This window comes from Rhodobacter sp., from assembly GCA_020637515.1.
Classification (GTDB): domain Bacteria; phylum Pseudomonadota; class Alphaproteobacteria; order Rhodobacterales; family Rhodobacteraceae; genus Pararhodobacter.
On sequence record JACKKG010000001.1, the window covers coordinates 1022501 to 1080171 of the forward strand.

Annotated in this window: 49 protein-coding genes, 1 tRNA gene and 2 rRNA genes (2 of these 52 running past the window's edge); 23 read left to right on the top strand and 29 right to left on the bottom strand. The window is 67.5% G+C overall.

The annotated features are described in order from the left end of the window. The 3 genes from H6900_04985 to H6900_04995 all read left to right on the top strand — a co-directional run. Positions 1-811: ribosomal RNA gene (locus H6900_04985) — 23S ribosomal RNA — on the top strand; it begins 2029 nt to the left of the window's first position. Positions 812-892: 81 nt separating this feature from the next. Then, positions 893-1007 (top strand): 5S ribosomal RNA (gene rrf, locus H6900_04990). Positions 1008-1073: 66 nt separating this feature from the next. Then, a tRNA-Met gene (locus H6900_04995) sits at positions 1074-1150 on the top strand. 220 nt (positions 1151-1370) lie between these two features. On the opposite strand, the gene H6900_05000 is transcribed toward H6900_04995, so the two are convergent. The 10 genes from H6900_05000 to H6900_05045 form a co-directional block, all read right to left on the bottom strand. Beyond that, positions 1371-2015, bottom strand: coding sequence for an SOS response-associated peptidase (locus H6900_05000; protein MCC0072627.1), 645 nt, complete (start codon positions 2013-2015; stop codon positions 1371-1373). A 246-nt stretch (positions 2016-2261) separates the two neighbouring features. Continuing rightward, positions 2262-7778, bottom strand: coding sequence for a DUF4011 domain-containing protein (locus H6900_05005; GenBank protein ID MCC0072628.1), 5517 nt, complete (start codon positions 7776-7778; stop codon positions 2262-2264). Between the two features lie 290 nt (positions 7779-8068). Next, positions 8069-8826, bottom strand: a protein-coding gene (locus H6900_05010; GenBank protein MCC0072629.1) for an IS5 family transposase whose coding sequence is annotated in 2 segments (ribosomal slippage) — positions 8069-8505 and positions 8505-8826 — 759 coding nt in all. Because the reading frame shifts where the segments join, the coding sequence is not laid out codon by codon here. Positions 8827-9067: 241 nt separating this feature from the next. Then, positions 9068-9409: a hypothetical protein gene (locus tag H6900_05015; protein ID MCC0072630.1), complete on the bottom strand. Its 342-nt coding sequence runs from the start codon at positions 9407-9409 to the stop codon at positions 9068-9070. Positions 9410-9675: 266 nt separating this feature from the next. Continuing rightward, positions 9676-10433, bottom strand: a protein-coding gene (locus tag H6900_05020) for an IS5 family transposase (GenBank protein MCC0072631.1) whose coding sequence is annotated in 2 segments (ribosomal slippage) — positions 9676-10112 and positions 10112-10433 — 759 coding nt in all. Because the reading frame shifts where the segments join, the coding sequence is not laid out codon by codon here. 430 nt (positions 10434-10863) lie between these two features. Beyond that, a complete protein-coding gene (locus H6900_05025; protein ID MCC0072632.1) occupies positions 10864-12372 on the bottom strand; it encodes a TRAP transporter fused permease subunit in 1509 nt (502 codons plus the stop codon). Beyond that, positions 12365-13099, bottom strand: coding sequence for a GntR family transcriptional regulator (locus tag H6900_05030; protein ID MCC0072633.1), 735 nt, complete (start codon positions 13097-13099; stop codon positions 12365-12367). The genes H6900_05025 and H6900_05030 overlap by 8 nt, the downstream gene beginning before the upstream one ends. Before the next feature lie 192 nt (positions 13100-13291). Beyond that, a complete protein-coding gene (locus tag H6900_05035; GenBank protein MCC0072634.1) occupies positions 13292-14053 on the bottom strand; it encodes an enoyl-CoA hydratase/isomerase family protein in 762 nt (253 codons plus the stop codon). Further along, a complete protein-coding gene (locus H6900_05040; protein ID MCC0072635.1) occupies positions 14050-15354 on the bottom strand; it encodes a phenylacetate--CoA ligase family protein in 1305 nt (434 codons plus the stop codon). The genes H6900_05035 and H6900_05040 overlap by 4 nt, the downstream gene beginning before the upstream one ends. Further along, a complete protein-coding gene (locus tag H6900_05045; protein ID MCC0072636.1) occupies positions 15351-16028 on the bottom strand; it encodes a TetR/AcrR family transcriptional regulator in 678 nt (225 codons plus the stop codon). The genes H6900_05040 and H6900_05045 overlap by 4 nt, the downstream gene beginning before the upstream one ends. Before the next feature lie 174 nt (positions 16029-16202). Here H6900_05045 and H6900_05050 point away from each other — a divergent pair, with 174 nt between their 5' ends. The 11 genes from H6900_05050 to H6900_05100 all read left to right on the top strand — a co-directional run bounded on the left by H6900_05050 (position 16203) and on the right by H6900_05100 (position 29728). Further along, entirely contained in the window at positions 16203-16952 is a 750-nt protein-coding gene (locus H6900_05050) for a helix-turn-helix transcriptional regulator (GenBank protein ID MCC0072637.1), read from the top strand. Between the two features lie 90 nt (positions 16953-17042). Further along, positions 17043-18407, top strand: a complete 1365-nt coding sequence (gene iaaH / locus H6900_05055; protein MCC0072638.1) for an indoleacetamide hydrolase — start codon at positions 17043-17045, stop codon at positions 18405-18407. Positions 18408-18438: 31 nt separating this feature from the next. Next, entirely contained in the window at positions 18439-19569 is a 1131-nt protein-coding gene (locus tag H6900_05060; protein MCC0072639.1) for a substrate-binding domain-containing protein, read from the top strand. Position 19570: 1 nt separating this feature from the next. Next, the gene (locus tag H6900_05065) at positions 19571-20422 is read left to right on the top strand and encodes a branched-chain amino acid ABC transporter permease (protein MCC0072640.1); all 852 of its coding nucleotides are present in this window, start codon (positions 19571-19573) and stop codon (positions 20420-20422) included. After that, complete coding sequence (locus H6900_05070) at positions 20400-22151, top strand: ATP-binding cassette domain-containing protein (GenBank protein ID MCC0072641.1); 1752 nt, start codon at positions 20400-20402, stop codon at positions 22149-22151. Before H6900_05065 ends, H6900_05070 begins: the two co-directional genes overlap by 23 nt. Beyond that, entirely contained in the window at positions 22148-22828 is a 681-nt protein-coding gene (locus H6900_05075) for an ATP-binding cassette domain-containing protein (protein ID MCC0072642.1), read from the top strand. The genes H6900_05070 and H6900_05075 overlap by 4 nt, the downstream gene beginning before the upstream one ends. A 311-nt stretch (positions 22829-23139) precedes the next feature. Further along, positions 23140-24735 (top strand): hypothetical protein, encoded by a 1596-nt coding sequence (locus tag H6900_05080; GenBank protein ID MCC0072643.1) that lies wholly within the window; start codon positions 23140-23142, stop codon positions 24733-24735. Further along, a complete protein-coding gene (locus H6900_05085; GenBank protein ID MCC0072644.1) occupies positions 24735-26303 on the top strand; it encodes a glycosyltransferase in 1569 nt (522 codons plus the stop codon). The genes H6900_05080 and H6900_05085 overlap by 1 nt, the downstream gene beginning before the upstream one ends. Before the next feature lie 22 nt (positions 26304-26325). Next, positions 26326-27384, top strand: coding sequence for a polysaccharide biosynthesis/export family protein (locus H6900_05090; protein MCC0072645.1), 1059 nt, complete (start codon positions 26326-26328; stop codon positions 27382-27384). A gap of 20 nt (positions 27385-27404) precedes the next feature. Continuing rightward, complete coding sequence (locus H6900_05095; GenBank protein MCC0072646.1) at positions 27405-28571, top strand: nucleotide sugar dehydrogenase; 1167 nt, start codon at positions 27405-27407, stop codon at positions 28569-28571. Positions 28572-28606: 35 nt separating this feature from the next. Further along, positions 28607-29728 (top strand): UDP-glucose 6-dehydrogenase, encoded by a 1122-nt coding sequence (locus H6900_05100; GenBank protein ID MCC0072647.1) that lies wholly within the window; start codon positions 28607-28609, stop codon positions 29726-29728. A 3-nt stretch (positions 29729-29731) separates the two neighbouring features. Here the strand turns inward: H6900_05100 and H6900_05105 are convergent, their stop codons facing one another. The 9 genes from H6900_05105 to H6900_05145 form a co-directional block, all read right to left on the bottom strand. Beyond that, on the bottom strand, positions 29732-30493 hold the full coding sequence (locus tag H6900_05105) for a heparin lyase I family protein (GenBank protein MCC0072648.1): 762 nt from the start codon (positions 30491-30493) through the stop codon (positions 29732-29734). Between the two features lie 74 nt (positions 30494-30567). Further along, entirely contained in the window at positions 30568-31857 is a 1290-nt protein-coding gene (locus tag H6900_05110; protein ID MCC0072649.1) for a TRAP transporter large permease, read from the bottom strand. After that, entirely contained in the window at positions 31857-32447 is a 591-nt protein-coding gene (locus tag H6900_05115; protein MCC0072650.1) for a TRAP transporter small permease, read from the bottom strand. The genes H6900_05110 and H6900_05115 overlap by 1 nt, the downstream gene beginning before the upstream one ends. 12 nt (positions 32448-32459) lie before the next feature. Then, positions 32460-33491 (bottom strand): TRAP transporter substrate-binding protein, encoded by a 1032-nt coding sequence (locus H6900_05120; protein MCC0072651.1) that lies wholly within the window; start codon positions 33489-33491, stop codon positions 32460-32462. A gap of 85 nt (positions 33492-33576) precedes the next feature. Continuing rightward, positions 33577-34302, bottom strand: coding sequence for an SDR family oxidoreductase (locus tag H6900_05125; GenBank protein MCC0072652.1), 726 nt, complete (start codon positions 34300-34302; stop codon positions 33577-33579). 34 nt (positions 34303-34336) lie between these two features. After that, on the bottom strand, positions 34337-35938 hold the full coding sequence (locus H6900_05130) for an AMP-binding protein (GenBank protein MCC0072653.1): 1602 nt from the start codon (positions 35936-35938) through the stop codon (positions 34337-34339). A 2-nt stretch (positions 35939-35940) separates the two neighbouring features. Then, entirely contained in the window at positions 35941-36426 is a 486-nt protein-coding gene (locus tag H6900_05135) for a phenylpropionate dioxygenase (protein MCC0072654.1), read from the bottom strand. Beyond that, a complete protein-coding gene (locus H6900_05140; GenBank protein MCC0072655.1) occupies positions 36423-37763 on the bottom strand; it encodes a Rieske 2Fe-2S domain-containing protein in 1341 nt (446 codons plus the stop codon). The genes H6900_05135 and H6900_05140 overlap by 4 nt, the downstream gene beginning before the upstream one ends. Positions 37764-37782: 19 nt before the next feature. Further along, a complete protein-coding gene (locus H6900_05145) occupies positions 37783-38775 on the bottom strand; it encodes an oxidoreductase (GenBank protein MCC0072656.1) in 993 nt (330 codons plus the stop codon). A gap of 46 nt (positions 38776-38821) precedes the next feature. Between H6900_05145 and H6900_05150 the strand changes: the two genes are divergently transcribed. Continuing rightward, positions 38822-39316, top strand: coding sequence for a winged helix-turn-helix transcriptional regulator (locus H6900_05150; GenBank protein ID MCC0072657.1), 495 nt, complete (start codon positions 38822-38824; stop codon positions 39314-39316). Between the two features lie 21 nt (positions 39317-39337). Here H6900_05150 and H6900_05155 read toward each other — a convergent pair whose 3' ends face one another. From H6900_05155 to H6900_05175, 5 genes are all read right to left on the bottom strand, one after another. After that, complete coding sequence (locus H6900_05155) at positions 39338-40102, bottom strand: hypothetical protein (protein ID MCC0072658.1); 765 nt, start codon at positions 40100-40102, stop codon at positions 39338-39340. Between the two features lie 7 nt (positions 40103-40109). Beyond that, entirely contained in the window at positions 40110-40751 is a 642-nt protein-coding gene (locus tag H6900_05160) for a hypothetical protein (GenBank protein MCC0072659.1), read from the bottom strand. Positions 40752-40844: 93 nt separating this feature from the next. After that, positions 40845-42230: a HAMP domain-containing histidine kinase gene (locus H6900_05165; protein ID MCC0072660.1), complete on the bottom strand. Its 1386-nt coding sequence runs from the start codon at positions 42228-42230 to the stop codon at positions 40845-40847. After that, a complete protein-coding gene (locus tag H6900_05170; GenBank protein ID MCC0072661.1) occupies positions 42227-42898 on the bottom strand; it encodes a response regulator transcription factor in 672 nt (223 codons plus the stop codon). The genes H6900_05165 and H6900_05170 overlap by 4 nt, the downstream gene beginning before the upstream one ends. Before the next feature lie 85 nt (positions 42899-42983). Continuing rightward, the gene (locus tag H6900_05175) at positions 42984-43358 is read right to left on the bottom strand and encodes a PepSY domain-containing protein (protein MCC0072662.1); all 375 of its coding nucleotides are present in this window, start codon (positions 43356-43358) and stop codon (positions 42984-42986) included. Positions 43359-43575: 217 nt separating this feature from the next. On the opposite strand from H6900_05175, the gene H6900_05180 reads away from it, so the two are divergent. The 4 genes from H6900_05180 (at position 43576) to H6900_05195 (ending at position 47268) form a co-directional block, all read left to right on the top strand. Next, positions 43576-43971 (top strand): cupin domain-containing protein, encoded by a 396-nt coding sequence (locus H6900_05180; GenBank protein ID MCC0072663.1) that lies wholly within the window; start codon positions 43576-43578, stop codon positions 43969-43971. A gap of 297 nt (positions 43972-44268) precedes the next feature. Beyond that, positions 44269-45297, top strand: a complete 1029-nt coding sequence (locus H6900_05185; GenBank protein ID MCC0072664.1) for a TRAP transporter substrate-binding protein — start codon at positions 44269-44271, stop codon at positions 45295-45297. Positions 45298-45365: 68 nt separating this feature from the next. Further along, on the top strand, positions 45366-45941 hold the full coding sequence (locus H6900_05190; GenBank protein ID MCC0072665.1) for a TRAP transporter small permease subunit: 576 nt from the start codon (positions 45366-45368) through the stop codon (positions 45939-45941). After that, on the top strand, positions 45931-47268 hold the full coding sequence (locus H6900_05195; protein MCC0072666.1) for a TRAP transporter large permease subunit: 1338 nt from the start codon (positions 45931-45933) through the stop codon (positions 47266-47268). The genes H6900_05190 and H6900_05195 overlap by 11 nt, the downstream gene beginning before the upstream one ends. A gap of 57 nt (positions 47269-47325) precedes the next feature. Here the strand turns inward: H6900_05195 and H6900_05200 are convergent, their stop codons facing one another. Next, positions 47326-48186: an IclR family transcriptional regulator gene (locus H6900_05200; GenBank protein MCC0072667.1), complete on the bottom strand. Its 861-nt coding sequence runs from the start codon at positions 48184-48186 to the stop codon at positions 47326-47328. Positions 48187-48232: 46 nt separating this feature from the next. After that, positions 48233-49033 (bottom strand): helix-turn-helix domain-containing protein, encoded by an 801-nt coding sequence (locus H6900_05205; GenBank protein MCC0072668.1) that lies wholly within the window; start codon positions 49031-49033, stop codon positions 48233-48235. 615 nt (positions 49034-49648) lie between these two features. Here H6900_05205 and H6900_05210 point away from each other — a divergent pair. From H6900_05210 to H6900_05225, 4 genes are all read left to right on the top strand, one after another. After that, positions 49649-50599, top strand: a complete 951-nt coding sequence (locus tag H6900_05210) for an MBL fold metallo-hydrolase (GenBank protein MCC0072669.1) — start codon at positions 49649-49651, stop codon at positions 50597-50599. A gap of 80 nt (positions 50600-50679) precedes the next feature. Next, positions 50680-51561: a xanthine dehydrogenase family protein subunit M gene (locus H6900_05215; GenBank protein MCC0072670.1), complete on the top strand. Its 882-nt coding sequence runs from the start codon at positions 50680-50682 to the stop codon at positions 51559-51561. Next, entirely contained in the window at positions 51558-52040 is a 483-nt protein-coding gene (locus tag H6900_05220; GenBank protein MCC0072671.1) for a (2Fe-2S)-binding protein, read from the top strand. The genes H6900_05215 and H6900_05220 overlap by 4 nt, the downstream gene beginning before the upstream one ends. Continuing rightward, positions 52040-54283, top strand: a complete 2244-nt coding sequence (locus H6900_05225; protein MCC0072672.1) for a xanthine dehydrogenase family protein molybdopterin-binding subunit — start codon at positions 52040-52042, stop codon at positions 54281-54283. The genes H6900_05220 and H6900_05225 overlap by 1 nt, the downstream gene beginning before the upstream one ends. A 56-nt stretch (positions 54284-54339) precedes the next feature. On the opposite strand, the gene H6900_05230 is transcribed toward H6900_05225, so the two are convergent. The 3 genes from H6900_05230 to H6900_05240 all read right to left on the bottom strand — a co-directional run. Further along, positions 54340-56049: an FAD-dependent oxidoreductase gene (locus tag H6900_05230; GenBank protein ID MCC0072673.1), complete on the bottom strand. Its 1710-nt coding sequence runs from the start codon at positions 56047-56049 to the stop codon at positions 54340-54342. An 11-nt stretch (positions 56050-56060) separates the two neighbouring features. Continuing rightward, complete coding sequence (locus H6900_05235; GenBank protein MCC0072674.1) at positions 56061-56807, bottom strand: SDR family oxidoreductase; 747 nt, start codon at positions 56805-56807, stop codon at positions 56061-56063. A gap of 384 nt (positions 56808-57191) precedes the next feature. Then, positions 57192-57671, bottom strand: partial view of an SDR family oxidoreductase gene (locus tag H6900_05240; GenBank protein ID MCC0072675.1) — the 3' portion only. 411 nt of this gene lie beyond the right edge of the window; the window shows 480 of its 891 coding nt (coding positions 412-891); its start codon lies off the right edge, out of view; its stop codon occupies positions 57192-57194.

Below are 57671 nucleotides of genomic sequence, written 5' to 3' on the forward strand. Positions count from 1 at the left end.
GCTTCGCACTGGCATCAGGATTGTGATGTGCAGGATAGGTGGTAGGCTTTGAAGCGGGAACGCCAGTTCTCGTGGAGCCTCCCTTGAGATACCACCCTTCGCACTCTTGATGTCTAACCGCGGCCCGTCATCCGGGTCCGGGACCATGCATGGTGGGGAGTTTGACTGGGGCGGTCGCCTCCCAAATCGTAACGGAGGCGCGCGAAGGTTGGCTCAGAGCGGTCGGAAATCGCTCGTTGAGTGCAATGGCAGAAGCCAGCCTGACTGCGAGACTGACAGGTCGAGCAGAGTCGAAAGACGGCCATAGTGATCCGGTGGTCCCAAGTGGGAGGGCCATCGCTCAACGGATAAAAGGTACGCTGGGGATAACAGGCTGATGATGCCCAAGAGTCCATATCGACGGCATCGTTTGGCACCTCGATGTCGGCTCATCTCATCCTGGGGCTGAAGTCGGTCCCAAGGGTATGGCTGTTCGCCATTTAAAGAGGTACGTGAGCTGGGTTTAGAACGTCGTGAGACAGTTCGGTCCCTATCTGCCGTGGGTGTAGGAGACTTGAGAAGAGTTGCCCCTAGTACGAGAGGACCGGGGTGAACGCTCCACTGGTGGACCTGTTGTGGCGCCAGCCGCAGTGCAGGGTAGCTATGAGCGGACAGGATAACCGCTGAAGGCATCTAAGCGGGAAGCCCCCTTCAAAACAAGGTCTCCCTTGAGGGCCGTGGTAGACCACCACGTCGATAGGCCGGAGATGTAAGCGCAGCAATGCGTTCAGTTGACCGGTACTAATGGCCCGATTGGCTTGATCTGATCCAGTAACAGCATGACTGTCCTGGTAGACGCTTCACGAAACAAAGACAGTGGCGAAAGCCGCCGATGGGTCCGTTCCTCCTCTGGTTTGGTGGTCATAGCGACGGCTAAACACCCGATCCCTTCCCGAACTCGGCCGTTAAGGGCCGTCACGCCGATGGTACTGCGTCTCAAGACGTGGGAGAGTAGGTCACCGCCAAACTTGAAGAGTAACGGACAATCTCTCCCTATCGACGATCAATACAATACCCGAACTGACAACAAATGGCGCGGGGTGGAGCAGCCCGGTAGCTCGTCAGGCTCATAACCTGAAGGCCGCAGGTTCAAATCCTGCCCCCGCAACCAAAATCCTGAAAGATATCAAACGCTTAGACGATGGTATATGGATACCACGGGCCTTTTGTGCGGTTACATCAACGCCACATCAACACCACGACCGAAAAACCGCATTCGACCGCGTCCGCGAGCAATCGCCGACAGTCGGGGGCTGTTATGGGCAGTTTTGGGCTGTGTCCGCTTCCCCGTCTACGTCGGCAAAGGCCGCACCCCCCGATCCGCGCGCGAGCTACCCTTCAAAAGCCTCGATCAGCTCCGGGCCTTCCGCATCGACCCGCCCCACCGCCGGGCCAACCTCATGCGACCTCAGCTGCGCGGCGTCGATCTGCATGGCCTCGACCAGCGGCGCGCCTGACAGCCAGTCGTCATAGAAGGTCGAGGCCAGGATGACCGGCATGCGGTCGTGAAGATGGGCAATCGGTTCCATCGCGGCCCGGGTCATGATCGCGAAGGTGATGCCTGAGAAATCCTGCAGCGACACGCGCGACCAGAGCCCGGCAAAGCAGAGGCCCGGTTCGTTGCGTTCGGTGGTGATGAAAAAGGGCCGTTTGGCTCCCTTCGGCCCCTGCCATTCATAGTACCCCTGCGCCGGGATCAGGCAATGCCCGTACCGATAGGCCTCGCGAAAGAAGGGTTTGCTGGCGGCTTCTTCGGAGCGCGCATTGAACACCAGCGGGGCCTCGGCCAGCGTTTTGCGCCACCAATGCGGCACAAACCCCCAGCGCGCCAGCTCCAGCGACCGATCCGCCCCGGCGTTCAGAACAAGGGGCGCCAGGCTGGTGGGCGGAATGTTCCAGCGCCGCCGTCGGGGCTCGTCCGGTGGCGGGGGCGCAGCCTTTCCGGTCAGCCAGTCGTGATACTGCTGCCAGGTCATGCTTCCGGAGACGTATCGTCCGCACATGGGGAGAGTGTACAGGGGGGCAGGGGAAATGGAAGAGGAGTGGGAAAAGTACGGTCGGGCGAAACGGCCCAGACCCGCAATTCGCCACTCTGCATTACGTCGTAGTGCAGCTTCAGCAAAGCGGCCATTCGCTGCGCGTGCGCAGTGTGCCGGAAGACACGCACCGCCGCGTCCCGAAGCCGCGCCATCCCATCGACCTGGCGTGATCGCCCTCGATGCTCATCGGATCTCGAGCACCCGCACTTCCTTGATGTGAGAGCCAACCTGGTATTCAACCTCGTCGCCCACCTGCGCATCGAGCAGGGCTTGGCCGAGCGGGGTGTGAAGGCCGATCTTGCCGTCGTCTGGCGCGTTCTGGCCCTCGACGAGGGTGAAGGCGAGCTTCTTTCCGTCGGTCATGCTCTCGACCTTGACCTTGGAGCCCAGTGCGATGGTCGGTTCCGTGGCAACTCGGCTCGCTGCAGTGAAGAGATCGCTGCCCGCTGGCGGCTCGAACGAAAGGCTCGCCTGTTCCGGCCGCCCTGACGCCGCAGAAGCGGCGGCCCCAGGCCTGGTTTCGGCCCTAGCTTGCGCAGGCGGCTCTTCGACGTTGGACCTGGTGTCCTCGGCGAGACGGGTCAAAAGCGTCATCGCGTCGAGACGCTCGGAATGCTTCACACCGCGGGCCTTGGCGTCAGCGAGCGCATCCTCGATTGCTCTTTTCAGAGCCTCGATCTCGGCGCGCGGATTGCGGAACCAGTCGGTCGACCAGATGCGGTGCAGCCGCCAGCCGAGACCCTCGAGCACCTCTTGACGCAGCCGGTCACGGTCGCGGCTCGACTTCGAGCTGTGGTAGGCGGCACCGTCGCATTCGACGCCCAGGATGTAGCCGTAGGGCCAGTCCGGGTGCCGGAGGCCGAGATCGATGCGGAAGCCGGCGACACCTACCTGCGGCACTACCTCGCAGCCGAGGCGCTCGATCTGCGCCGCGACATAGTCCTCGAACGGGCTCTCGGTGCCGCCCTGCTGGCCGGCCACATCTGGGATGTGACCCGTCTTCGAGTATTCGAGCCAGGCCCGGAACATCCGCACGCCAAGAGCCTTGTTGCCATCGACGAGGATGTCGGTCGGCTTCATCGAGGTGAAGGTCACGATCTTCCGCTTCGCGCGGGTGAAAAGGACGTTCAGCCGGCGATGGCCATGGGCTGAGTTGATGGGGCCGAAACGCTGGAGCACCTTGGCTCCGGGCGCCTCCGGGCCATAGAGCGTTGAAATCATCATCACATCCCGCTCGTCGCCCTGGATCGTCTCGATGTTCTTGACGAAAAACTCCTCGAGGGCGTCGTTCTGCTCCTCCCATTTCTCGACGAAAGCCTGGACTTTGGGGTTGCGGTCGCGCTCGCGCTCGAACTCCTCGAGGATCAGTTCCTTCTGGTCCGAGTTCATCGTGCAGATGCCGAGCGAGAGCTCGGGCCGGTGGGTCATGTGATGGACCGCGGCGGCAACGATGGCGCGGGCCTCGATCTCGTTGCGGCGCCCTTTGTAGATGCCAGGCACTTCGACGAGCTCAACCCCGAGATCGGGATGGTCCTCCTGCGCGGAGGGGAAGATCGTCAGCTCGCCCTTGTACATCCACTGGTTCGAGAACTGGATCAGCGCCGAGTGCCGCGAACGGTAGTGCCAGCGCAGCTGACGCACTGGCATGAAGGCGACGTTGGCCATGTCAAGGATGCTCTCGCTATCCTCGCGGAGGTCCTCGTCGGTGTCACTGTCGTCGAGCACCTTCTGGAAGAAGCTCGTCGGCGGCAGCTGCTTGGTGTCGCCGACGATCACCGACTGGTCGGCCCGGCTGATCGCGCCGATGGCGTTCTCGGGCGTCATCTGAGAGGCCTCGTCGATCACCACGAGGTCGAACCGCATGCCTTGGCGCAGGTATTGCGCGACCGCGAGCGGCGACATCATCCAGCAGGGCTTCAACTCGACGAGGGCGCGGCCGGCGCGGCTCGCCAACTCGCGGATGCTGATGCGGCGCTTCTTCTTGTAGAGCTCGTTGTAGATCAGACTCATGTCGGTGAAGGTCGACTTCCGCCCGACGTTATTGCCGGCCGGTGGCCGGGCCGACTCCAGGAGTTCCTGCACCACCGCGACGCGGGAGAGCTCAATCATCTCTCGGTCCTTGGAGCGGATCTCACCGCGGATGCGGTCGAAGTCCTGACCGTCGTAGCCTTGCAGCGCGGGGCCCCATTCCTTGTAGGCGAGGTCTGCCATCGAGCGCGCGATCAGTGCGCGGACGATCGGCGCGAGGCGCGCCGGGTCGATGGCCTCGCCCTCGGCCACCGCCCAGTCGATCAACTCGCCGAGCCCCTGCCCCCGCAGGCTGTCCTCGGCCCGCTTCAGTTGCGCCCGGTCGAGAAGCGATTGCGGGTCGGCCGCGGCCTCTCGTAGGTCGGCCGTGCGCCGGGCCAGTGCCATCGGCGTCGAAAGGTCGTCGGGAAGCCCGAGATCGGAGGCGAAGGTGCCGACCTGGGTCTCGAGTTTGGCTCGGCGCGCGGCGAAGCTCTCGAACGCCTTGGCCATCTCGCCCACCCGGCCCGAGCGGATTGCCGCGAGCGCCAGGTCGGCGTCGTCGGTGGCGTCGATCGCTTCGGCAAGGTCGCACTCGACGCCGAGCAGGTCGGTGCGCGTCATGAGGCCGGAGAAGCGCGCGCCGAGCGCCCCGCGCGCCGGGCTTTCCTCGATCTTGCGGGCAAGCTCGGCCTCTGCCGTCTTCCTGGCCAGGATCTCCTCGATCTCGCCCAGAGGCAGGCTCTCCCTGTCGCGGAAGAGCTCGAGGTGGCTTTCCGCCTCGACGATGTAGCGTTTTTCCTTCTCGGCCATTTCCTCGAGATCGCGGAGCTTCAGCTCGGCCTCGGAGAGGGTCAGCGGCGGGATCTCCTCGAGTTCGGCGAAGGCCAGTACGGGGCCGAGCTCTCCGGTCTCGAGGTATGCCTTCAGGTCGACGCTGGAGCCGGCGATCTCCTTGCAGATCGCATGGAAGGTTACCACCCGGCCGATCGCCGCCATGTCGGTGTTGAAGCCTTGGAAGTGCGGCCCGAAGCGCTCTGCGTAGCGCCCGCCATCGTCGAACTCGCGGCGACTGTCGAGCCAGTCGGCATATTCGCGCAGCCGCCGAGCCATGTCTGCCTGGCTGTCTTCGCGCCGCCCTCCGAGGATGTTCGCGTAGGTATTGCGTGCCGCCTTGTAGGCAGAGCCCATGCGCCCGAAGAAGCCGGCGCCGTCGATTATGGCCGCGGCATTCCGAAGCTCGCCCGGGTTGTGGATGCCACCGGCGGAGGGCAACGCCTGCCGGATGCGACCGATCTCGCTGGAGAGGCGGGAGATCTGGCTCTCGATCTCAACGGCCATGGCATTGACTGAGACCATCGGGTCGCCGCGGCGGAGGGAGAGGGTATCGGCGGACTGCGCTGCGATCCGCCGTGAGCCGTCGCGAATTTCCGCGAGGGTCCGGCCCATCGAGGTCCAGCTCTGCGGCAGCCGGGAAGCGGCGGCGAGGATCGAGCGGCCGTCGGTGATCGCTTCCTCGATCTCGGCGAGCCTTGTGCGGTGCTGTGCGGGGTCGAGACGACGGCCCCGTGCCTTGGCGAACTCTGCGGCGGCCGCAAGGCGCTTGGAGATGTTCCAGCCCTCGGCATCGCGCAGGCTGTGGCCGAGCTGAGCCATGAGTGTCTGTCTTTCGCTGATCTGGCCGCAGAGATCGCGGGCAGCCCGGCGGGCGGCGGGATCGGTGAGCGTATCGAGCAGATCCGGATCGACCCGGCCCTCTTCGCGGGCGGCGGACGAGAGCAGGTCGCCGATCTTCTTCATGTCGACCACGAAGGGGTTCGCCGTCATGAAGACGGCAATCGACGACCCTGCGATGTCTGTCTCGAAACCTTCCAGCGCCTCGGCGATGACGCGCGCCGCTTCGGCATGGTCCTCGGCGATGTCGTGCGAGGTGATCGGCGCGGTCGAGGCGCGCCAGAGTGCGGGCATCCGCGCGATCCGCCGAAGACGGGTGCCGAAGGCGTCCGCCTCGGAGACCAGGGCCTCGACCTCGTTCGCTCCCATCCCGTCGGCGTTCGGAATCGGAAGCCTGCGGATCTCCCGCGGCAGTGCCTCGCGCAGCTCGGCCGTCGCGATGGCATGGCCGATGACCTGGTGCACCGTCAGGCCGGTCGAGCCGAGCATTGCCCCCAGCGCGTCGAGGTAGCCCTGGAGGATAGCGCGATCCCTTTCGAGGGCGCGCTGGCGCGAGTTGAAGCTGAGCCGCCCGGGGCCGGGCGTCCGGCTCATCTCGAGGCGGGCCTCGATGCTCTCGTAGACGGCCTCCGTGGTGCCGCGCCCGGCCTGGAGCGGAAGGATGAAGTTCCCGAGGCCGGCGGCGTCGAGGCGGTTGCGCACCACATCGAGCGCGGTCAGCTTCTCGGCAACGAAGAGCACCTTCTTGCCGTCGGCGAGGGCCGACGCGATCAGGTTGACGATGGTCTGCGACTTGCCCGAGCCCGGCGGGCCCTCGATTGCTAGGTTCTTCTGGTCGGCGACATCGACGAGGGCTGAATACTGCGAGGCGTCCGCGTCCATCACCACGTAAGGCACTTTGCTGGCGACCTCGGGATCATCTGTCCCGTAGGTCTCTGCGTAGGCGCCGTCGCCAACCCCGGTTGTGGCCAGCAGGCGCACCACCGTCTCTTCCTCGGCTACCGGGCGTTTCTCCGGGTCGAGGTCGTGGTACATCGCGATCTTCGAGGACGGGAAAATCCCGACACATACCTCGCGGCGCACCTTCCAGTGCCAGCCCGAGGGCGCCGCCTGCTCGATCGTCTCGAAATAGTCCTCGACGCTGCCGCCTTCATAGTCCGGCAGCGCGAGCTTCTTCTCGTTCAGGAGCTTCAGAGCAAGATTGGTGTTGACCATGACTTGGTCGACACCACGCAGGTAGAATTCGGCACCCTGCGGCGACTGCTTCCGTTCGATCCGGATCTCCAGCAGCAACAGCGGCGAGACGAAGCGGTCGTTTTCGTCGGGGCTCTTCCATTCGAGGATGCCGAAGGCGGCATGCAGCACGTTGACCCCGGTCTCGCGTTCGAAGGACCGGCCTTTCTCGAGAATCGACTTTGCTGATCGTTGCAGGCGGTCCGGCAAAAGCAGTGTCTGGATGTCGTCGTCTGCGTGCCGCCCGTCATGATGCTCGTCCTCGGGCAGCGGCAGGATGTAGCTCGGCTCAACACCGTGGAGCCGGGCATGTTCTGCCAGCGAGGGAGCGTCCTTTGTCGGGCGTGGCGGCAGGCCGAGGTCCTCGCGCAGGCGGTCCTTCAAAGACCGCTCGGCCTTCATCAGCTTTTCTTCCGCCTTGGCGCCGTCGGGGTCGATCCTCTCGACGTCCGCAATGTAGTCCTGATCTTCCTGACGGGCCACGAAGAGCGCGTCTCGGAAGCTGTCTGTCTGCTCGTCCGGAAGCTCATCCTCAAGCGCCGGCAGGGCCGAGAGTCGCATCTGGCGACCCAGGGAGAGATTGTGACGCAGGATGTCGGGAAGTTCATCGACGACCCGGATGAACGAGGTGGAGGCTGGGGTGAACCGGATGTTGATCAACGGGTTCCGGCGGGTCGAGTCGAGGAGCCGAAGCCGCAGTTCCTGGAGCTTGGCGGCGACAAGTTCGATGTTCTCGTCGGTCAGCAGGGGACTAGACGACTCCTGGTCATTCTGTGAGGGGCTCATGAGATCTCCCGGCTGGCGGCCACGTGAAGGTCGCGCCCCGGCGCGGCCAAGGCCGAGCCTAGGCGATCAACCGGCGCGGGACAACAATGATGAAACGGAAACAAATGGCCATGAGCCCGTACACGGGGAGTGTCATGAAGTCTGTGTATCTGGCCTGACGCCGAGCAAATCCTCTACGTCACACTCGACAAGGCCGACAACTAAAAATTCACCTATGAAAGCGGTTCGATTGAAAACCCGCGCATCAACGATGCCATCGTCAAAATTCTGGAAGGCTCTAGGGTCAGGACTCATAGCCAATAGATGACGATAGAGGCGAGCATGATGGCTGAGAGGAAGACCTTCGGGCATCGGTCGTATCGGGTTGCCACACGCCGCCAGTCCTTGAGCCTGCCGAACATGATCTCGATGCGGTTACGCCGTTTGTAGCGGCGCTTGTCGTATTTGACGGGTTTCTTTCGCTGCTTCCGGCCCGGGATGCAGGCGCATATGCCCTTGTCTTTCAACGCATCTCTGAACCAATCGGCATCATAGCCGCGATCCCCGAGCAGCCAGTCGACCTGTGGCAGGCTGCTCAACAAGGCCGCCGCGCCGATGTAGTCGCTGACTTGTCCGGCGGTGACGAAGAAGCTGATTGGACGCCCTAGGCTGTCGCAGATGGCGTGCAGCTTGGTGCTCATACCGCCCTTGGTGCGGCCAATCAGGCGTCCACGCCCCCCTTTTTGACGCCCAGACTGGACGCTGTTCGGTGTGCCTTCAGGTAGGTCGCATCGATCATCGCGGTCTTTTCCTCGCCATGAGCTGCCGCCAGGCCGACCATTATCCGGGCAAAGATGCCCTTGTCGCTCCACCGCTTCCAACGGTTGTAGAGCGTCTTGTGCGGGCCATATTCCTTCGGCGCATCCCGCCACCGCAAGCCATTGCGATTGATGAAGACAATCCCGCTCAGCACCCGCCGATCATCGACGCGTGGCTTGCCGTGGGACTTGGGAAAGAAGGGCTCCAGACGCGCCATCTGCGCGTCGCTCAGCCAGAAGAGATCAGACATGTCACCGCTCGTTTTTCCGGCGGTGAATCATGCCGACAGGCGGAAATCAATGGGTCCTGAGCCTAAGCCCGCGTTCGTTCAGAGGCGACTGAAATACCGGATTAAATAGGGTGTCCACGTAAGAACGTTGATTTGATGCTCCCTCGAATGTCCGCTCCGCAAAATTGCTGCGGGAGCAACGCGGCATCGCCGCATGTCTGCTCCCCGCCCTTTGTGAATGCATGTTGGGCCCACGCGCGACTCAGCCGATCTTGGCGCCCCAGAAGGACGTGTGATCGGCCGCGAAATACCCGTCCGCGACCCGGAAATACCCCTGCAGCTCGACTGTATCGCCGGCGCTCAGCGGCACCATGGTCTGCAGCCAGAGCGCGGTGGCGAGGGAGACGTGGCCGCCGCTGATCTCACCCATTGATCCCCGGATTTCCGTGCCGCCGTTCAGCACCAGTCGCCCGCGCATGCGGGCCGTGGTGCTGGCGTTGACCTTGTAGAGCAGCGTTGCGCCGAACAGATAGGTGCCAGTTGCGGGCGCGGTGAACAGGTTGGTGGCGGCGTCGAACGCGCCCTGATCGTTGGTGTCGGTCATGTTGAGGCCGATCTTCGTCCAGGTCCCGACGCCGACATAGTTGTCGTAGTTGGTGTAAGCCTTGAAGCGCGGCAGTTGCGGCTGGCCTACTTTTCCTCCGCCACAGTGGCAGGTTTTTACGCCGCCGTTGACATACGGTCGTTCAACCCGATCGCTTGTCATGCTGACAGCGGAATTACGTTGTAATGAAAACGGTTTATCAAGCACTTCATTTGCGAACAGTCGCGAAAGCGCCATAACTGTTGTGGGCCGTTTAGGGTCAGGACTCATAGCCAATAGATGACGATAGAGGCGAGCATGATGGCTGAGAGGAAGACCTTCGGGCATCGGTCGTATCGGGTTGCCACACGCCGCCAGTCCTTGAGCCTGCCGAACATGATCTCGATGCGGTTACGCCGTTTGTAGCGGCGCTTGTCGTATTTGACGGGTTTCTTTCGCTGCTTCCGGCCCGGGATGCAGGCGCATATGCCCTTGTCTTTCAACGCATCTCTGAACCAATCGGCATCATAGCCGCGATCCCCGAGCAGCCAGTCGACCTGTGGCAGGCTGCTCAACAAGGCCGCCGCGCCGATGTAGTCGCTGACTTGTCCGGCGGTGACGAAGAAGCTGATTGGACGCCCTAGGCTGTCGCAGATGGCGTGCAGCTTGGTGCTCATACCGCCCTTGGTGCGGCCAATCAGGCGTCCACGCCCCCCTTTTTGACGCCCAGACTGGACGCTGTTCGGTGTGCCTTCAGGTAGGTCGCATCGATCATCGCGGTCTTTTCCTCGCCATGAGCTGCCGCCAGGCCGACCATTATCCGGGCAAAGATGCCCTTGTCGCTCCACCGCTTCCAACGGTTGTAGAGCGTCTTGTGCGGGCCATATTCCTTCGGCGCATCCCGCCACCGCAAGCCATTGCGATTGATGAAGACAATCCCGCTCAGCACCCGCCGATCATCGACGCGTGGCTTGCCGTGGGACTTGGGAAAGAAGGGCTCCAGACGCGCCATCTGCGCGTCGCTCAGCCAGAAGAGATCAGACATGTCACCGCTCGTTTTTCCGGCGGTGAATCATGCCGACAGGCGGAAATCAATGGGTCCTGAGCCTAGATGCCAATGAGGTCGGGTTCCTGGTTGAACAGATCCAGAGTATGGCGATAGTTTTCCGCCGTATCATCCTGCCCTACCCGCATGCCGATCACCTTGAGATCGGGAAACATCTCATCCATCAGGCTGTGATCTGCTTCCAAATTTGAACCCTTTCGGCGCTGAATGCTGACCCCAATAAACAAAAGGATTTCACTGACGCCTCAATAGGTTGACGGACCATTGATGGGGTGACCGTTGGGCGCAGGTGGTGGGGTCAAACGCGGTGCCGAAACACATTGTTCGTAACAACAGTGACGTAAGAGCCAGCAGGGTGGAAGCCAATAAGTCCATCGGCTGGGGGCGACCCGCTATTAACTTGTCAGGGTCAGATAAAGATGAAGTTTCGATCCGCGCCCCCGGGTGGGGGCGACGCGTTCCCCGGGCAGATCGCTCGGCCCCGCAAAAGTGTTTCGATCAGATAGGCGGGCAGGGTGGACATCCCCATCCCCAGCACCAGACAGGCGGCCGCCGACAGCAGCAGCGGCACCAGCAGGCCCGAGGTCTGGAGGCTGGACACCGCCATCGCAAAGCGCAGGCCGAGTCCCGTCAGGTCGAACACGCCGACCAGGATGCCGATTGACCCGACCGCGACCATCACCTGCGCCCCCGCATAGCCGCCGCGCGCCAATGCCACCAGCAGCTTGCCGGGCTGCTGGCGCAGCGCCGGGTTCAGGATCAGCGCCGTGACCAGCGTCGTGATTACCGCCCAGAACCCGGCCATCGCGGTCGAGCGGCCCAGCGCCAGGGTGACCAGGATCGCCGCGATCGGGGCCACGAACATGAGCGATCTCAACCCGTCGCCCGGCTGCAACCTGGGGCGCTCGGCGTCGGCCAGGGGTTCGATGCCCAGCCGGCGCGCCTCTTTCTCGACCGAGACGAAGAGCGCGAAGTAGAACAGCAGCGCGGGCAGGGTGGAGGCAATGACAATCGACTGATAGGACAGGCCCACAAGCTGCGCCATCAGGAACGCCGCGGCGCCCAGCACGGGCGGCATGATCTGCCCGCCGGACGAGGCCGCCGCCTCGAGCGCGCCGGCAAAGGCCGGCGAGAACCCGCGCCGCTTGATGAGCGGGATGGTCACCGTGCCCGTGCCCACGACGTTGGCCACGACCGACCCCGACGACATGCCGAACACCGACGACGCCAGGATCGCCGCGTGGCCTGCGCCGCCGCGCGACCGTCCCGTGGCCCAAAGCGCCACGCGGATCATCAACTCGCCCGCGCCCGAGCCCTCAAGCATCGCGCCGAACACGATGTAGATGAACACCACCGAGATGATGGTCGAGGTCGCAAAGCCGAACACGCCCTGGAACCCGTACCAGATCGGCCCCACCAGGGTTTCCAGGTCAAATCCCGAATGGCTGAAAAAGCCCGGCAGGCCGCCGCCCCACAGCGCATAGGCCAACACGACCGCGCCGACCAGCGCCAGGATCGGCCCAAAGGCCCGGCGCGTCAGTTCGATCAGGGTCAGGATCGCGCCGGTTGCGGTGGCGATCTCGGCCGGCGAGTAGGACAGGATCAGCAGATTGACGTTCGAAACCTGGCGCAGGAACAGCAGGCTGGCATAGGCGAAATTGGCCAGCATCGCCAGATCGAGCATCCAGGCCAGCGCCCGTGTGACGCCGCCGCGCCCGATTTCGAGCGCAAGGGGCTTCCACAGCACCATGATGACCGCGCAAGCCATCATCACGCCGGCCCGGATATAGCCCGGCGCGGTATAGGGTCCATACCAGGCGATGAACACGGCGTGCACCGAAACGGCAATTCCCAGCGCGCCCCCGATCCACAAGCTTAGGGGCGGGCCGTTCTGCCGGGCGGTCCTTGCGTCAGCCATGAAAAAATTCTCCTTCGGCAGGATGGGGGGCTGCCTGCAATAGGCCGATCTGCTCGTAGGTCGCGCGCTTGTTCTCGTCGCCGATCTTCTGCGCAAGGCTCGCCGCCAGGTCGGCGTCGCCCAGGATCAGGGCCTGGCGCAGCATCACCGCAAGCGCGAGGAAGGTGCGGCGGTGCGCCATGTCGCGCTTGGTGACCATCACGAAATACAGGATCGACTGACGGTTCAGGCGCTCGGCCTGCTGGCGCAGCATGGCGTTGCCGCAATGGGCAAAGACGAATTGCGACACGGCACGGCTGCGGCGGGCAAAATCCTCGGCGTTGGCCTCGGCGCTGGATTCGAAGGCATCCAGAACCGCGTGCGTCTCGGCGAATTCCGCCGGGGTCAACTGTCCCTCAGCGTAGCGGCGGGCAAAGAGTCGCACCGCCATCGAAAAGAGCGCGGTGCGCACATCGTAGAGATCGGCAACCTCTTCGACCGACAGCTCGGTCACGAAGGCACCGATATGAGGGGTGATGCGGACCATGTCGTCGCGCGCCAGAAGCCCCAGGGCCTCGCGCACCGGGCCCCGGGAAACGCCGAACCGTTCCGCCAGCACCTCTTCGTTCAGCTTGACCCCGGGGCGCAGGATGCCCTCGTGGATCTCGTGCCTGAGGATGTCGGCGATGGTCGCGGCGCGGGTCCGCCCGTCGCCGTCCCTGCGGGCGCTGTTGTTGACAATGGCCATCGGATCCCCCCCTGGCGATGCCGGGAACCTGCGGGAGAACGGATTCGTTGCCAACAATAACGGCGTGATTTCACGAAGTGACGCCGGGTTAAAGGGGTTCTCTGAATTCTTCCGCTGGATTGTGCGGGACGTTGTTGACAATGGCACGGCGCGAACCGACCGGCTGCGGCCGCGACGGCCCGGCAAATGCGGTCAGAACGCCTTGAGCCGGCGCGTCGTTTCGGGGTCGAGGAACCCGGCGACGGTCGCGTCGGTTTCCAGTTGAAGGGCGCGGTGAAGATCGGGCACGGCGGCGTGGTTCAGAACCCGTTTCATCGCCCGGACCGACAGCACCGGAAGCGCCGCCAGACGCACCGCCGTTTCGGTCGCCGTCGCCATGAGGTCATCGTCGGGGACGACCTTCCACGCCAGGCCGATCTCGGCCAGTTCGCGCGCCGAATAGCGGTCGCCGAACATCAGCATCTCGCGCGCCTTGTTCAGCCCGACCAACGCCGGCAGCAAGGTGGTGACAGCCCCCGTCACGAACAGGTTGAGCGACACCTCGGGAAAGAACCCGCGCGCACTGTCCGCCCAGATCGGAAAGTCGCAGTTGATCGCCCATTCGAAGCCCCCGCCGACGGCCCAGCCGTTGATCGCCCCGACGACCGGCTTGGCGCCCAGCGTGATGGCATGGGTCGCGCGCTGGATGGCGAGGACCATGGCGCGCGCCTCTTCCTCGGTCTCGGGGTGGACATGGGCCTTGCGGTCGTCGCCCGCGCAAAAGGCCTTGCCCGTGCCGGTAAAGACGATGGCCCGCGTCGCCGGATCGGCGTTGGCGTCGTCAAAGGCGCGCGCCACATCGTCGATCAGCGCGCGGTTCATGGCGTTCAGGCTTTCGGGCCGGTTCAGGGCAATGATGCGGACGCCCTCGGGGCCCGGCGTGCTGGACACGGTGTCATAGCGAAAATCTGTCATGGTAGGCTCCTGATGACGCGCTTGGTCTTGCCCTCGGTGCGCGGAAAGCTGTTGGCCGGGCACAAGACGACCCTTGCGCTTGCGCCCAGTCGCGCCTTGATCGCCCCTTCGACCCGTCGCGCCAGTTCGGGCGAGGCATCGACGCCGGGGGCCAGTTCGGCCTGGACCGGCAAGCTGTCATAGGGCGGCGGCGTTTCCAGCGTGATGCGGTAATCGCCGGACAATTCGGGGATTTCGTTGAGAACGGCGGCAACCATCGTCGGGAACATGTTCAGCCCGCGCACCACCACCATGTCGTCCGACCGCCCGATCACCGAAAAGCGGAACCCGGTGCAGCCGCAGGCGCAGGGGCCGGTGTCGCCGATGGCGATGATGTCCCCGGTGCGGAACCGCACCAGGGGCTGACAGTCCCGCACCAGATGGGTCAGGACCAATTCGCCCCGTGCCCCGGGTTCGACGGTGACCGGGCTGCCGGTTTCAGGGTCGATCAGTTCGGGATACAGCACATCCGCGGCCATGAAGTGCAGCCGCGAATCATGCGGGCACTCGGCGCCAAAGTTCGAGAACACGTCCGAAACGCCGTAATTCGCGTTGCGCGGCTCCATCCCCCAGGTGTCGCGCAGGCGCGCGCGCAGGGCGGGGTCGTCCAGCCCGGCCTCGCCCCCGAACAGCCCCAGCTTCAGCCCCAGGTCGCGCGGAGCGAGGCCTGGAAACCGGTCGGCGATCACCTGTTCCAGGACCGCCGGATAAGACGGCGTGCAGGATATGGCGGTGATCCCGACCTCGACGATGGTGCGGATCAGCAGGTCGGTCGCGCCCACCCCGAACGGCACCACCAGCGCGCCGGTTTCCTCGAGCGTCATGTGGTCGGTCAACCCGCCCATCCACATCTGATAGTTGAGGCAATGCACCACCGTGTGTTCGGCGGTCAGGCCCGCGGAGCGGTGACAACGCCCGCCGACCTCCTGGGTGATGCGGGCGTCTCGGGCAGACAGCGCCAGGTTCATCGCCTGTCCGGTCGTCCCCGAGGTCCGGTGCAGGCGGTTGGCCAGGGCGCGCGGCGCGGCCAGATAGTCGCCAAAGGGCGGATGGGCCGCCTGCGACAGGCGCAACTGCGCCTTGTCGGACAGCGGCAGATCGGGCAGGTCGCGCAGATCGCGAGGCGGCGTGCGCCCTTGCCAAAGCGCGCGGTAAAAGGGCGACGCCGTTGCGACATGCGCCCTTTGGGCCTGCCACAGCCCCTGAATATGGGCTTGCAGATCGTCCGGCGGGCATTTTTCGCCGTCTTTCAAAGTGCTCATCGTGACATCCCTCGGTCCCAGATCAGGGAAAGCGTTTCAAGAACCGCCTCGCGGTCCTGCGAAATCTCGATCAGCCCCGGGTCCTGCGAAAAGAACAGGTTGGACAGATACTGATCCACCATGCCGCCCAGCGCATAGGCCCGGCGCAGCAGTTCCGCCCGGGGGATGGCCGGCGCGGTCTCGTCGCGGCGCTGGCGGCGTTCGACCGCGGTGACGACGATCTCGATCCATTCGCGATTGAGCCGCTGGAATGCCGCCTGCGCCTCGGGGAACCCGTCGAGCGGCAGGATCAGGCACCGCATCAGGCCGCGGTTCTGTTCGAACATGTCGAAGTAGGCGCGGGTCGCCGCCCGCGCGGCGTCGCCGGTGCCACGATCGGCGGCCCGCATCGCGTGCTGAAGAAAGGTCACGAAATCCGCCAGCAGACTGTCGAGCAGGACGTGGCGGTCGGGAAAGTAGATGTAGAAGGTGCCGTTCGAAACGCCGGCCTCCTGGCAGATGCTGGCAACCGTCAACCCTTGGGGCCCGTCGCCTTGCAGGATGGCGCAGGCGGCAATCTGCAACTGTGCACGGGTCCGGTCGCCCTTTGGTCGTCCCGCGCTGGCCTGCGCAAGGTGGCGGGGAAAGGACAGCGGCGGGATGTCGGGCGCCGGACGGGCCAGGGCGGGGGGCATGGCTTGGCCTGAAATAAAACTGACGTCACTTTCATAAAGCGGCGCGACCTGCGTGTCAACGCGCGCCGACCGCGCCGGTTTTCGCACCTGTTGCGTTTTTCGGCGGGCGTGACCTATGCTGGCGACCCAGCGCCGGGCGCCGCGTGAGGGGCGCCGCCAGCCGAGAGGGTCGCGATGCACCTGACCCATGACGAGGCCGATCTGGTCTTTGCCATCATGCGCGAGCTTTCGGGCGAATTCGCGCATGACGAGGTGCGCACGCGCGTCGGTCGCCTGCTGCTGGACCTGCTGGATGCCGATTTCTTCGCCTCGTATGTCTGGGACGACGATCAGGCGAAATTCGTCGCCGGGGTCTCGTTGAACATGAACCCCGAAAACCTGGCCCGATACGAAGCCTATTACCAGTTCCACGATCCCATCACCCACACCCTGCAACGGCGACGCGCGGCAACACCCGTCAGCGCCGTCATGGCCCATGACCGCCTGCGCCGGACGGAATTCTTCAACGATTTCCTGTTCCGCGACGGGCTCTATTTCGGGATGAATTATTTCGCCTGGGATCGCGGCGCGAATATCGGCGACCTGCGGATCTGGCGCGCCCAGGGCAAGGAGGACTTCAGCCAGCGCGATGCGTTTCTGGTCGATGCGATCGGCCCCAGCCTGGTGAACGCGCTGATCCGCGCCAACCGCCTGACGCAGGGCGGCGCGGCGATGCGCTTTGCGCAGCGGCCGGACCTGTGGGGATTGACCCAGCGCGAGGCCGAGGTCGCCGACATGTTGGTCACGGGCCTGTCCGACGACAACATCTGCGCGCGGCTGTGCATTTCAAAGCCGACGCTGCGCACCCATGTCGGCTCGGTGTTTCGAAAGACCGGGGCGCAGCGACGCGGGCAGTTGGTGACGATCCTCACGCAGCCCGGGTGACCCGATAGAGCGGCGCGAAATTCATCATTTGTGACGATGGCGGCGGCGCCCGTCCACCCGCACTCTTCCGTCAAAAGACGGGAGAAACCGATGCCCCTTTCGCTGATCGACACCCTTCGTGCGCTGGATGACGGCCGGTTGCGGGCCCGCGACCATGTCGAGGCGGTTCTCGACGCCGCCACGCGGCACGCCGCGCTGAACGCCTTCATCACCCTGGACGCCCAGGCGTTGCGCGCGGCGGCCGAGGCCAGCGACGCCCGCCGCGCGCAGGGCCGTGCCGGCCGGCTCGAGGGTGCGGCGCTGGCCGTCAAGGACAACATCGACACCGCCGATCTGCTGACCACGGGCGGCACGCGGGCGCTGACCGGCGCGGCGCGCGCCGACGCCGAGCCGCTGGCCCGGCTGCGTGGACAGGGGGCGCTGGTCGCCGGCAAGACCAACCTGCACGAACTGGCCTTTGGCATCACGTCGAACAACGCGGCCTTTGGCCCCGTGCGCAATCCGCATGACCCGGCGCTGATCGCAGGGGGCTCGTCCGGTGGCACGGCGGCCGCGATCGCGGCCGGGATCGTGCCGGCCGGGCTGGGCACCGATACCGGCGGCTCGTGCCGGATTCCGGCCGCGCTGTGCGGCGTCACCGGCTTTCGCCCCAGCGTCGGGCGCTATCCGGTGGGCGGGGTCGTGCCGCTGTCGCCCACCCGCGACACCATCGGCCCGATGGGGCAGGGGGTGGCAGATGTCGCGTTGCTCGATGCGCTGATGGCGGGCGCGGACACCGCGCTGACCCCGCCCACCCCGGGCGCGATCCGTCTGGGCGTGCCCCGCCGCGTCCTTTGGCAGGGGCTGGACCCCGTCGTTGCCGCCCGCTGCGAGGCCGCATTGTCGCGCCTGTCCGCCGCCGGGGTCACGCTGGTAGAGACCGATCCCGCCGATCTGTGGGCCGACGGTGCCGCGGCCTCGTTCGCGATCGTCCTGTATGAGACGATGCGCGCCTTGCCCGCCTATGTCGCCGCGCGCGGGGTCCCGTTCGACGCGCTGCTGGCCGGCGTCGCCTCGGCCGATGTGCGCGCCATTCTGGACAGCCAGATGGGCGAGGGCGCGATGCCCGAGCGCGCCTATCGCGCGGCCATGGATCGCCACCGCCCGGCGATGCAGCGGCATTGGGCGGCGTGGTTCGCGGACCATGGGCTGCACGGCGCGCTCTTTCCGACGACCCCGCTGCCGGCCCGTCCGATCGGCGCGGACGAAACCGTCACCCTGAACGGCGCCCAGGTTCCGACCTTTGCCACCTACATCCGCAACACCGATCACGGGTCGGTCATGGGCGTGCCGGGGATCAGCCTGCCGCTGCCGGGCGCGGGTCTGCCGGTCGGGCTGGAACTCGAGGGGCTGGCGGGCGCCGATCGCGCGCTGCTGGCGGTGGCGGCGGCGCTGGAGCCGCTGTTGCGCGACTGACACCAACAAACAACCAGACAGGGAGAAGACCATGAAACGCTTTGTGATCGCGACAATTCTGGCAACGGGTTTCGCGGGGTCGGCCCCGGCCGAGGTGCGGCTGGGCGTGCTGGTGCCCGACAGCGGGCCGGCGGGGCTGTTCGGCCCCTCGTCGCGGCAGGCGGCGCAGCTTGCGGCCGAGGACATCAACGCCACCGGCGGCATCGCGGGCGAACCCGTCACGCTGCTGTTCGCCGATGTCGGCGTGCCGCCCGCGCAGGCCGTGCAATCGGTGCAGCGGCTGTGGCGCGCCGAGGGCGTGCAGGGCTTTGTCGGGATGCATGACAGCGCCGTGCGCGCGGCGATCGTCAGCCAGTTGCGCGGTCAGGTTCCCTATGTCTACAGCGCCGTCTACGAAGGCGGCGAATGCGCGCCCGACACCTATGTCACCGGCGAAACCCCGGCCCAGCAACTGGCGCCCGTGATCCCCTGGCTGGCCGAGCACGAGGCAGCGCATCGCTGGTATCTGATCGGCAACGATTACAACTGGCCGCGCGACACCAACGCGGCGGCGCAGGACATCATCGCCGCCTCGGGTGGCGCCGTGGTCGGCGAGGAATACGTTCCCCTGGGTTCGTCCGATTTCGACGCCTCGCTGGCGCGAATCCGGGCCTCGGGTGCGGACGCGGTGTTGGTCACGCTGGTGGGCGGCGATTCCGTGGCGTTCAACATCGCCTATGCCGCCTTTGGCCTGGATGGCCAGGCGCTCAGGCTGGGCACCCTGATCGAGGAAAACACCCTCGCCGGGATCGGCGCCGCGAACGCGCACCGGCTGTTCGCGTCGATGGGCTTTTTCGCCAGCATCGACAGCGAGGCCGCGCGCAGCTTCGACGCGCGGCTGCACAGCCGGTTCGGCGCCGAGGCCGCGCAACCCAACGGGCTGGGGGAATCGCTCTATGACGGGTTGATGCTGATGGCGGCGCTGGGCAATGCGGCCGGCTCGCTCGAGCCCGGCGCGGTCGCGGCCGTGGCGGACGGCGTGCGCTACAGTTCGCCGCGCGGAAACGCCCGGCTCGATCACAACCATGTCGCGCAGACGATCTACCTGGCCGACGGATCGTCCGGGCAGTTCGCCACTGTCGCCCGGTTCGACACCGTGCCCGCCGGCGTGAGCTGCGAGTGACATGGACACGCTGGTCCTGTTCTTGCTGAACGCGACTTGGCAGATCGCCGCCCTGGCGCTGACCGCGCTGGGGCTGGCGCTGGTGTTCGGGCTGCTCAGGATCATGAACATGGCGCATGGTGAGTTCGTGATGCTGGGCGCCTATGCGCCGGTGCTGGCCGCGCAATGGGGGCTACCGGCGCTGGCGGCGGTGCCGATCTGCCTGGTGCTGGTCGGCGCCATCGCCTGGCTGGTCGAACGGCTGGTGGTGCGCCATCTCTATGCCCGCATGTTTGACAGCCTGCTGGCGACCTGGGCGCTGTCGATCCTGCTGCGCAAGGGGGCCGAGCTGGCCTTTGGCCGGCAGTTCCGCAACGTCGCGGCGCCTCTCGACGGGGTCACGCGGCTGGGCACGGTGGGGTATCCCACCTATCGGCTGGCCGTTATGGCGCTGGTCCTGGCCGGGCTGCTGGGCCTGTGGCTGTGGTATCGGCGCAGCGCCACCGGCCTGCGGTTGCGGGCGATGGTGGACAATCCCGCGCTGGCCCAGGCGGCCGGCATCGACACGGCCCGCCTGTCGGCGGTGGCCTTTGTGGCGGGCTGCCTGATGGCGGGGCTGGCCGGATTGCTGCTGGCACCCACCCTCAGCGTCGCGCCTGGCATGGGGCTGGACGCGCTGATCCGTTCGTTCTTTGCGCTGATCGTTGGCGGTCTGGGCACCCTCGAGGGGTTGGGCCTGGGGGCCTCGGTGATCGGCGGGCTGCAATCGGGGCTGAGCGCCGTCTTCACCCAGACGGCCGGGTATCTGGGCGTTCTGGTGCTGGCCATCCTCTTTCTGTGGAGGCGTCCCGATGGGCTCTATCCTGGGCGTTAATCTGGCCCTGTTGGCGGGTTTGCTGCTGGTGCCGCTGCTGGGGGGCAGTTTCCTGGCCTGGCAGATCGGACTGTTCCTGATCTATGGCGTCGCGGCGCAGGGCGTCGGCTTTGCCTGGGGGCGCGGCGGGTTCCTGCCGCTGGGCAATGCGCTGTTCTTTGGCCTGGGGGCCTATGGCGCGGCGACCGTTCTGCGGGCGACCGAAGGCGCGCTGGCGGTCAATCTGCTGGCGATGCTGGCCGTCGCCCTGGCCTGCGCGGCGCTGGCCTATGGGCTGGCGGTGCTGCTGTTTCGCGGGCGGATCGGGTCGGGCCCCGGGTTCTCGCTGGTTACGCTGGCGCTGGTGCTGATCGCCGGCCAGATCGCCGAGACCACGCCCGCCCTGACCGGGGGGTTCAACGGCCTGTCGGGTGTTCCGCCGCTGGCCGGCATCGACCCGTTCGGCGCCTTCTACTATGTCGTCGTCGCGCTGGTGGTGCTGGTGACCGCTGGCCTGATGCTGATCGAACGCCGGCCCGCGGGTTTGATCCTGCGCGCGCTGGTGGCGGACGAGGGGCGGCTGGAGCTGCTGGGCTTTGCCCCGCACCGGGTCAAGGGCTGGGCCTTTGCGGTCTCGGCCTTTGTCACGGCGTTGGCGGGGGCCCTGTTCGCCAGCCACCAGGGCATCGTCACGCCGCAGTCCATTGGCTTTGCGCTGTCCACCGAGCTGGTGATCTGGGCGGCGGTCGGGGGAAGGGTGTCGCCGTTGGAGCCGCTGCTGGGGGCGGTCGCGATCGGCTGGGCCACAGCCATGCTGCGCGACAGCGTGGCCTGGTGGGAGGTCGCCGTCGCCGCCATTTTCCTGCTGGTCGTGCTGTTGCTGCCGGGCGGCGCGATGGACCTGGTCGCGCGGCTGTGGCGCCGCCTGCGGCCGGTGTCGCGCTCAAAGCCCGTGTCCCCGCTTCCCGCGCCGCCGGTGCGCGTTGCGCCGCCGCCTGGCGGTGAGCTTCGGCTCGAGGCTGTCGGCCTGGACGCGGGCGGCGTGCGGATCCTCGACGGTCTGTCGCTTGCGGCCCCGGCGGCGGGGGTGCTGTGCGTGATCGGCCCCAATGGCGCGGGCAAGACGACGATGCTGAATGCCATCACCGGGCGGATGCCGATCCGGCAGGGGCGCATGGCGCTGGGCGGTCATGCGCTGAACGGGCGCGCCCCGCACCAGATGCTGCGGCTGGGCATCGCGCGCAAGATGCAGGTGCCGACGGTCTTTGCCGGCCTGACCGTGGACGAGACCCTGCGCCTGGCGCTGCTGGCCGGGCGGATGCGTCCCAGCGACGCGCTGCGCCGGGCCCCGCTGCGCTGGCGTGACGACGGTCTGGATGCGTTGCTGGCCGATCCCGGGGTGCCCTTGACGGCCGAGCCCGGCAAACGGGCCGAGCATCTGCCCCAGGGGCACCGGCAGATGCTGGAACTGGCGCTGACACTGGCCGCCGACCCGCGGCTGGTGCTGCTGGACGAACCGGCGGCCGGGATGTCGCCGGCGGAAACGCAGGTCATGGTCCGGTTGATCCGCGCCTGGCAGGCCCGCACGGGCGCCTGCGCGATCGTCATCGAACACGACATGGCGCTGGTCGAATCCCTGGCAACCGAGGTCGCGGTTCTGCACCAGGGGCGCGTTCTGGCGCAGGGGGCGCTGTCCGAGATCCGCGCCGATCCGCAGGTGGCCGCAGTCTATGCCGGAGGTCACAAATGAGCCTGCAACTGGACTCCGCAAGCGGTGGATATGGCGACACCATGATCCATCGCGCGCTCTCGCTCGATGTGCGCGCGGGCGAGGTGGTGGCCATCGTCGGCCGAAACGGCACCGGCAAGACCACGCTCGCGCGGCTCATCGCTGGCGCCTTGCCGCTGGCCGGCGGCACGATCCGTCTGGGCGCGCGACCGCTGGAGGCGATGAACGGCTGGGCGCGGGCGCGGGCCGGGATCGTGTCGATGCCGCAGACCGGCATGGTCTTTGACGGGCTGAGCGTGCGCGAAAACCTGGTGCTGAGCGGGGCCGATGCGGATGCGATTGCCGCCATGATCGAACGGTTTCCGCGCCTCGGGGACCGGTTGGAGCAGCGGGCCGGGTCGATGTCGGGGGGCGAGCGAAAGATCCTCGGGTTCGCGCGGGCGCTCTTGATGCCGGGCCGCGCGCTGATCCTGGACGAGCCCTCGGAAGGGGTGCAACCCGAGGCCATCGACCGCATGCAGGCGCTGATCCTCGCGCGCCGTCAGGCCGGCGGGGCGGTGCTGCTGCTCGAACAGAACGTGTCGATGATCCTTGCGGTTGCCGACCGGGTTCTGGCGCTGGATGTCGGCGGCTTCACCTTTGCGCTGACGGGGCCGGAAATGACCCGCGCGGCGGTGCTGGCGGCGCTGGAACTCTGAACACACGCCCCCCGCGACGGGGGCGCGTCGGTCATCCCTGCCGGCGTGACCGGCCCCGAACCTGGCGCGCTGTGCCGCGATCCGGACGAATACGGCAATCGCTTGTGACACGTCGCCGCCCGGGGCGTTGGCGCAGGAATGGACCGCGGCCTGGCGGTCCCACGACGGTGTTTACAGAGCGGGGACAATCCCGGCCGGCGCGCCCGAAATTGTTGCGAATACGCCATAATTCCACCGCATTGGACCGACATTGATCGGGAAATGGAACAAATCGTCTGTGCATCGTTTCTGGATCGGGTGGAGAGTTTGACATGAATGGCACCGAATTCGACCAGGGTCATGTGTCGAGCGCGCAGACCAGCCGTCGCCCGCCGCAGATCGTGATCCCGGAACTTGCGCCCTTGCCCTTGCCGCATGTGGCTCAGGACCCGGTGCGCGTGGTCGAACCGATGTCGATCGTCTGGCAAGGCGTCGAGATGCGCACCACGCATTGGAGCGTGCACGGCTTCACCCTCGAGGCGCCGATCCCGCGCGTTCTGGCGCCAGGCGTCGGCCGTGTGTTCGACCTGACGGTGCTGATCGGCAGCGGGGCGACACGGATCGAGATGCGCGTTCAGGCGCGTGCGGACGGCAACGACGGGCCGCAACAGACCAGCTATGTGTTCGTCGATCTCGATCGTGCGCAAGCGGAAGTCCTGCACCGCATCGTCGATCACGTCGTCGCGCACAAGGCGATGAGCCTGACGCAACTGCTGAACGAAACGGAACAGACCCGCGTCGCGCGGGTGCAGACCGGCACGCGGATGCGCAATTTCCGCACCGGGTTCCAGCTGTCCCTGGCCGGGCTGGCGCTGGCCGCCGCCGGGGCCGTGACCTACAATCACCTGGCAACGGTCAAGGCCCGCTACGGGGCGGTTACCGCCTCGGCCACGGCGATCTCGGTGCCGGTGGCGGGGACGCTGTCGCAGATCACCGTGGCGCCCGGCCAGCGCCTCGCGGTGGGCGACGTGCTGGGCTATGTCCAGCCCTCGGGCGGCGATCCGCGCGCCGAGGGGCTGGCCGACCGCCGCCGCGCGCTGGAATCCGAGCGCGCCGAACTGGGTTCGCGCCGCAACGCCATGGCCCAGCTTTCGACCGTTGCGATGCAGGGGCTCGACGCCGACCGCGCGCGCCTGACCGAATCCGTGCAACTGGCCGAGCGCCGCCTGGGCATCGAACGCGCGACACTGGCGTCGATGCGCGCCAGCGGTCTGCCCACGGCCGCGCGTCAGCGCGAACGCGCCGCGCAAGAGGCGGCGGTGTTGCAGGCCCAGTCCGCGGTTCTCGACGCGCGCTCGCGTCTCGATGCGTTGGCGCAAGCCGCCGTGCTGACGCCCATGGGCATCACCCAGGGCGACCTGCGCGGCACCACGCCGACGCTGGAGACGGTGGATCTGCGGATCGCCGCGCTGGATGCGGAACTGGCGGCCATGGGGGGGACCGGTGCCGACCAGGCGCTGGGCATGCCGATCCTGTCGCCTTGCGATTGCACGGTGCAGGAGATCGCGCGCCGGCCTGGCGAATGGGCCGCGCCCGCGGATACCGTTGCCGTGCTGGTCGGTAGCGAGTCGCCGACGATTCACGCCCTGATCCTGGGCGAGACCGCGCGCGGCGTTTCGATCGGCGATTCCGCCAGCGTGCGCCTGGCCGATGGCACCAGCGTGACCGGCCATGTCGCGCGCCTGACCTACAGCGCGCATTGGCCCGGCTACACCGGGCTTCAGGACAACGTCTTTGCCGCCGACCGCTATGCAAGGGTCGAGATCACCCCCGACCGCCCGCTGCACGCGCCGGTCGGCATGGTGGCCGATGTGCAGGTCATCACCAGCGGCCTTTGGGCCTCGTTGCGCGCGACGGTGGGTGTGTGATGGCCGCTGCCGCCCCGCATCTGAAATATTCGCCGACGTCGAGCTATGTCATCTCGGGCGTGCTCTGGGCTTGCCTGATCGTGCTGCTGTTCGACCTGGTGCCCAGCCGCGTGCTGACCCCGGGGGACGCCGCGTTCATGGCCTCGATGGGGCTGATCGGCACCTGGCGCTGGATGTGGGGCGGGTTTCACCTGCTGCGCGCCTGGAGCTATACCCGCTCGGTGTTTCCCGCCGTCCGCCGCGACGCCGAGGCCTTTGCCCCCGCCCAAGGCCGCCACGTCGCCGTGGTCTGCCTGAGCTGGAAGATGGGCGACGAAATGAACGCCGCCGTCTATGGCAACCTGTTTCGCGATATCCTGGACTACAGCGGGCACGGCACCGTCGTCGCCGCGGTGTCCTCGCGCGCGGACATGGCGCTGATCGCGCATGTGCATGGCTCGATCCCGGGCACCGAATACATCCGGCTTGCGTTCACCTTGCAGGACGGGACGGGAAAGCGGTCTGCGATGGCCGATGCGCTGGCCCGTCTGCGCGATCTGGGCGTGCCGACCGACTGCCCGGCGATCTTGATGGACGGCGACACGCTGGTGCGCCCCGGCACGATTCGCGCCACCGCGCCGATCCTGTTGCACCAGCCGCGTGTCGGCGCGCTGACGCTGGACAACACGCCGCTGGTATCCGGCAGCACGCTGGCGCGCGAATGGTATCGCCTGCGCATGGCGCAACGGCAGGTCTACATGTCGTCGATGGCGCTGAGCAACCGGGTCCTTGTGCTGACCGGCCGCTGGTCGATGTTCCGCAGCCAGATCGTCACCGACCCGAACTTTGCCGCGAACCTGCTCGAGGACGTGATCCATCACCCCCGGCTGGGCCGGATCGTCATGCTGACCGGCGACGACAAATCGACCTGGCGCTGGGTCGTGGAACAGGGTTGGGACGTCACCTATGTGCCGGACGTGGTGATCTATTGCCTGGAATCCCTGCCCGGCAAAGGCTTTGTGCGCGACACCTTCGGCCTGCAACGGCGCTGGTTCGGCAACATGACGCGCGGCGGCTTCAAGGCGCTGAAACTGGGCCCGCGCCGGCTGGGCGTGTTCACCTGGCTGGCGCTGATGGACCAGAAGGCGTCGATGTGGACGCCCCTGTTCGGGCTGGTCTTTTTCGGCGCCGCCGCGATCCTGCACGACCCGTCATTCCTGCTGGTCTATCTGCTGTGGGTCTCGCTGACGCGCACGGTGCATTCCGGCCTGGTCGGCTTGATCGCGAAACGCTGGCATCCGATCTTTCCGCTGCTGACCTACTATGGACAGATTGGCGGCGCGGCGATCAAGATCTTCGTTTCGCACAATCCGAACGTCCAGAAATGGACCCGTCAGAACACCGGCAGCGGGCAGGCCGACGCCAACGCCCTTGCCGCCCGGCCCCGCAGCGACTCGAAAGTGATGCTGCTGGCCTCGGTCGTCGCCTTCGTGTCGATCGTTCTCATCATCTCGAATGTCAACTCCAACTCGGCCCGTTTCGACCTGGGTGTCGAAGACATCGCCGCGGAGATCATCAATGGTTACTGACCGTTTCCCCGAGGCTCTCGCCATGAAACCGACCCGCAGCCTGCGCCGTCCGGCCCTGCTGTTGCTGGCCTCGGCCGTTGCCCTGTCGGCCTGCGGCGGCGTCCGGCACGAGCCGGCGACCATGCTGAGCAGCGCGCCCGGTTACACCGCCCGCCCGATCGACGGCGCGCGCCCGGTCGAGATGATCGCCATCACCCCCGCCAATGTCGGCCAGTATGCCATGCCGGCCGGGGCCGCCGCAGGGTGGAGCTATCGGCTGGGCATCGGCGATGTCGTGCAGCTTTTCGTCGTGGACGAGCCCGAAATGACCGTGCCCGGCGGCACCGATGCGGGCTATCTGGTCGAGGCCGACGGCATGATCCAGTTGCCCTTTCTGGGCCGCGTGCCGGCCAACGACCAGACCGTGCCTGCCCTGCGGGCCGAGATCGCGCAGCGCCTGACGCGCTACATCGCCCGGCCGCAGGTCGATGTGCGGGTGACCGGGTTCAACGCGCGCCATGTCGCCGTCGTGGGGGATGTCGCGCGGCCCAGCCGCCAGTCGCTGACCACCACGCCCCTGACCGTGATCGACGCCATCAACGCCGCCGGCGGTTTCGCGCAGGGACGCGAGAACGCGGCCGTGACCCTCATCCGCAACGGCGCCGAACAGCGCGTGGACATGCGCGGTTTCATGACCCAGGGCCTGCCGACGCCGGTTCTGCAAGATGGCGACGTGTTGCGCGTGGGCGGATGGGCCGCCCGCAGCGCCGAACCCGCGCCGGCGCGTGCGGTGCAGCTTTATCACGCTGACATGCCGCCCCGGACGATCGCACTGGGCGCCGCGCCGGTCAGCCTGGCGCAGGTCGTCGGCACGGGCGGCCCGGCCGCCCCGGGGCAGGGGGTCTATGTGCTGCGCGCCGCCCCCGGTGGGCGCGTCCAGGCGCTGACCCTCGATGCCGGCGCGGCGCTGGACCCTGCGCTGGGTGGCCAGCTGATGCTGCAAGCCGGGGACTCGGTGGTCCTCGGGGCGGTCGGGGCCACGATGGACCCGGCGCAACAGTTCAACGCCCTGACCCCGGCGCTGCGCGCCATGGCGATGTGACAGGCACAGGAGAGCGGATCATGAAGATCACCGTTGCAGGACTGGGCTACGTCGGCCTCTCGAACGCGATCCTGCTGTCGCGCCAGCACGAGGTCACGGCCATCGACATCACCGCCGCCCGGGTCGCGGACGTGAACGCCGGGCGCTCGCCGATCGTCGATGCGGAGTGTTCGGACTATCTGGCCAGCGGGGCGCTGAACCTGCGCGCCACGGTCGATCCGCACACCGCCTATGCCGGGGCCGAAATCGTCATCATCGCCACGCCGACCAACTACGACGCCGAGACGCACGCCTTCGACACCTCCAGCATCGAATCGGTGATCGCCGCCGTCACCGCGATCAACCCCGACGCCCTGATGGTCATCAAATCGACTGTTCCGGTGGGGTATGTCGCCAGCCTGAAGGCCCGCACCGGCTGCGCGAACATCCTGTTTTCGCCCGAGTTCCTGCGCGAAGGCCGCGCGCTTTACGACAACCTCCACCCCTCGCGCATCGTCGTGGGCGAGGTCAGCGCGCGCGGCGAACGCATCGCCGAGATGTTCCGCGCCGCCGCGATCAAGACCGACGTGCCCGTCCTGCTGACCCATTCGACCGAGGCCGAAGCGATCAAGCTGTTTGCCAACACCTATCTGGCGCTGCGCGTGACCTTCTTCAACGAACTGGACACGATCGCCATGGCCGACGGTCTGGATGCGCGCGAGATGATCGAAACCCTGTGCGCCGATCCGCGCGTGGGCGACCATTACAACAACCCCTCGTTCGGCTATGGCGGCTATTGCCTGCCCAAGGATTCGAAGCAGCTGCTGGCCAATTTCGGCAGCGTTCCGCAACAGATGATGCGCGCCATCGTCGAAGGCAACGATGCCCGAAAGGCTGCGCTGGCGCGGGCGATCCTGGCCCGCCAGCCGCGCCGGGTCGGGGTGCACCGGCTGGTGATGAAACAGGGGTCCGACAACTTCCGCCAGAGCGCGGTGCAGGACATCATCGCGCTGCTGGATGACGCCGGGGTCGAGATGGTCGTCTATGAACCCGCCTGGACCGAGGATACCGCGCTGGGCCACCGTGTCGAACGCGACCTGCGGTCCTTTGGCGACGCCTGCGACGTCATCATCGCCAACCGCATGACCCCCGATCTGGTCCCCTTCGGGCCCAAGGTCTTTACCCGCGATCTGTTCGGCCAGAACTGACAACCGCCCCACCGCAAACGCAAAGGACTGTCCCCATGCGCATCGCAATCTTCGGCCTCGGCAGTATCGCGCTCAGTGATGCCCTTGCCCTGGCGCGCACCCATTCGGTGGTGATGACCGGCCCTCTGGCCGACCGGGTCGCGGCGATCAACGCCGGCGCCTATCCGTTCGAGGACCCGGGCCTGGCCGATTATCTGAAGCGGTGGCCGCTGGACCTGCGTGCCACTGTCAACCCGGCCGAGGCCTTGCGCGACGCCGAGATGGTGCTGATCGCCTCGCCCCTGCCGCATTGCCCGCAGACCGGCGGTTTTCTGACCGCCGAGCTGGACGCGGCCATCGCCGCCGCCGTCGCGCAGTGTCCGGGCGTGCCGGTCGTCATCCGCTCTGCCGTTCCGGTCGGCCACACGTGCCGGATCCGCGCCCGGCTGAACGCCGAGGCGCTGTTCTATGCGCCCGAGTTCCGCCGCGAGAGCCACGCCCTGACCGACACTTTGCACCCCGCGCAGATCGTGGTCGGCGCGCGCGGCGAGGCCGGCCGGGCGATCGCCACCGTGCTGCGCGACGCGGCGCTGTCCGACGTGCCCGTGCGCTGCATCGGCGAGGCCGAGGCCGAGGCCGTCAAGCATTTCTCGCAGGCCTATCTGGCGGCGCGCGTGGCCTATTTCAACGAACTGGACAGCTACGCCATGATGCACGATCTGGACGCCCGGCAGGTGATCGACGGCGTGTGCCTGGACCCGCGCATCGGCGGCGGGGCGAACAACCCCTGTTTCGGGTTCGGTGGCCAGCGTCTGCCGCGCAGCACCGAACACCTGACCGACACGTTCGGCAAGGCCTCGGGCGCGCGGGTCCTGCCGCGCCTGGCCGAGGCCAACGCGGCGCGCATGGACGTTCTGGTCGCCAAGGTCGCGGCGCGCGGCGCCGCCCGCATCGGCGTCTATCGGCCCGGTGGCCCGGCGGAATTCGACACCCTCGCCGAGTTGACGAAACGGATCGCCAGCACCGGCACCCGTATCGAAACCTTCGACGGCCCCGAGGGCAGCCCCGCCTTCGAGCGGTTCACCGCGGATTGCGATCTGGTTCTGTCGCAGCGCATGTCGCCGGCGCTTGCCGCGATCTCGGACAAGCTGTTCTGCCGCGATCACTACATGACCTGAGGGTCAATCGACCGGATCGCTCGGATCGACCGCGACCGCAGCACGCGAGGGGCCCAGGCGAACCTCGTCGAACCAGGCGATCTGCGTTGCCATCGGTCCACCGTGCCGGCTGACAAAGCTGCGATACAGGCCGTATTTCAGATAGTAGACCTCGGGCAACGGGGCGTCCCAGGCGGCGATGTCGGCGCGTTCCTGCCCGTCGATCCAGATCGACAACCGGGGTTCGCGGCTGTCGAAGCCGATTGCCAGATCGTGCCAGCCGCCGCGCATCGACTCCAGCCGCATCAGCCTGTGGTGGATGTTCGGCGCGTCGGGCACATGCACCGTCACGCTCAACCAGTCGCCCCTCGCCTCGATCTGCATCACCGGCGGATGCGACACGCGCCCGCCCGCGCGCCGTTCGGGCCCGCCGCGCTGGTGGATCTGAACGAGCGTGGTGTTGACCCGGTCGGACACGGGAAAACCGGCGGGCAGCAGGATCGACAGGCCGATCCACACGGTCTGCCCCGGGGGCCATTCGAAATCGGGGCGAAATTCGGTGCGTTCGCGGTCGCGCGCGCAGTCGTCGCCGCCGGTGTTGGCGGCGCAATCCCCCGCGCGCAGTTCGAACCGTTGCGCCTGCGCCCCGGCGCGCGCTGGGCCGGAAACGATGCCATAGCCCCAGGGCGTATCGGACAGGCTGCGCGCGCCCGGCAGGCGCTGCGCACCCGCCAGCCCGGGCAGCGCCACCGCCACGAGGGTCATCAGAACGAAACGGCGAACCATGAGCCCACCAGACACCGGCCGGGCGTCCGGGGTCAAGGGGGGCACCGCCCGCCGGCCCCCCCGGCAGAGCGGCCTCACATCAGGCGCGGCAGCACCAGAACCAGCGTCGGAAAGGCCAGCAGCAGCCCCAACCGGATCAGATCGGCCACAAAGAACGGCACGATCCCGCGAAAAATCGTCGCCAGCGTGATGTTGCGCACCATGATCTTCAGGATGAACACATTCAGCCCGACCGGGGGCGTGATCAGGCTGATCTCGATCGCCACCACCACCAGAATGCCGAACCAGACGGGATCGATGCCCAGGATCTGCACCACCGGAAAGAAGATCGGGATCGTCAGCAGCATCATCGACAGGCTTTCCAGGAACAGGCCCAGAACCAGATAGATGCCCATCATCACCAGAAGCGCCTGCATCGGGGTCAGGTTCACGGTCTCGAGCCAGCTCGCCAGGTCGCGGGCAAAACCCAGCATGTCCAGGTAGTTGTTGAACAAGGTGGCGCCGAACAGCAGGGCGATCATCATCGCCGAGGTGCGCGCCGATTCGGCAAAGATGTCGATCAACGCGCGCAGGGTCAGCGTGCCGCGGAACAGCACAAAGACGAACGCCCCCGCGGCGCCGATCCCGGCGGCCTCGGTGGGGGTGAAGACGCCCAGATAGATGCCGCCCAGCACCAGCCCGAACAGCGCCACGATGGGCCAGACGCCGCGCATCAGGCGCAACCTCTCGGGCCAGGCGGCGCGGGGTCCGGCAGGCCCGGCCTCGGGGTTCAGGCGGGTGACGACGGCGATCGCCGCCATGTAGCCCAGCACCCCCAGCGTTCCGGGGATGATCCCGGCGATGAACAACTGGCCGATGTTGGTCGAGGTGAGGATGCCATAGATCAGCAACACCACCGAGGGCGGAATCAGGATGCCCAACGTGCCCCCGGCGCAGATCGACCCCGCCGCCAGCGCGTCGGAATAGCCATGCGCGCGCATCGGCGGCATTGCCACGCGCGCCATGGTCGATGCCGTGGCCATGCTGGAGCCCGACACCGCCGAGAACCCCCCGCACGCGGCGATGGTGGCCATCGCCAGCCCGCCCCGGTAATGCCCCAGAAAGGCGTTCGAGGCGGCATAGAGATCGTGGCTGATCCGCGCCCGCGCGATCAGGTTGCCCATCAGGATGAACAGCGGCAGCACGGTAAAGGTGTGGGTCTGGGCCAGATCGAAAATCTGCGTCACCAGCACCGAATTGGCGGCATTCATGTTGCGCAGGCCGAGAATGCCGAGATAGCCGATCAGGCCAAGGGCAAAGGCGATCGGTATCCCGGCGATCAGCAGGCCCATCAGCGCCAGCAGGACGATTGCTCCGGCGGTCATCAGGTTTCTATCCGATTGAGGGCAGAACGTTGGACGATGACCTTGACGGCCATCAGCACGAACAGCAGGGCGCAGATCAGCATGGAAACCGCCATGATCCGCGCCAGCAGGCCGGTGGGCAGGCGGTAGATCTGGGTTCGTTCGCCCCAGTCGTCCAGTCGCACGCCAAAGCGCCACAGACGCCATCCCAGCCCGCCCGATACCGCCGCCAGCATCAGGTTCACCAACACCGCCCGGCTTCGCCGCATCCAGACCGGCAGGACGCTGTCCAGCAGGCTGATCCGCACATGGTCCGACCGCGCCGCGACCAGGATCAACGCGGTAAAGACCAGCAGGCCCATCATGTAGGACATCACCTCGAACGCGCCCGAGATCGGCGCGTGCATCACATAGCGCAGAAAGACGCTGACGACGGTCAGCAGCATCATCGCGAACAGGATCGCCGCCGGGATCACCGCATAGGCGCGCTCCAGGCGGATCATCCAGGGCTTGTCCTCGATCAGGCCCGAGGGCGCGCCGGGGCCGTCATCCTCGGCGCCGGGGGCGGGGCCCCCCGGCGGTTCACCGGGGGGGATGGGATCTCGCACCATGGTCCGGGTGCCCTATTGCGACGCCAGATCGGCCATCTGCTGGCGCAGAAAGTCGATCACCGCGTGGCCGTCGATGCCGCGTTCGGCCTGCTCGCGTTCGATCCAGGCGGTTTCCAGCGGCGCCAGCCGGTCGCGCAGGTCGGCCACAAAGGCGTCGTCGGCGGTGACCACCGTGCGGCCGTCCGCCCGCATCTGCGCCAGCCCGCTGTCCGACACCGTGTCGAACCCGCGCCCGCCCAGGGCCGACAGATACTCGCCGGTCAGTGCGTCGAAGGCGGCGCGGTATTGTTCGGGGATGCGGTCATAGGCGTCCTGGCTCATCAGCACGAAGAACGAGGTGTTGAACAGGCCGCCCGGCACCAGCGTCTGGGTCTGCACCAGGTCCTTCAGGTTGAACGAGGTGTAGCCGTCGGGCGTCATCAGCGTGGCATCGACCACCCCGTTCGCCAGCAATTCATAGGTGGTCGGCGCGGGCGAGGACACGACCGACGCGCCCAGCAGTTCCAGCACGCGGTCCTGCGTGCCGCCGCCGCCCCGGGTCAGCAACCCCTGGAAATCGTCGATGGAATCGACCACCCGCTCGCGGGTCATCAGCGTGCCCGGGCTGTGCGTGAAATAGGCCAGAACGCGCGCGTCGCCATGTTCATGCGAGGCTGCGAAGAAACGCTCATAGGCGCGCCAATAGGCGATCGAGGCCTGCTCGCCCGTGGTGGTCATGAAGGGCAGTTCCATCACGCCCGCGTTGACAAACCGGTCCGGCGTGTAGCCATGCACGCCCATCACCAGATCCACCACGCCATCGTCGATCAGTTCCTGTTGGCGCGGCGGCGGGGCCAGCGATGTCGCGGTGAATTCGATGCGCACCTCGCCGTCGGTGGCATCGGACACCGCCTGCGCCCAGGGGTTCATGATCTCGGTGCGGGTCAGGTGCGTGGGCGGCACCCACCAGTTGAAGGTCAGAACGGTTTCGGCCTGCGCCGTGCCGGCCAGCGCCAGTGCGGTGATCCCGACCATCAGCGGGCGGAGGTTTCTGTCGAGGAACATGGGCAATCTCCCTTTTTGTGTTGGTTGTCGTGAACGGTCGCCTTTTGGCGTTTTCGGTTGCGCGTCGGGGGCTGGACAGGCCGGGTCAGATCGGCACGCCGCCGATACTGGCCCCGCCGCAGACATAGAGCGTCTGCCCGGTGACGAAGCCGGCCTCGGGGTCGGCGAAGAACAGAAAGGCGCGGGTGATGTCGGCGGGCGTCCCCAGGCGTCCGACCGGAAGACGCGCGGCCAGGTCGGCCTCGGCGTCGCTGCCCTTGGGAACGATGCCCCAGAAATTGTCGGTCAGCACGGGGCCGGGCGCGACCACGTTCACGGTGATGCCGTCACCGGCCAGTTCCAGCGCCCAGGTGCGGGCCATGCCGATCATCCCCGCCTTGGACGCGGAATAGGCGGTGCGGGTCCTGGCCCCAAGCGCCGCCCGCGAGGCATTCAGCAGGATGCGTCCAAAGTGGCGGGCGCGCATCGCGGGCAGGAAAGCCTGGGTCAGCGTCAGTGCAGCGCCCAGGTGCAACTGGGTCAGGGCTTGCAGATCCTCGGGGCGGGCCTCGTCGATCAGGTTCGGCAAGATGATGCCGGCGTTGTGGACGAAATGCGTCACCTGATGACGCGCGGCGATTTCGGTGGCGACCCGGGCGGTGGCCTGCGGGTCCAGAAGATCGGCGCTGACCTGTTCCAGCGCGGCGGGGGCGTCGTCGGCGGTGTGCCGGGCGATCGACACCACCCGCCAGCCGCGATCCAGCATCGCGCGCGCCAGATCGGCGCCGATGCCCTTGTTTCCCCCGGTGATGACGGCGGTATAGTCGGTCATGCGTCCTCCTCGATCCTTGCCCGCGCGCGCGCCATCACGGCACCTGCCGGCGCTTCAGCGCGGTGGTGTCCACCGTGCCGGGCGCGCCCACCAGGCTTGCGGCCAGCGTCTTCAAGGTGGCGCGCTGCACCTTGTTGGTGGCGGTCAGCGGCAGGCTGTCCACAAAGGCGATGTGGCCGGGCACCTTGTAATAGGCCATCTGCCCCAGCGCCCAGGTGGCGATCTGGGTTGCCAGGTCGGGCGACGGGGCGTCGGCGACCAGGCAGGCGAAAACCTCGTCGCCGCGCAGCGCGTCGGGAACCGGCGCCACCGCGGCCGCGCGCACCGCCGGGTGGCGTGCCAGGACCGATTCGACCTCGACCGCGGCGATATTCTCGCCCGAGCGGCGGATCACGTTCTTCTTGCGATCGACAAAGACCATGGAGCCGTCGGCGTCGAGCCGGACCAGATCGCCGGTGTGGAACCAGCCGCCGGCCCAAGCCTCGGCCGTGGCTTGCGGGTCGCGGTAGTATTCGCGAAAGAAGCCCGCGCGGGGATCGTCGCCGGCGGCGCGGATCAACAGCTCGCCGGGCTCGCCCGGGGCGGCCGGCGCGCCGTCGTCGCCCAGCACCCGGATTTCCACCCCGGGCCCGGGGCGGCCCAGGCAGCTTTCGCCCACCCGGCGCGGCGGCTGGCTGGCGGCGATGGCGTTTCCACCGCCGGTTTCGGTCATTGCCCAGGCCTCGACCAAAGGAAAACCAAAGCGCGATTCAAACGCGGCGTGCAGCTTGGGGTCGATCCCGGCGCCGAAACCGAAGCGAACGTCCGGCGCGCGATCGTCGTCGCTGGCGGGCAGGCCCATCAGCATCGAGGGCATGACGCCCAGGTAATGCAGGCAGGTGGCCCGTGCGGCGCGCACCGATTGCCACCATGTGCGCGGGTGGAACCGGTCCAGCGCGATCAGGCAGCCGCCCGCGCCGATCATCGCCATGAAGGAACAGGCCATCGCGTTCATGTGGAAGATCGGCAGCGGAGTAATCATCCGGTCGCCATCGGCCAGCGCGCAGAGCCCGCCCTCGGTCAGATACCAGTTGCCCGAGCGAATGAAATAATCGTTGCCCAGGACGCAGCCCTTGGGCCGGCCCGTGGACCCCGAGGTGTAGAGCACCGCCGCCTCGTCGCCGTCGAACACCGGGGCGGCGGTCACGCGCGGCAGCGGCGCCCCCGGTTCGGCGACCGGCATCGCCACGCCGGCGGCTTGCGCCGCGCCGCGCAGGTCTGCCACGCGCGATGGGATCGCCAGCGCCAGCGCGGGCGTGACATGGCCGATCATGTAGTCCAGTTCCGCCGCGCGCAGATCCGGGTTGACCGGAACGACCGACGCCCCCAGCCCGTTCGCCGCCAGCCACCACAGAAAGAACGCGGGACGGTTCTCGAGCAGCAGCATCAGCCGGTGCCCCGGCCCCAGCCCAGCCGCGGCCAGCGCGGTTCTTAGGCGCGCCACCTCGTCCTGAGCGGCGCCATAGGTCATTTCGCCGGGTGCGATGCCGTAGACCTTTGCGGTTTCGGGCAGGGTGGCCAGAAAGGGCCGGTCGGGCCAGCGCAGGGCGGCCTGGCCGAAGGCGTCGTGGACGGTGGCGGCGGTGATCGGGCGCATGGTCAGGGAAGCAACTGGATATTGCCGAAGGCGGCGTCGCAATTGAGAAGGTCCACGCGCTTTTGGGCGATCTTCAGCGCCCCGTCGTGCCAGCGCAGATCGTGTCGGGCGGTGATCGCCAGCAGGAACTGGTCGTCCAGCCGGGTTTCGACATAGGTCATGCGGGTCACCACGGTGTAGCGACCGGCCGCGTTGTCGATGAGATCGCAATCCGGGCGGTTCAACACATGCAGGCAGCGGCTTTTCGGCTTCTGGCTGAAGGTGCGCGCGCCGTTCAGACGCTCGATGCGCAGGCGCAGCATGAACTGGTCCTCCCACAGCAGCGAGGTTTCGCCGATCGGGTCCTGCTGGTTCCAGTCCAGCGGCATCCAATACATGCCGTCGGCCATCCACAGCGCCAGCCAGTCGTCGAAGCGGCCCTCGTCCAGCATCCGGGCTTCGGCATGAACAAAGTCGATCAGATCGTCGCGGGTGATGGCGGGGGTCATTGGGTGGCCTCGGCTTCGCTGGGCAGGGTGGCGGTCATGAACTTGACCCAGGCATGGAACTGGTTGCGCATCTGGCGTTCGGTGGTGCCGTTCAGCACCGCCTCCTGGGTGAAATCCTCGCCGTCCTCATACAGGCGCTGCACGTTCACCCATTCGGCGGCCTGCACCTGCAAGCCTTCCTGCGCACGCTCGTACATTTCCAGATCGTCGTGCCCCACCATCGAGGTGGGCGCGTTGATCATCCGGTTATACATCGCCGTGCGCGCGACCAGGTCCTCGGGGGCGTCAACCAGGCGGTAGATCCAGCTTTCGACCAGCGTGCGGTCGGCGGCCAGCGGGATGAAGTTCCGCAATTGCTGGATCGGGCCCTTGATCATGATCGTCGGGAAAAAGACCGTGTTGTGACGGTTCTCGCCCAGGATCGCGCGGGCGCGGTCCTCGCCATAGGCGGCGGTCATCTGCTCCAGGTAACCCGGGATTTCGGAATAGTCCGAATGGATCGAATGATGCACCCCCGTGTGGCCGTGTCCATTCGGCCATGTGCGGATGCCCATGTTTTCGAAAAACTCGTAGGGCGAGACGAAGGGCGCGACGATCTCCATCGCCGGGGGCGTCTTCATTCCCGCGGGTTTTTCCATGCTTTCCCAGATCTTCACCGCCGTGCCGGCGCTGGATTCGTGCGCGACCATCGGGTGGCAGGTGTCGGTCTGGTTCTCGACCAGCATTTTCCAGTTGCATTTGTGCAGATAGCGCAGCGGGGCACCGGCGACGACCAGCCGGCCCGCGGGCGAGCGGTCGATCATGTTGTCGAAGGACGACAGCGAGCCGCCGAAATAGGTTTCGAAGTCTATGCCTTGGGGCGCCATGCGGGCAAAGACGAAGCCGCGGTAATTGTGCACCGCGCCGACCGCCGTCATGCCGTGGGCCGCTTCGCTCTGGTCCAGGCCGGTGCCGTCGTAGCCCTTTTTCAGCGGGATCGCCAGCAGGCAGCCATCGGTCTTGAACGACCAGGCGTGATAGGGGCAGCGAAAGAACTTGCCGGTGTTGCCGCTGCGGTCGATGACGATCTTGGTGCCCTTGTGCGGGCAACGGTTGTAGAGCACATGAACCTGGTCGTCGCTGTGGCGCACCATGATGACCGGCTGGTCGGCCAGTTGCGTCGTGTAATAGTCGCCCTTGTTCGGAACCTGGCTTTCGTGCCCGACGAACAACCAGGTGTTCGAAAAGAGGTGCTTCACCTCGAGCGCGTAGACCTGCGGGTTGATGTAGAGATCGCGGTGCACCTGGCGGGGTTGCACAAGAGCGGCCATCGCCTCTCGGGTTTCGGGATAGCGCATCGTATGTCCTCCGCCTTGGTTACAGATCGAGCTTGAGCCTGGGCGATTTCGCCCGGCTTACGCAGATGTGCATCAGCTTGCCGGCGGCGCGCTCGGCGTCGGTCAGCACCACGTCGCGATGATCGGGAACCCCCTCCAGAACGGCGGTCTGGCAGATGCCGCAATCGCCGCGCTGGCAGTCATACATCAGGTCCACGCCGGCCTCTTCCAGCACCGCGATGATCGAGCGGCCGGGCGGGATCGTGAAGATCTGCCCGGTCGAGGCCAGCTCGACCTCGAAGGGTTGGTCGCCGGCCTGCGGCGCGGCGGCCTCGAACAGCTCGAAATGCACGCGGGCGTGGGGCAGGCCGGCGGCGGCTGCGATCTCGCGCGCGGCCTCGATCATCGGGCGCGGCCCGCAGACGTAGAGATGGGTGCCGGGCCCGGCGTCGGTCAGCGCCGCATGCAGGTCCAGGGGGCCGCCGGCCTGGTCGTCGTGGTGCAGGCGCAGGGCGGGACCGTGCGTATCGGCGAGGCGGTCGGCAAAGGCCATCGCCCGGTCGGTGCGCCCGGCGTAAAGCAGCGCATAGGGCCGGCCCGCGGATTTCAGATGTCCCGCCATGGTGATCAACGGCGTCACGCCGATCCCGCCTGCGATCAGCAGCGCGGGTTCCGGCCCCTCGTGCAGCGCAAAGTCGTTCCGGGGCGCGCTGGCCAGCACCGTGTCGCCCGTCGCCAGATCATGCATGTAGCGCGACCCGCCCCGGCTCTCGGGGTCCAGCAGCACGCCCAGGCAATAGGCGCGGGGCGCGGCTTTGGGGCCGTCAAAGTCGATCAGGGAATACTCCCGGGTCTCTGCCCGGCCGGGCAGAGACACCGCGATATGGGCCCCGGCCGCAAAGGCCGGCAAAACCCCGCCATCGGCCGCGGCCAGAACGATCTCGCGCACCCGCTCGGCGGCCTGACGCACCGCGATTACCGTGAGAGTCAGCTGGGTCACGAGGCGATTCTCCCTGTTGCTCACCGAAAGCATGAAATATCATATATTCTCCGTCAACAAATATTTTGGACTTCGAAATATGATTTTTCATGAAAGCGGCGAACCCCAGTCCGACGAGAGCCCGTCGCGCTTTCTGTCCGACTACCTGCCCTTTCTGTTGGCGATGGCCAGCACGACGGCCTCGGCCGGGTTTCACGCGCAGGTCCGCGCGCATGGTTTGCGGGTGCCGGAATGGCGGGTTCTGGCCTGTCTGCACGATTGCGACGGGTTGATGGTCACCCGGCTGGCGGCGCAGGCGCTGAGCGAACAATCCGCGATGACGCGCGTCGTCGAACGGATGGAGGAACGCGGCCTTCTGGAACGCCGCAACGACCCGCGCGACCGGCGCCGGGTGCGGGTCTACCTGACGCCCGAAGGCCGCGCGCTGGTGCAGGACCTGGCGCATCAGGCCAAGGTCAACGAAGCGCAGATGATGACCGCGCTGACGCCCGAACAAAGCCGCGCGCTGAAAAGCCTGCTGGTCACGTTCCTGGCGGCGCAGCCCGACAACATCCTGCGGTCGGACGACCTGTAAGCGCCGCCAGGCCGGCGCCGGTCAGGCCCTGCGGCTCATCGTGACGACGGTTGCGCCGATGATCGCCAGGAACACCAGGCTGGTCACGGTGGTGCCCAGCCCCATCCCGCCGAATTCGGCCGGTTGCGACAGGAAGTCACCGATCGACGCGCCAAGCGGGCGGGTGAAGATGTAGCACAGCCAGAAGGCCCACATCGCATCGAGTCCCAGCGCGAAATAGCCCAGCGCCAGCGAGGCGATGATCAACCCGAACAGCGTGCCGGTGCCGGCGAAGCCGACGCCGAAGGCCTCGGATATCAGGTCGCCGACCGCGGTGCCCAGGGCAAAGGTGAACAGGATCGCCAGCCAGTAGAAAGCCTCGCGCCGAAAGGTGAAGACCTCGTGGATCGACAGCGTGCGCTCGGACGCGAACCACAGCGCAAAGGTCGCGGCCAGCGCCAGGGTGAAGCCGATGGTCGAATAGAGCAGCGGAATGCCCAGGGCGTCGGTCATGTTGTCGGTGATCAGCGTGCCGACCACCGAGATCAGCACGACGGCCGTCCAATAGGCGAGCGGGACATAGGCCCGCTGCCGGAACTGCCAGACCATCGCGGCGGCCAGGACGGCGGTCATCAGGACCGTGGTCGCGCCCAGCCCCAGCCCCAGGTTCACCGCCAGGAAATCGGCGGCGGTTTCGCCCATGGTCACGGCGGTCAGCTTGATCAGCCAGAACCCGGGGGTCGCCTGCGGAACGCGGTTGACGGCGGCGGCGGCGGGATCGGTGTGCGAAAAGGTGGCGTCGGTCATGGTCGTTTCATCCTCGGATCTGAGCGATGGCCTGCGCGGACAGCGCGTCGGCATGGGTGTCATCGTCGGCGTTGCAGCGTTCCAGCGCGCGCCTCAGCAGGTCGGCGACCTGGGGGCTGGGCGTGGTGGTGCCGATCGCATCACGAAGCTGCCCGATCATCGCCTCACAGGGCAGCGCATGGCCGGTCTCGTCCGTCACGGCGACGCCCGAGACCAGGCGAACCGGCCCCGCGGCGGCGGCCTGCGCCGGCGCATCCAGCGTTGCGGCCAGGCTTGCCAGCGCGGCCTCGACGCGGGCGCGGTCGGGGGCTTGCGCGCGCAGCGCCGAAAACACGCCGTCCGCGGCGCTGTCGATCGCGCCCCAGGCGCCGGGATCGGCCGGCCTCAGGGCGCCGGCGTTCTGGTCCCACAGTGTTTCCAGATCGGTGATCCGATTCTCGGCCGCGCTCAGATCGCCGCGGCGCACGATGGCTTGCGTATCGTGCACGATGGTCCTGTAGGCCGACAGGTCGCCGAGCCCTTGCGCTGGCGGTGCGCTGGCGGTGGCTTGCGGCGCCGGCTCGAGGGTCATCCGGGCCAGCGCGAAACCGCCGGCCGGGACGGCGATCAAGGCCGCCGACAGCAGAAGATTGTGGAGGGTGGAAGTCATGGAAAGGGTCCTGTCATCATCGCGTCGGGCCCCGGTCGGGTGCCCGTGCGGTCGGTGATGACAGCCGCAACGGCGGATCCTATGACGCGCTTCTTACGCTTTCGTAAGATCGCTGGCCGGGCCCGGAAAACGCATCGAAACCACCAGCCCCGGGGCGTTGTCGTCCAAGGACAGCCGCGCGCCGTGCAGCGCGGCGATGGCCGCGACCAGGCTCAGGCCCAGCCCGGTGCCGGGCACGGTGCGGCTGGCATCCAGGCGCACGAACCGGTCCAGGACGCGCTGGCGGTCAGCCTCGGGGATGCCGGGGCCGGTGTCGCTGACCGACAGGACGGGCGCGCCGTTCCGCAGCGCCACCCCGATGGTGATCGCGACGGGCGCGGCGCAGTGGCCCACCGCGTTGGCAACCAGATTGGTCAGCGCCTGCGTCAGCAGGTCTTCGTCGCCGATGACCAGAACCGGCGTCGGCGGGCATTCGATGCGCAGCGCGTGCCCGGCTTCCTCAGCCGACGGGGCAAGGAAATCCTGCACCGAATGCGCTAGCGCCGTCAGGTCCACCGGATCGCGGCGGCGTTCCACGGTTCCCGACTGCAACCGCGCCAGCCGCAGGATCGCGTCGAAACTGGTCGAGATCGCGTCGATATCGACCAGCGCCGAGCCGATCTCGTGGCGGGCGTGGGCCGGCAGGTCACCGGACAGCACCTGGGGTTCAAGCCGCATCCGCAGGCGCGCGAGCGGCGCGCGCAGGTCGTGCGCCACGTCGGTCGAAACGCGCCGGATCGAATCGACCCCCGCTTCCAGCCGGTCCAGCATGTGGTCCACGCTTGCGGACAATTCGGCCAGATCGTCGCTGCCGGTGTCGGCGATGCGCCGGTTCCATTGCCCCTGCCCGACGGCCCGCAGGGCGTGCTTCATGCGTTCGATGCGCTGTTCGGTGCGCCGCGCGATGGCCAGCGCCAGGCCAAAGGACAGCAACGAGGCAAAGGCCAGCGACCAGGCGGTCGTCTGCGCCAGGATTTCACCGCTTTCCGCGACCCAGGCCTCGTCGCGGGCGGCGATGACCCAGCCCAGCGGGGTGCGGATGCCAAAGGCCTGATAGGCGTCCGACGCGTCCGGCCCCGCATTCGCCGGCCGGGGAATGTCCCGCCCGGCGATCAGGCGGCGGGGGCCTTCGAACGGCGTGGACAGCCGCTGCGCGCCGATCGTCTCGCCCGTGCGGGCGTCGATGAAGGCGAACAGGCTGGAGCCGTCGCTGTTGGCGCGCGCCTCGGCCACGACCTGTTCGATCAGGTCGCGACGGCCGCCGCTTTCGGCGATCCGCGCCAGGCTTTCGGCGCTGGTGCGCACATCGGCTGCCAGGCGCAGCGTCATCTCCTTGGACAGAAAGACATACGACAGCCCACCCGCGCACAGCGTGCCGATGACGAACACCGCCGCCAGCGCCAGCGCGAAGCGCATCGACCAGGACAGGGGCTGCTTCATGGCTGCAAAACGTAGCCGACGCCGTGCAACGTAACCAGATGCGCCTTGTCGAAAGGTTTGTCGATCTTGTTGCGCAACCGGCTGATATGGGTCTCGACCACGCTGGTCTTGGGGTCGAAATGCAGGCCCCAGACCGATTCCAGCAGCACCGTGCGGGTCTGAACCCGGCCGGGGCGTTCCATGAAATGCTTCAGCAGCAGGAATTCGCGCGGTTGCAGGTCGATCCGGTGGCCGTCGCGGGTCACTTCGCGTTTCAGCAGATCCAGCCGCAAGTCGCCGATCACCAGTTCCAGCACCTCGTCGCGCAGCGCGGGGCGGCGCAGGATCGTGTCGATGCGGGCCAGCAGTTCGACAAAGGCGAAAGGCTTGACGACATAGTCGTCGGCGCCGCCGCGCAATCCCGCCACCCGGTCGTCAACCGCGCCCATCGCCGTCAGCAGGATAACCGGTGTTTCGATCTTTGCCGCGCGCAGGGATTTCAGCACCGACAGACCGTCCAGCCCCGGCATCATCCGGTCCAGGATCAGAAGGTCGTAGTCGCCGCTCATGGCCTGGGACAGGGCGTCCTTGCCGTCGGTCAGGTGATCGGCGACGTGCCCCTCGCCGGTCAGGCCCTTGACCACATAGGCGGCCGTTTCGGTATCGTCTTCGGCGATCAGGATCTTCATCTGCCGTCATCTTTCCCGTTCATCGACCCGGCCGCGCGGCGCGGCCGGGTTCTTGGTCGGCGCGGGGCGGGGCGTGCCGCCGCGATCAGTCGTCGTCGGTTTCGCCGTCCGCGCCGTGGTCGTCCAGGGCCTGCGCGTTGTCCGCATGGTCCTGCATATCCGAACTCAACGCCGAGACGAAGACCTCGCCGGTCGCGGCGTCGATCTTGACGGTCCAGGGCTGCCCGTCGGTGCCGACCACCACCGCCTCATAGGCGGCGCGGCCGTCCTCGTCGCCGAACACGATCGAAGCCAGCGCGCCGGCATGGGTCTGAAGTGCGGCATTGCCGGCCTGTTGCGCGCTCAGCGTGGCGCCCTGGAACAGGGCCAGTTCGGCAGGACCGAGACGTTCGGCGGCGGCCGCCAGGGGCAGCACCCCCAGTAGCGCCGCCGGAACGAGGATCACGGTTTTGCGAAGCATCGGTTTTCCTTTCGTCAGCAGGGCCAATCGCCTGCCATCCACACATGGGGGGGCGGGCCGTGGATCGCCTGTCCGCGCCCTTACGCTTTCGTAAGAAGCCCGGGGTCCCGCCATGTCGTCGCCTTGGCCCCCCTCCCTCAGGGTCGAAACGGTCTCTGGTCCAGGCGGGGCAGGGCGCCCTATACAGGGACCGTCAAATCCCCAAAGGAGACGCACCATGAAGATCACCCGAGCAGGAACGAACCCGTCCGCCGAGGCCCCCGAGGCCTGGTTCACCGGCCGCGTACGCATCGATCCCGTGTTCCAGGCCGAGGCCCCCGGCCGGGTCGCCGGGGCGCATGTCACCTTCGAACCGGGCGCGCGCACGGCCTGGCACAGCCACCCGGCCGGACAGTCGCTGCTCATCACCTTTGGTCGCGGCCGGGTGCAGCGCGAGGGCGGCCCGATCGAAGAGGTCAGCGCCGGCGACGTGGTCTGGTTCCCGGCCGGGGAAAAGCACTGGCACGGCGCCAGCGCCGATACCGCCATGAGCCATTATGCCATCCACGAGGCGATCGACGGTGTCAGCGTCACCTGGATGGAGAAGGTGACCGACGCGGACTACAGCGCCTGACGCCGGCGCACCCCGGGGGCGGCCCCCTGCCGAACGAGGCGACGATCCCGGCGCGCGGTTCCGGGTTTGTGGCGGCATGGCCACATCAAGCCGATGATCGCGTTCAGGTTTCCGTTGCCCCCGGGGCGGCTGGCCGGGGGTATTCCGGTCTCGATATCCTGTCAAAACCCTGAGGCGGTATAATTATACCATTGCTATCGAATTCGCTAATCGCTAACCTTTCTTTGGGCAACGGGGCGCTGCCAGCGGCACGTCAGAACCTGTTTCCGCTGCCCGCGGAGAGGGAGGAGATCCAGCATGACCAAGTTTTCCACGGCCGCCGCCGCGCTGCTGCTGTCGACCAGCATGGCCTCGGCCGGCACCTATACGTTGCAAAGCACCTTTGGCCTGACCGTTCCGTCCATCGGGCCCAGCCCGCAGCATTTTGCCGCGCTGGTCAATGAAATGACCGGCGGCGAGGTCCAGATCGAGGTCCACGGCGCAGGCGATTTCGTCCCCGGGTTCGAGGTGTTCGGCGCCGTCAGTTCCGGCGCGCTGGATATGGGCTTTGACTGGAGCGGCTATTGGGCGCAGCAGATCCCGGTCGCCAACATCGTCGGCTCGATGCCCTTTGGTCCCGACCCCGACACCACGCTGGGGTGGATGTTCTACGGCGGCGGGATGGAGATCATCCAACGCGCCTATGATCCCTTCAACGTGCATTTCCTGCCGTGCCATCTGGTCATTTCCGAAGGCGGCGGCTGGTTCAACCGCGAGATCAACACGCCCGAGGATTTCAACGGTCTGAACATGCGCATCGCCGGGCTTGGCGGTCTGACGCTGGCCCGCATGGGGGCCAACACCCAGACCGTTCCCGCAGGCGAAATCTACCTGAGCCTGGAAACCGGCCGGATCGACGCGGCCGAATTCTCGGCGCCGTCGCTCGATGTCGGGATGGGGTTCCAGCGGGTGTCGCGGTATTACTACTTCCCCGGCTGGCACCAGCCCTCGTCGTGGGATTCGATCATCGTCAACAACGATGTGTGGAACGCGATGGGTGAGCAGACCCAGCAGATCATGCTGGACGCCTGCCGCGCCAACATCACCTACAACCTGGCCGACCAGATCAATTCGCAGGCCGCCGCGATCGCCGAAATCCGGGCCGCCGGAACCGAGATCCGCCGCTTCCCCGATGCCGTGCTGGCCGCCCTGCGCGAGAACGCGGACGCGGTGCTGGACGAGCAGGCGCAGAACGACCCGCTGTTCGCCGAGGCGCTGCAATCGCTGCGCAGCTACATGGCGACCGTGGGCGAGTGGTCGACCCTGCAGGCGATCCCGCGCAACTGAGCGGGCCGCTCTGTCGGCGGGCGTGATCGCGCCCGCCGCCGTGCCACGCCGCATCGGAGGGCGAGACGATGCAACCCAAGCAATCCCTCGGCCGCAGGGTGCTGTGCCTGCCGGGCAAGGTGCTGTCCTGGCTGATCGTGCCTTTGGTGCTGAGCATCATCCTGGCGGTTGTCGCGGCGCATATGGGTTGGTCCACCCTGATCGACTGGAACGGGCGCGTGCCGATCCTGGGCTCTGCCCTGACGGTCAACAGTCTGGTCGATTTCCAGTGGTATGCCTTTGCGCTGATCGTCCTTTTCGGCGGTGTCTGGACCTTTTTCGAGGATCGCCACGTCACCGTCGATTTCCTGGCCGCCAACATGCGCCCGCGCACCCGCGCCTGGGTGGCGCTGTTCGGCGACCTGTTCCTGTTGCTGCCGCTTTGTGTGCTGGTCGTCTGGTATGGCGCCCGGTTCGCCGCCGTCGCCTGGAGCACGGGCGAGGGGTCGAACCAGGGTGGTCTGACCGCCCACTGGCTTATCAAGGGGGCGCTGCCGGCATCGTTCTTCCTGCTGGGCGCCGGCGCGGTGCTGCACGCGATCGAAACCGCGCTGGGCCTGTTCCGGCCCGCCAAAGGGCGCGCGGAGGGCGACGATGCTCGCTGATTTCTTCTGGCCGATCCTGATGCTGCTGGCGCTGGTCGCGCTGTTGTTCAGCGGCTACCCGGTGGCCTTCGTGCTGGCCGGTGTCGGCATCGGTTTCGCGGTGCTGGCCGACGTGCCGATGATCTTCCTGTCGATGGGGGTGCAGCGCATCTATTCGGGGACGCTGGCCAACTGGCTGCTGGCGGCGATCCCGCTGTTCGTCTTCATGGGGCTGATGCTGGAGAGTTCGGGCATCGCCGAGCGTCTGATGCGCTCGCTTGCCGCGCTGGCCGGTCGGTTGCCGGGGGGCTATGCCTTTGCCGTGGCGATCATCGGCGTGGTCATGGCGGCCTCGACCGGGATCATCGGTGCCTCGGTCGTGCTGATGGGCATGATGTCGCTGCCGGCGATGAAAAGCGCGGGTTACGACATGCGGCTGGCCACCGGGATCGTCGCGGCCTCGGGGACGCTGGGGATCCTGATCCCGCCGTCGATCATGCTGATCATTCTGGGCGACCAGTTGCGCGTGCCGATCGGGGACCTGTTCGTCGGCGCGATCTGGCCCGGGCTGATCCTGGCCGGGCTCTACTTCGCCTATATCGTCGTGGTGGCGATCATGGCGCCGCACCGGATGCCGCCCCCCGCCCGCCCGACGCCGGTGCCGCTGATGCGCAGCCTGCTGACGCTGCTGCGCGATCTGGTGGCGCCGATGCTGCTGATCCTGTCGGTGCTGGGCACGATCATCGCCGGCGTGGCGACGCCGACGGAATCCGCGGCCATCGGGGCGCTGGGGGCGACGCTGCTGGCGGCGGTCTCGGGCAAGCTGTCGTTCGAGACGCTGCGCCGGTCGGTGCACGAAACGACAAAGACCACGGCGATGATCGCCTTCGTCATGTTCGGGGCGACGGTGTTCAGCCTGGTATTCCGCCGCCTGGGCGGTGACACGATGGTGGCCGATCTCTTTACCTTCGAGGACGCCAGCCCCTACCTGACGCTGGGCGCGATCATGGGGCTGATCTTCATCCTGGGGTTCTTCCTGGATTGGGTCGAGATCACCCTGGTCGTCATCCCGATCGTCGCGCCGATTGTCGCCCATCTGGATTTTGGCCTGCCCGCCAGCGACATCACGCTGTGGTTCGCGATCGCCCTGGCGGTCAATTTGCAAACCAGTTTCCTGACGCCGCCCTTTGGCTACGCGCTGTTCTACCTGCGCGGCGTGGACAGCTCGATCCCGATCAGCACGATCTATCGCGGCATCATCCCCTTCGTGCTGATCCAGATCGTCGCGCTGATCCTGGTGGTGATGCTGCCGCAGCTCGTTCTGTCGCTGCCGGCCGCATTCCGTTAGGCGCCCCCCGCGCCCAACCTTGCCGGGCCGTGACGGATCGTCCGGGTCCCGCCGGGGTCAGTCCCCGACCGCGACGACCTCGCGCAGGCCCGAGTAGCCCAGATCCTCGGACAGGGTGCGGGCGGTCGCCAGCAGGGCCGGCAGGAATTCGGACTGCGCCTTTTCCGCCATCACCCGATCTTCGCCGATGATGGTCAGCGCCATCGACAATTGTCCGGCATGGTCGAACACCGGCGCCGCGATCGCGTTCACCCCGGGCACGGGCGGGTTTTCGATCGTGGCATAGCCGTCCTGGCGGATCGTCTCCAACTCGGCCTTGGACAGGAAACGATGCGTGCCGACGCGCCCCGTCTGGCCATTCTCGCGCCGCTCGGCGCGGATCGCTTCCTTGGCGACCATCGGCGGCAGAAAGGCCGAGAACAGCCGCCCGCTGGCGGTGCCGGACATCGAATAGACCGTGCCGGGGCGTGTGTTCATGTTGATCTGGCTGCCACTTTCCTGCACCAGCACGACCGTCGGCCCGAACGAGCCCCAGACCACCAGCGCCACGATCAGGCCGGTTTCCTCGGACAGCGCCAGCGCCGCGTCCCGCGCCAGCCGCATCGGGTCGTTGGTCTGCATCCGGGTGATGCCCACGTCCATCGCGAACCGGCCCAGAAGATACCGCCCCGTCGTCGGGTCCTGTTCGACCAGTCCGATCTTGCGGTAGCTGACCAGATAGGCGTGCGCCTGGGCCGGCGCGAACCCGGCGATCCGGGCCAGATCCTTCAACATGGTGGCCTCGCCCTCGTCCACCAGGGCCTTGAGCAGGCGCGCGCCCAGCTCGATGGATTGCACGCCGCGCGCCTCGGGTCGGGCTTCGGTTCGGGCTTCGGGCCTGGGCTTGTCGCTGGCGGCTTTTCGGGATGAGGGGGGCATGGGGGCTCCGGGCGGTCGGTGGGCGGTCGCATGAGGGGGGGGCGGCTTACCCCGCGCGGGCCTGCGCGCCGCTCTCTATCGATACGGCGCGGGTGATGGCGGCGGCAGTGTCCAGCAAGGCGCGGACCCCGGGCGAGCCGTCCTCGACCGACAATTCCGCAGCCCGCCCGATCAGCGAAATTGCCATGGCAAAGGTGCCGTCCGGCTCGCGGACCGGCACCGAGACGGCGTTGATGTCGGGGATCGGTGCGCCCCGGGCCGTGGCATAACCGCAGCGCCGGGCGGTCGCGACCTGGGCCTCGAAGCCGTCGCGGGTCATATGCGAACCCAGCGCCCGGCTGTCGCCATCGGCGCCCAGGTTGACCGCGATCTGCTGCGCGACCTCTGGGCGTGGATCAAAGGCGGCGAACACCCGGCCGGTGGCGGTGCCGGTGACGGAATACAGCGTGCCCTGCCGCAGGTTCAGGGCCAGCGGCGCAATGCCCGTGTTGATGTGAACGATCGCCGGCCCGTGTTCGCACCACACCGCGATCAGAGACATGATCCCCATGTCCTGCGTCAGCGCGCGGGTGGCGCGGATCGCGGTAGAGGCCAGCGGCGCGCTGCGCAGCCAACCGATCCCCAGTCGCATGGCAAAGGGGCCCATGCTGTAGAGCCCGCTGTTGGATTCCTGATGCACCAGTCCGACATGGCGCAAGCTTGTCAGATAGGCGTGACATTGCGCGGGGGCCAGGTCGGCGGCCTGCGCCAGGTCCTTCAGCATCATCGGGGACGCGGCGGCCACCAGGGCTTTCAGGATCCGGCCGCTGATCTCGATCGACTGAATTCCGCGCGCGCCACCTGCCATAGTGCTGTCCTGATGTCCCCGGGGCCATGCGCGCATCCTATCGCGTCTTGCGGCTGTCGAACAATCGCCAATCATCGTTCATCAATGGCTTAGGGGTTCGCAATTGCCGTGGATCGCCCCTGTGGCCCATACCCCGGACGCCATGCCCCGCTGTCGGTCGCCCCAGGCCGGGCGCGCCACTTTCCGCTGCGTCTATCGTCCGCGGCACGCGCAATTGGCCCCCCGGACCGGGGCTTTGGGCGGGCCCCGCGGGCTGCCAGGGCGCGCGATCACAACAATCGGTCTTTGACATTAACAAAATAGTTATACATTGAAAAACGACGTTGCCGACGTCGAAACGCGCCGGCACGCCGCCCGGGCATCCGTGCAGCCCATCGACCCCGCGCGCGCCGCTCGTGCGACGCGGTGGTGGGGTGAACCATAGGGACGATCCGAACCGGAACCGCCCCGTATCGACCGGACCGCGCGATCCGTCGCGCGGCTCCCGGGATCGCGGTGCCGGGCGGCCGCTCGACTTTCCGCGACCCCGGCCTACATCTGACCCAGATCCGGGCGCCGGGCGCGGCCGGCCCCGCGCGGCACCCCTGCCGCGATCACGATTCAGGAGACACGCGCATGAGCAAGGCTTTCGCGTCGCAAGGCGACATGACGGAGAAGAGGATCAGTTTCACCGAGGTCGGTGAGGGTCTTTACGCCTTCACGGCCGAGGGGGACCCGAACACGGGCGTGATCATCGGCGACGAGTCGGTGATGATCGTCGAGGCTCAGGCGACGCCTCGGCTTGCGCGCAAGGTGATCGACTGCGTGCGTTCGGTGACCGACAAGCCGATCTCGCACGTTGTGTTGACGCATTACCACGCGGTGCGGGTGCTGGGGGCCTCGGCGTATGGCGCGCGCGAGATCATCATGTCGAACGTCGCCGCGGCGCAGGTCGAGGAGCGCGGGCAAGAGGATTGGGACAGCGAGTTCGGCCGGTTTCCGCGGCTGTTCCAGGGCCACGAGGAGATCCCCGGCCTGACCCGCCCGACGACCACGTTCAGCGAGCAGATGACGGTCTATCTGGGCAAGCGCCGGGTCGAGATCCTGACGCTGGGCCGGGCGCATACCGCCGGCGACGCGGTGATCTGGGTGCCCGATCAGGAGGTGATGTTCACCGGCGACATCGTCGAATACCACTCGGCCTGCTACTGCGGCGACGGGCATTTCCACGACTGGCAAGAGACGCTGGGCAACATCGCGGCGTTCGAACCGCGGGCGATCGCGCCGGGCCGGGGCGACGCGCTGGTGGGCGAGGCGATGGTCGCCAAGGCGATCGCCAACACGGCGGATTTCGTGCGCTCGACCTACAAGCCGGTCGAACGGGTGGTGGCGCGCGGCGGCTCGCTGAAGGACGCGTGGGACGCGGTGCGCGCGGCCTGCGACCCCAAGTTCGCGGATTACGCGATCTACGAGCACTGCCTGCCGTTCAACGTCGCGCGGGCCTATGACGAGGCCCGCGGCATCGACACCCCCCGCATCTGGACCGCCGAACGCGACCGCCAGATGTGGGCCGACCTGCAAGGCTGAACCCGGCCCCCACCGGCCGACCCGCAACCCTCCCCCAGACGCGAAACACGCCAAAGGGGGCCACATTCTGAGGAGGGACGATGCGTTATCACAGTCCGGTATCGTTTGAGGAAGCGTCGGTTTTGGCGTCTGGTTTGAGTGGTTTGACGCGTTTTCTGGGTGGGGGGACGGATGTTCTTGTTCAGCTTCGTTCGGGTTCGGTTTGTCCGGATGACGTGATCGACCTGAAGCGGATCGCGGGGTCTGGGGATATCGTTGGGTCCTCGGCCGAGGGCTGGACGATCGGTTGCGCGGTGTCGGGGGCGCGTCTCGGGGCGCATGCGGCGCTTTCGGCGTCGTGGCCTGGTGTTGTCGAGGGGATGACGCTGGTGGGTTCGACGCAGGTTCAGGGCCGGGCGACGCTGGTCGGGAACCTGTGCAACGGGTCTCCGGCGGCGGACGGGGTTCCGGGCCTGATCGCGGCGGGTGCGACGGCGACGGTGGTCGGCCCCTCGGGTCGGCGGGTTGTCGCGGTTTCGTCGATCCCCGCGGGCCCGGGGCGGACCACGCTGGCGCGGGGCGAGGTGATCGCGGCGCTGCATCTGCCGCCGCGCGGGGCGTCGGCGGCGGACGCCTATCAGCGGTTCATTCCGCGCACGGAGATGGACATCGCGGTTGTCGGCTGCGCGGTGAACCTGCGGCTGGACGGGGACACGATCGCCGAGGCGCGGGTGGCGCTGGGGGCGGTGGCCCCGACGGTTCTTCTGGTCGAGGCGGCGGCGCGGGCGATCGTCGGCAGCCGGCTGGACGCGGCGGCGCTCGAGGCGCTGGCGGCGGCGGCGCGGGCGGCGGCGAGACCGATCAGCGACAAGCGCGGCACGGCGGCGTTCCGCACCCATGTGGCGGGGGTCCTGGCGCGCCGGGTCGCCCAGAGCGCCTACAACCGCGCGAAAGGAAACCGCGCGAAAGGAGCCGCGCAATGAGCAAGATCCATGTGACGGCGACGGTCAACGGCGACGCGGTCGAGTTTCTGGCGGACCCGCGCGAGACGCTGCTGGACTGCCTGCGCGACCACCTGGGGCTGACGGGCTCGAAGGAGGGCTGCGGCACGGGCGATTGCGGGGCGTGCTCGGTGCGTCTGGACGGGGTGCTGGTGTCGTCCTGCCTGGTGCTGGGGGTCGAGGCGCAGGGCCGCAGCATCGAGACGATCGAGGGGATGGCGGGGGCGGACGGCGCGCTGCACCCGTTGCAGCGGCGGTTCATCGAACACGCGGCGCTGCAATGCGGCTTCTGCACGCCTGGGATCCTGGTGGCGGCGAAGGCGCTGCTGGAGCAGAGCCCGGACCCCAGCGAGACCGAGATCCGCTACTGGCTGGCGGGGAACCTGTGCCGCTGCACGGGCTATGACAAGATCGTGCGCGCGGTTCAGGCCGCGGCGGCGGACCTCAGGGGGGGCGCGTGATGCCGAAGGACGAGCGGAAGACCAGCTTCAAGTATGTCGGCACCCGCCCGGACCGTCCCGACGGCCTGGACAAGGTGACGGGGCGGGCGCGCTACGGGGCGGATTACGCGGCCTCGAACATGCTGCACGCGGCGGTGGTGCGCTCGCCGCACGCGCATGCGCGGATCGTGCGCATCGACGCGTCGAAGGCGCTGGCGATGGCGGGGGTGAAGGCGGTGGTGACGCGGGCCGACTTTCCCGAGGGTCTGACGGGCGAGACGTGGAACCTGCAGGAGAACACGATCGCGGGCGAGCGGGCGCTCTATGACGGGCACGCGGTTGCGGCGGTTGCGGCGACCTCGGCCTTGCTGGCGCAGGACGCGGCGAAGCGGATCGAGGTGACCTACGAGGTGCTGCCGCATGTGACCGATGTGGACGCGGCGATGGCCGAGGGGGCGCCGGTGATCCGGGCGGGGGCGGCGGACCATTCGGTGCCCGAGGGTCTGCATCCGAACGTGGTGCGGGTGATCGACTTCGGCCATGGCGACGTGGCGGCGGGTCTGGCGTCGGCGGACCTGGTGCGCACGGCGCGCTACACGACCGAGGCGACGCACCAGGGCTATATCGAGCCGCACGCCTGCGTGGCGCAGCTGGGCGCGGACGGCAAGGGCGAGATGTGGGTCTGCACGCAGGGCCAGTGGTACATCCGGCAGATGTGCGCGGGGGTTCTGGGCCTGGACGCGGCGCAGCTTCGGGTGACGCCGTCCGAGATCGGCGGCGGGTTCGGGGGCAAGACGACGATCTTCATGGAGCCGCTGGCGCTGGCGCTGAGCCGCAAGGCGGGGGGGCGGCCGGTGAAGCTGGTGATGAGCCGGGCCGAGGTGCTGCGGGCGACGGGTCCGACGGCGTCGGCGTCGATGGACGTGACGCTGGGGATGATGGCGGACGGCCGGCTGACGGCGGCGCGGGCCGAGTTCCGGATGCAGGGCGGGGCGTTCCCCGGGGCGCCGGTGGACATGGCGCTGTTCTGCTGCTTTGCGCCCTACCGCATCCCGGCGATCCAGCACCTGGGCTATGACGTCCTGGCGAACCGTCCGAAATGCGCGGCCTACCGGGCGCCGGGGTCGCCGATGGGGGCGTTCGCGGTGGAAAGCCTGCTGGACGAGATGGCGCGCGAGCTGGGCCTGGACCCGCTGGCGGTGCGCCTGACGAACGCGGTCCGCGAGGGGGACAAGGCCAGCTACGGGCCGACCTTCGCCTCGATCGGCCTGGTCGAGGTGCTCGAGGCGACGCGGGCGCATCCGAACCTGCGGATCCCGCTGGGTCCGAACCAGGGGCGCGGGATCGCCACCGGCTACTGGTTCAACCACGGCGGCGAGACCTCGGTGTCGATGGCGATCGGCGAGGACGGGACGGCGCAGGTGTCGGTGGGCACGCCGGACATCGGCGGCTCGCGGGCGTCGATCGGGCTGATGGTGGCGGAAACGCTGGGCATCCCCTACGAGGACGTGCGCGTGAACGTGGTGGAGACCGGCGCGCTGGGGGTGAACGAGCCGACGCACGGCTCGCGCGCGACCTTCGCCAGCGGCAAGGCGGCGGTGGTGGCGACGGGCCAGGCGATCGACGAGATGTGCCGGCGCGCGGCCGCGGCCTGGGGCATCGACCCCGAGGCGGTGAGCTGGGCGGACGGCGCGGCGCATCCGGCGGGCGAGAACGCGGGCCGGTTCGCGCCGATGACCATCGCCGAGATCGGCGCGAGCATGGGCAAGACGGGGGGTCCGATCTCGGGCCACCACGAGGCCACGCCCGAGGGCGTGGGCGCGTCCTTCGGCACGCATGTGGTGGATGTCGAGGTCGACCCCGAGACCGGCCGCACGACGATCCTGCGCTACCTGGTGGTGCAGGACGCGGGCCGCGCGATCCACCCGTCCTATGTGGAAGGGCAGTATCAGGGCGGCGCCGCGCAGGGCATCGGCTGGGCGCTGAACGAGGAATACGTCTACGGGCCCGACGGCCGGCTGCAGAACCCGGTGTTCCTGGACTACCGCGTGCCGGTGGCCTCGGACCTGCCGATGATCGACACCGTGATCGTCGAGGTCCCCAACCCAGGCCACCCCTACGGCGTCCGCGGCGTCGGCGAAACCGGCATCACCCCACCCCTCCCCGCCATCGCCAACGCCATCCACGCCGCAACCGGACACCGGATCCGCAACCTCCCCATCAAACCCGACAAACTCTGGGCACAATCCCATGCAACCCCTTGACGTCCACCTCTGGTCAGGACTGAAAAGGTTCACACAGGGCGCCACGGGCCGGCTGGTCAGTCGTTCGCCCCCGCCATGCGCCGCGCGGCGATATAGCCGAAGGTGATCGCCGGCCCCAGGGTGATGCCGCCTCCGGGATAGTTCCCCCCCATGATCGAGGCGGCGTCGTTCCCGGCGGAATAGAGACCGCCGACCGGCTTGCCCGAATCGTCGAGAACCTCGGCGTATTCGTTGGTCTTGAGCCCGGCGAAGGTTCCCAGGTCGCCCACGTGAACGCGGACCGCGTAATAGGGCCCGGTGTCGAGCGGCGCGACGCAGGGGTTCGGTTTGTGATCGGGATCGCCCAGCGAGCGGTTGTAGGCGGTCGAGCCCTTGCCGAATTCGGGGTCTTCGCCGCGCGCCGCATCCTGGTTGAACCGGCGGATCGTGCGTTCGAATTCCTGCGGGTCGGCGCCGATCCGGGTGGCCAGTTCGGCCGGGGTGCGGCCGCGGATCAGATAGCCCTGCCGGATGAGGTGCTTGTAGGGCACGGGCGAGGGTTTCGCATAGCCCAGCCCATAGCGCCGGAAGGCCCGGTGATCGGCCACGAACCAGGCCGCGTTCTCGGCGTTCGGTCCGCCCTCGTCCTGGCAGCGCCGGACCATCGCCTGGCAGAAGTCGTGATAGCTCTGCGCCTCGTTCACGAACCGCCGGCCCGAGCGCGTGATGGCGATCACCCCGGGTTTCGAGCGGTCCACGAAATGCGGGAAGGTGCCCAGCGTGCCGTCGCCGTTGGGCGGGCGCGAGATCGGCACCCAGGCGGCGGAATGCGGCAACGAGGTATCGACCACGCCCCCGGCCGATTCCCCCAGCCTCAGCCCGTCGCCGGTGTTGCCGGGCGGGGCGGGGCTGACGTGCTCGTGCCCGCTGGGGGCGTGCGGCATCAGCGCCTTGCGGCGGACGGCGTCCTGCGGAAAGCCGCCGGCGGCCAGCACCACGCCCTTGCGGGTATGGATCTCGACCGGGCCGTCGGGGCGGTTGACGATGGCGCCCGTCACCGCGCCCCGGTCGTCGCGCAGCAGTGACCGGACGGGGGAGGAGGTCCAGATCGGCACGCCTTTGTCAAAGGCCGACCGCGCCAGCCGTGCCACCAGCGCGTTGCCGTTCATCAACCGCATGGCGCGGCCATGGAACAGCATGTCGCGGGCGAAGCGCGCCACCAGGCCGGTGACAAAGACCATCGACACCAGAGAGCGCGTCACGTTGAAGAAGTGCAGCAACTCCTTGCCCGAGCCGATCATCATGCCCAGCACGGTGATCTCGCGCAGGGGCGGGCGCAGGCGCTTGATCTCGGGGCCCAGTTCGCGCCCGTCAAAGGGTCGGGCGACGATCGAGCGCCCGGCATCCATCCCGCCTGGGGCGGTGGGGTGGTAATCGGCAAAGGTCGGGCCCAGATCGAATTGCAGCGCGGTGTGCTTCTCGAAGAAATCGACCGCCCTGGGGCCAGCCTCCAGAAAGGCCTCGACGCGGGCGGAATCGTAGTGCTCGCCGGTCTCGTGCTTCAGATAGGTGCGCGCCTTGTCCACGCTGTCCTGGATGCCCGCCCGGACCGCCGGGCCGTTGTTCGGGATCCACATCCAGCCCCCAGAGCGCGCGGTCGTGCCGCCGAACACGGGTTCCTTTTCGGCCACGATGACCGTCAGGCCGCGATGCGCCGCGGCGACCGCCGTGGCCAGCCCGCCGGCGCCCGAACCCACCACCAGCACGTCTACATATTCACGTTTCATGACTGTCTCCGTCATGCGGACAGGTAGCCGCCATCGACGGGCACCAGGGCGCCGGTCACATAGCTCGACATATCCGAGGCCAGGAACAGAACCGGGCCGACCAGTTCCTCGGGTTTTCCGGTGCGGCGCATCGGCGTGTGGGCCATGAAGCGGCCGATGGCCTCGGGGTTTTCGCGCGTGGCGACTGTCATCGGCGTTTCGATGACGCCCGGGGCGATCGCGTTCACACGAATCCCGTCGGGCGCCAGATCGTGCGCCAGCGCCCGCGTCATTTGCAGCACCGCCCCTTTCGAGGCCGCGTAGGCGACCAGCCCGGGGTTGGCCGCGACGGACATGATCGAACCCAGGTTCACGATGCGCCCGCGGGTCTGTTTCAGTTGGTCCAGAAACGCGCGCACCATGTTCATCGTCCCGGTGGCGTTGACGGCCAGGACCGCATCCCAGTCGGCGTCGAAGCTGTCGGTGTCGGGGGCGGTGCGGCGGATGATGCCGGCGTTGTTGACCAGGATGTCGGTCGGCGCGCCGAAGGTCTGCCGCACGTGCCGCGCGACCTCGGCACAGGTGTCACGGCGGGTCACGTCCAGCACGAAGGCGCTGGCCAGAGGTCCGATTTCGGCGGCGGTTGCGTTGACGGCGTCGCGCTGGATGTCGCAGACCGCGACCCGGGCACCCGCGCGCGCCAGCCCGATGGCGATGGCCTTGCCGTTGCCCTGTGCGGCACCGGTGACGACCGCTACCGATCCCTCGATCCCTTGCATGTTCCCTCCCTTACGCCCGGAGCCCCGGGGTGTAGAATTTGGCAGTAGCGAATAAATTAATATATAGCTAACGAAAAGCCGCTGCCAAGAAATTTCTCGATCCGGGGGGTCCGGTTGGCGGCATCCGGGCGGGCGGCAGGAATTTCATGAATGAAATCCATGGGATTGCGCCCCATTTCCCGGTGAGTTCCGGGCGGCGAATGCTGCATGGTGAACAGACCAATTCGCCCTTGCCAGAACGGTCAGGGGCGCGCCGCCTGTCTGGTTGCAGGCCCCGACCCGGCCCTTGCCAGAGAGATCCGTGCCGCGCCCGGGTGCAGGCCGGGCCGACGTTTCAGGCCGCACTCAATGCGGACCGGGCTATGGCGCGGCGTGACGCGCGGCTCAGCCGAAATCCAGCGGCACGCCGACCGGCTGCCAGTCCATGGGCCGGTCCTGCAACGCGCGGGCGATTCCCTCGGCGCTCCATCCGGCGGGGGAAAGGCGGATGTCGGTCTCGGTGGGGTGGGTCCACAGTGACAGGCGGTCACCGCCGATGCCCAGCGCCTGACCCGTCAGGCCCCGCGCCGCGTCCGAGGCCAGAAAGACCACCAGCGGCGCCACGTCCCCGGGCGTGCCGATTCCCTTTTCGCGCAGTGCGCGCGGCAGGGGCTCGCCGCGCTCCAGCGCCGCGACATGGGGCGCCAGCGCCGGGATCGTCGCCGTCATGCGCGTCAACGCGGTCGGCACGATGGCATTGACCCCGACCCCGTCGCGCGCCAGTTCCAGCGACCAGCTGCGCATCATTCCGACGATCCCGGCCTTGGCAGCGGCATAGGCGCCCTGGCCGAAGTTCCCCTGCTGCCCGGCGGGCGAGGCGGTCAG

Excerpts from the sequence above, each read along its gene's own strand:
- H6900_05000 (MCC0072627.1), bottom strand. The coding sequence starts at position 2,015 with ATGACCTGGCAGCAGTATCACGACTGGCTGACCGGAAAGGCTGCGCCC.
- H6900_05005 (MCC0072628.1), bottom strand. The coding sequence starts at position 7,778 with ATGAGCCCCTCACAGAATGACCAGGAGTCGTCTAGTCCCCTGCTGACC.
- H6900_05015 (MCC0072630.1), bottom strand. The coding sequence starts at position 9,409 with ATGACCGACACCAACGATCAGGGCGCGTTCGACGCCGCCACCAACCTG.
- H6900_05025 (MCC0072632.1), bottom strand. The coding sequence starts at position 12,372 with ATGGCTGACGCAAGGACCGCCCGGCAGAACGGCCCGCCCCTAAGCTTG.
- H6900_05030 (MCC0072633.1), bottom strand. The coding sequence starts at position 13,099 with ATGGCCATTGTCAACAACAGCGCCCGCAGGGACGGCGACGGGCGGACC.
- H6900_05035 (MCC0072634.1), bottom strand. The coding sequence starts at position 14,053 with ATGACAGATTTTCGCTATGACACCGTGTCCAGCACGCCGGGCCCCGAG.
- H6900_05040 (MCC0072635.1), bottom strand. The coding sequence starts at position 15,354 with ATGAGCACTTTGAAAGACGGCGAAAAATGCCCGCCGGACGATCTGCAA.
- H6900_05045 (MCC0072636.1), bottom strand. The coding sequence starts at position 16,028 with ATGCCCCCCGCCCTGGCCCGTCCGGCGCCCGACATCCCGCCGCTGTCC.
- H6900_05050 (MCC0072637.1), top strand. The coding sequence starts at position 16,203 with ATGCACCTGACCCATGACGAGGCCGATCTGGTCTTTGCCATCATGCGC.
- iaaH (MCC0072638.1), top strand. The coding sequence starts at position 17,043 with ATGCCCCTTTCGCTGATCGACACCCTTCGTGCGCTGGATGACGGCCGG.
- H6900_05060 (MCC0072639.1), top strand. The coding sequence starts at position 18,439 with ATGAAACGCTTTGTGATCGCGACAATTCTGGCAACGGGTTTCGCGGGG.
- H6900_05065 (MCC0072640.1), top strand. The coding sequence starts at position 19,571 with ATGGACACGCTGGTCCTGTTCTTGCTGAACGCGACTTGGCAGATCGCC.
- H6900_05070 (MCC0072641.1), top strand. The coding sequence starts at position 20,400 with ATGGGCTCTATCCTGGGCGTTAATCTGGCCCTGTTGGCGGGTTTGCTG.
- H6900_05075 (MCC0072642.1), top strand. The coding sequence starts at position 22,148 with ATGAGCCTGCAACTGGACTCCGCAAGCGGTGGATATGGCGACACCATG.
- H6900_05080 (MCC0072643.1), top strand. The coding sequence starts at position 23,140 with ATGAATGGCACCGAATTCGACCAGGGTCATGTGTCGAGCGCGCAGACC.
- H6900_05085 (MCC0072644.1), top strand. The coding sequence starts at position 24,735 with ATGGCCGCTGCCGCCCCGCATCTGAAATATTCGCCGACGTCGAGCTAT.
- H6900_05090 (MCC0072645.1), top strand. The coding sequence starts at position 26,326 with ATGAAACCGACCCGCAGCCTGCGCCGTCCGGCCCTGCTGTTGCTGGCC.
- H6900_05095 (MCC0072646.1), top strand. The coding sequence starts at position 27,405 with ATGAAGATCACCGTTGCAGGACTGGGCTACGTCGGCCTCTCGAACGCG.
- H6900_05100 (MCC0072647.1), top strand. The coding sequence starts at position 28,607 with ATGCGCATCGCAATCTTCGGCCTCGGCAGTATCGCGCTCAGTGATGCC.
- H6900_05105 (MCC0072648.1), bottom strand. The coding sequence starts at position 30,493 with ATGGTTCGCCGTTTCGTTCTGATGACCCTCGTGGCGGTGGCGCTGCCC.
- H6900_05110 (MCC0072649.1), bottom strand. The coding sequence starts at position 31,857 with ATGACCGCCGGAGCAATCGTCCTGCTGGCGCTGATGGGCCTGCTGATC.
- H6900_05115 (MCC0072650.1), bottom strand. The coding sequence starts at position 32,447 with ATGGTGCGAGATCCCATCCCCCCCGGTGAACCGCCGGGGGGCCCCGCC.
- H6900_05120 (MCC0072651.1), bottom strand. The coding sequence starts at position 33,491 with ATGTTCCTCGACAGAAACCTCCGCCCGCTGATGGTCGGGATCACCGCA.
- H6900_05125 (MCC0072652.1), bottom strand. The coding sequence starts at position 34,302 with ATGACCGACTATACCGCCGTCATCACCGGGGGAAACAAGGGCATCGGC.
- H6900_05130 (MCC0072653.1), bottom strand. The coding sequence starts at position 35,938 with ATGCGCCCGATCACCGCCGCCACCGTCCACGACGCCTTCGGCCAGGCC.
- H6900_05135 (MCC0072654.1), bottom strand. The coding sequence starts at position 36,426 with ATGACCCCCGCCATCACCCGCGACGATCTGATCGACTTTGTTCATGCC.
- H6900_05140 (MCC0072655.1), bottom strand. The coding sequence starts at position 37,763 with ATGCGCTATCCCGAAACCCGAGAGGCGATGGCCGCTCTTGTGCAACCC.
- H6900_05145 (MCC0072656.1), bottom strand. The coding sequence starts at position 38,775 with ATGCTTTCGGTGAGCAACAGGGAGAATCGCCTCGTGACCCAGCTGACT.
- H6900_05150 (MCC0072657.1), top strand. The coding sequence starts at position 38,822 with ATGATTTTTCATGAAAGCGGCGAACCCCAGTCCGACGAGAGCCCGTCG.
- H6900_05155 (MCC0072658.1), bottom strand. The coding sequence starts at position 40,102 with ATGACCGACGCCACCTTTTCGCACACCGATCCCGCCGCCGCCGCCGTC.
- H6900_05160 (MCC0072659.1), bottom strand. The coding sequence starts at position 40,751 with ATGACTTCCACCCTCCACAATCTTCTGCTGTCGGCGGCCTTGATCGCC.
- H6900_05165 (MCC0072660.1), bottom strand. The coding sequence starts at position 42,230 with ATGAAGCAGCCCCTGTCCTGGTCGATGCGCTTCGCGCTGGCGCTGGCG.
- H6900_05170 (MCC0072661.1), bottom strand. The coding sequence starts at position 42,898 with ATGAAGATCCTGATCGCCGAAGACGATACCGAAACGGCCGCCTATGTG.
- H6900_05175 (MCC0072662.1), bottom strand. The coding sequence starts at position 43,358 with ATGCTTCGCAAAACCGTGATCCTCGTTCCGGCGGCGCTACTGGGGGTG.
- H6900_05180 (MCC0072663.1), top strand. The coding sequence starts at position 43,576 with ATGAAGATCACCCGAGCAGGAACGAACCCGTCCGCCGAGGCCCCCGAG.
- H6900_05185 (MCC0072664.1), top strand. The coding sequence starts at position 44,269 with ATGACCAAGTTTTCCACGGCCGCCGCCGCGCTGCTGCTGTCGACCAGC.
- H6900_05190 (MCC0072665.1), top strand. The coding sequence starts at position 45,366 with ATGCAACCCAAGCAATCCCTCGGCCGCAGGGTGCTGTGCCTGCCGGGC.
- H6900_05195 (MCC0072666.1), top strand. The coding sequence starts at position 45,931 with ATGCTCGCTGATTTCTTCTGGCCGATCCTGATGCTGCTGGCGCTGGTC.
- H6900_05200 (MCC0072667.1), bottom strand. The coding sequence starts at position 48,186 with ATGCCCCCCTCATCCCGAAAAGCCGCCAGCGACAAGCCCAGGCCCGAA.
- H6900_05205 (MCC0072668.1), bottom strand. The coding sequence starts at position 49,033 with ATGGCAGGTGGCGCGCGCGGAATTCAGTCGATCGAGATCAGCGGCCGG.
- H6900_05210 (MCC0072669.1), top strand. The coding sequence starts at position 49,649 with ATGAGCAAGGCTTTCGCGTCGCAAGGCGACATGACGGAGAAGAGGATC.
- H6900_05215 (MCC0072670.1), top strand. The coding sequence starts at position 50,680 with ATGCGTTATCACAGTCCGGTATCGTTTGAGGAAGCGTCGGTTTTGGCG.
- H6900_05220 (MCC0072671.1), top strand. The coding sequence starts at position 51,558 with ATGAGCAAGATCCATGTGACGGCGACGGTCAACGGCGACGCGGTCGAG.
- H6900_05225 (MCC0072672.1), top strand. The coding sequence starts at position 52,040 with ATGCCGAAGGACGAGCGGAAGACCAGCTTCAAGTATGTCGGCACCCGC.
- H6900_05230 (MCC0072673.1), bottom strand. The coding sequence starts at position 56,049 with ATGAAACGTGAATATGTAGACGTGCTGGTGGTGGGTTCGGGCGCCGGC.
- H6900_05235 (MCC0072674.1), bottom strand. The coding sequence starts at position 56,807 with ATGCAAGGGATCGAGGGATCGGTAGCGGTCGTCACCGGTGCCGCACAG.